The sequence below is a fragment of the Rhodanobacter aciditrophus genome, assembly GCF_042679525.1.
In the GTDB taxonomy this organism is placed as follows: domain Bacteria; phylum Pseudomonadota; class Gammaproteobacteria; order Pseudomonadales; family Marinomonadaceae; genus Marinomonas; species Marinomonas aciditrophus.
The window spans coordinates 1-57,671 of sequence record NZ_JBHTMN010000017.1; the positions used below are offsets into that span (position 1 = coordinate 1).

Annotated in this window: 49 protein-coding genes, 1 rRNA gene and 1 riboswitch (1 of these 51 running past the window's edge); of the genes, 32 read left to right on the forward strand and 18 right to left on the reverse strand. The window is 46.7% G+C overall.

Translation table 11 applies throughout. The features are described 5' to 3' along the window. The first annotated feature begins 236 nt into the window (after nt 1-236). Nucleotides 237-351: ribosomal RNA gene (gene rrf, locus ACFQ45_RS14460) — 5S ribosomal RNA — on the forward strand. Between the two features lie 761 nt (nt 352-1,112). On the opposite strand, the gene ACFQ45_RS14465 is transcribed toward rrf, so the two are convergent. Next, nucleotides 1,113-1,982, reverse strand: coding sequence for a lipase family protein (locus tag ACFQ45_RS14465; RefSeq protein WP_377368923.1), 870 nt, complete (start codon nt 1,980-1,982; stop codon nt 1,113-1,115). Nucleotides 1,983-2,157: 175 nt separating this feature from the next. Here ACFQ45_RS14465 and ACFQ45_RS14470 point away from each other — a divergent pair, with 175 nt between their 5' ends. Then, the gene (locus tag ACFQ45_RS14470) at nt 2,158-2,706 is read left to right on the forward strand and encodes a DUF2058 domain-containing protein (protein ID WP_377368925.1); all 549 of its coding nucleotides are present in this window, start codon (nt 2,158-2,160) and stop codon (nt 2,704-2,706) included. 55 nt (nt 2,707-2,761) lie between these two features. Next, nucleotides 2,762-3,412: a glutathione S-transferase gene (locus ACFQ45_RS14475; protein WP_377368927.1), complete on the forward strand. Its 651-nt coding sequence runs from the start codon at nt 2,762-2,764 to the stop codon at nt 3,410-3,412. 28 nt (nt 3,413-3,440) lie between these two features. On the opposite strand, the gene ACFQ45_RS14480 is transcribed toward ACFQ45_RS14475, so the two are convergent. From ACFQ45_RS14480 to ACFQ45_RS14510, 7 genes are all read right to left on the reverse strand, one after another. After that, nucleotides 3,441-4,628 (reverse strand): quaternary amine ABC transporter ATP-binding protein, encoded by a 1,188-nt coding sequence (locus ACFQ45_RS14480; RefSeq protein ID WP_377368929.1) that lies wholly within the window; start codon nt 4,626-4,628, stop codon nt 3,441-3,443. After that, nucleotides 4,621-5,520: an ABC transporter permease gene (locus ACFQ45_RS14485; RefSeq protein WP_377368931.1), complete on the reverse strand. Its 900-nt coding sequence runs from the start codon at nt 5,518-5,520 to the stop codon at nt 4,621-4,623. The genes ACFQ45_RS14480 and ACFQ45_RS14485 overlap by 8 nt, the downstream gene beginning before the upstream one ends. A gap of 82 nt (nt 5,521-5,602) precedes the next feature. Then, nucleotides 5,603-6,601: an ABC transporter substrate-binding protein gene (locus ACFQ45_RS14490; RefSeq protein WP_377368933.1), complete on the reverse strand. Its 999-nt coding sequence runs from the start codon at nt 6,599-6,601 to the stop codon at nt 5,603-5,605. Between the two features lie 198 nt (nt 6,602-6,799). Next, nucleotides 6,800-7,819: a DUF2955 domain-containing protein gene (locus ACFQ45_RS14495; protein ID WP_377368935.1), complete on the reverse strand. Its 1,020-nt coding sequence runs from the start codon at nt 7,817-7,819 to the stop codon at nt 6,800-6,802. Continuing rightward, a complete protein-coding gene (locus ACFQ45_RS14500; protein WP_377368937.1) occupies nt 7,809-8,876 on the reverse strand; it encodes an HlyD family secretion protein in 1,068 nt (355 codons plus the stop codon). Before ACFQ45_RS14500 ends, ACFQ45_RS14495 begins: the two co-directional genes overlap by 11 nt. A gap of 3 nt (nt 8,877-8,879) precedes the next feature. Beyond that, nucleotides 8,880-9,314: a MarR family transcriptional regulator gene (locus ACFQ45_RS14505; RefSeq protein ID WP_377368938.1), complete on the reverse strand. Its 435-nt coding sequence runs from the start codon at nt 9,312-9,314 to the stop codon at nt 8,880-8,882. 151 nt (nt 9,315-9,465) lie between these two features. Beyond that, the gene (locus ACFQ45_RS14510) at nt 9,466-10,629 is read right to left on the reverse strand and encodes an MFS transporter (RefSeq protein ID WP_377368940.1); all 1,164 of its coding nucleotides are present in this window, start codon (nt 10,627-10,629) and stop codon (nt 9,466-9,468) included. A gap of 168 nt (nt 10,630-10,797) precedes the next feature. Between ACFQ45_RS14510 and ACFQ45_RS14515 the strand changes: the two genes are divergently transcribed. The 3 genes from ACFQ45_RS14515 (at nt 10,798) to ACFQ45_RS14525 (ending at nt 13,125) form a co-directional block, all read left to right on the forward strand. Next, nucleotides 10,798-11,412 carry a phosphatase PAP2 family protein gene (locus ACFQ45_RS14515; RefSeq protein WP_377368942.1) on the forward strand — a complete coding sequence of 205 codons (615 nt, stop codon included), beginning with the start codon at nt 10,798-10,800 and terminating at the stop codon, nt 11,410-11,412. 161 nt (nt 11,413-11,573) lie between these two features. Then, nucleotides 11,574-12,689 carry an AbrB family transcriptional regulator gene (locus ACFQ45_RS14520; RefSeq protein WP_377368944.1) on the forward strand — a complete coding sequence of 372 codons (1,116 nt, stop codon included), beginning with the start codon at nt 11,574-11,576 and terminating at the stop codon, nt 12,687-12,689. A 40-nt stretch (nt 12,690-12,729) separates the two neighbouring features. Then, the gene (locus ACFQ45_RS14525) at nt 12,730-13,125 is read left to right on the forward strand and encodes an MmcQ/YjbR family DNA-binding protein (RefSeq protein WP_377368946.1); all 396 of its coding nucleotides are present in this window, start codon (nt 12,730-12,732) and stop codon (nt 13,123-13,125) included. A 62-nt stretch (nt 13,126-13,187) separates the two neighbouring features. On the opposite strand, the gene ACFQ45_RS14530 is transcribed toward ACFQ45_RS14525, so the two are convergent. Beyond that, entirely contained in the window at nt 13,188-13,733 is a 546-nt protein-coding gene (locus tag ACFQ45_RS14530) for a glutathione peroxidase (protein WP_377368948.1), read from the reverse strand. Nucleotides 13,734-13,965: 232 nt separating this feature from the next. After that, nucleotides 13,966-15,561, reverse strand: a complete 1,596-nt coding sequence (locus ACFQ45_RS14535; RefSeq protein ID WP_377368950.1) for an isocitrate lyase — start codon at nt 15,559-15,561, stop codon at nt 13,966-13,968. Nucleotides 15,562-15,909: 348 nt separating this feature from the next. Between ACFQ45_RS14535 and ACFQ45_RS14540 the strand changes: the two genes are divergently transcribed. Continuing rightward, complete coding sequence (locus ACFQ45_RS14540; RefSeq protein ID WP_377368952.1) at nt 15,910-18,081, forward strand: malate synthase G; 2,172 nt, start codon at nt 15,910-15,912, stop codon at nt 18,079-18,081. A 93-nt stretch (nt 18,082-18,174) separates the two neighbouring features. After that, a complete protein-coding gene (locus ACFQ45_RS14545) occupies nt 18,175-18,813 on the forward strand; it encodes a hypothetical protein (RefSeq protein WP_377368954.1) in 639 nt (212 codons plus the stop codon). 47 nt (nt 18,814-18,860) lie between these two features. Here ACFQ45_RS14545 and ACFQ45_RS14550 read toward each other — a convergent pair whose 3' ends face one another. Beyond that, nucleotides 18,861-19,346 (reverse strand): 6,7-dimethyl-8-ribityllumazine synthase, encoded by a 486-nt coding sequence (locus ACFQ45_RS14550; protein WP_377368956.1) that lies wholly within the window; start codon nt 19,344-19,346, stop codon nt 18,861-18,863. Between the two features lie 97 nt (nt 19,347-19,443). Then, a riboswitch (FMN riboswitch) is annotated at nt 19,444-19,605 on the reverse strand. 275 nt (nt 19,606-19,880) lie between these two features. Between ACFQ45_RS14550 and cobJ the strand changes: the two genes are divergently transcribed. From cobJ to ACFQ45_RS14605, 11 genes are all read left to right on the forward strand, one after another. Next, nucleotides 19,881-20,657 carry a precorrin-3B C(17)-methyltransferase gene (cobJ, locus tag ACFQ45_RS14555; protein ID WP_377368958.1) on the forward strand — a complete coding sequence of 259 codons (777 nt, stop codon included), beginning with the start codon at nt 19,881-19,883 and terminating at the stop codon, nt 20,655-20,657. A gap of 33 nt (nt 20,658-20,690) precedes the next feature. Continuing rightward, entirely contained in the window at nt 20,691-21,470 is a 780-nt protein-coding gene (cobM, locus tag ACFQ45_RS14560) for a precorrin-4 C(11)-methyltransferase (protein ID WP_377368960.1), read from the forward strand. A gap of 6 nt (nt 21,471-21,476) precedes the next feature. After that, nucleotides 21,477-22,556, forward strand: a complete 1,080-nt coding sequence (gene cobW / locus ACFQ45_RS14565; RefSeq protein ID WP_377368962.1) for a cobalamin biosynthesis protein CobW — start codon at nt 21,477-21,479, stop codon at nt 22,554-22,556. Nucleotides 22,557-22,566: 10 nt separating this feature from the next. Further along, nucleotides 22,567-26,403 (forward strand): cobaltochelatase subunit CobN, encoded by a 3,837-nt coding sequence (cobN, locus tag ACFQ45_RS14570; protein ID WP_377368964.1) that lies wholly within the window; start codon nt 22,567-22,569, stop codon nt 26,401-26,403. A gap of 81 nt (nt 26,404-26,484) precedes the next feature. Continuing rightward, entirely contained in the window at nt 26,485-27,756 is a 1,272-nt protein-coding gene (locus ACFQ45_RS14575; RefSeq protein ID WP_377368966.1) for a sirohydrochlorin chelatase, read from the forward strand. A 137-nt stretch (nt 27,757-27,893) separates the two neighbouring features. After that, the gene (locus ACFQ45_RS14580; RefSeq protein ID WP_377368968.1) at nt 27,894-28,478 is read left to right on the forward strand and encodes a hypothetical protein; all 585 of its coding nucleotides are present in this window, start codon (nt 27,894-27,896) and stop codon (nt 28,476-28,478) included. Nucleotides 28,479-28,642: 164 nt separating this feature from the next. Further along, on the forward strand, nt 28,643-29,674 hold the full coding sequence (locus tag ACFQ45_RS14585) for a GGDEF domain-containing protein (RefSeq protein WP_377368970.1): 1,032 nt from the start codon (nt 28,643-28,645) through the stop codon (nt 29,672-29,674). A 151-nt stretch (nt 29,675-29,825) separates the two neighbouring features. Next, on the forward strand, nt 29,826-31,415 hold the full coding sequence (locus ACFQ45_RS14590) for an ABC-F family ATPase (RefSeq protein ID WP_377368972.1): 1,590 nt from the start codon (nt 29,826-29,828) through the stop codon (nt 31,413-31,415). A 650-nt stretch (nt 31,416-32,065) separates the two neighbouring features. Beyond that, nucleotides 32,066-33,928, forward strand: a complete 1,863-nt coding sequence (locus ACFQ45_RS14595; RefSeq protein ID WP_377368974.1) for a methyl-accepting chemotaxis protein — start codon at nt 32,066-32,068, stop codon at nt 33,926-33,928. A 180-nt stretch (nt 33,929-34,108) separates the two neighbouring features. Further along, nucleotides 34,109-34,765, forward strand: coding sequence for an NAD(P)H-binding protein (locus ACFQ45_RS14600; RefSeq protein WP_377368976.1), 657 nt, complete (start codon nt 34,109-34,111; stop codon nt 34,763-34,765). 84 nt (nt 34,766-34,849) lie between these two features. After that, nucleotides 34,850-35,080 (forward strand): DUF2789 domain-containing protein, encoded by a 231-nt coding sequence (locus ACFQ45_RS14605; RefSeq protein ID WP_377368978.1) that lies wholly within the window; start codon nt 34,850-34,852, stop codon nt 35,078-35,080. Nucleotides 35,081-35,144: 64 nt separating this feature from the next. On the opposite strand, the gene ACFQ45_RS14610 is transcribed toward ACFQ45_RS14605, so the two are convergent. After that, nucleotides 35,145-35,897, reverse strand: a complete 753-nt coding sequence (locus ACFQ45_RS14610; RefSeq protein WP_377368979.1) for a MipA/OmpV family protein — start codon at nt 35,895-35,897, stop codon at nt 35,145-35,147. A gap of 163 nt (nt 35,898-36,060) precedes the next feature. Continuing rightward, nucleotides 36,061-37,155: an ABC transporter substrate-binding protein gene (locus tag ACFQ45_RS14615; RefSeq protein ID WP_377368981.1), complete on the reverse strand. Its 1,095-nt coding sequence runs from the start codon at nt 37,153-37,155 to the stop codon at nt 36,061-36,063. A gap of 254 nt (nt 37,156-37,409) precedes the next feature. Between ACFQ45_RS14615 and ACFQ45_RS14620 the strand changes: the two genes are divergently transcribed. Genes ACFQ45_RS14620 through ACFQ45_RS14635 form a run of 4 tightly spaced genes read left to right on the forward strand, consistent with a single transcriptional unit; the run spans nt 37,410 to nt 40,996 of the window. Then, complete coding sequence (locus tag ACFQ45_RS14620; RefSeq protein WP_377368983.1) at nt 37,410-38,462, forward strand: FecCD family ABC transporter permease; 1,053 nt, start codon at nt 37,410-37,412, stop codon at nt 38,460-38,462. A gap of 2 nt (nt 38,463-38,464) precedes the next feature. Beyond that, nucleotides 38,465-39,304 carry an ABC transporter ATP-binding protein gene (locus ACFQ45_RS14625; protein ID WP_377368985.1) on the forward strand — a complete coding sequence of 280 codons (840 nt, stop codon included), beginning with the start codon at nt 38,465-38,467 and terminating at the stop codon, nt 39,302-39,304. Beyond that, nucleotides 39,291-39,734, forward strand: a complete 444-nt coding sequence (locus ACFQ45_RS14630; protein WP_377368987.1) for a pseudoazurin — start codon at nt 39,291-39,293, stop codon at nt 39,732-39,734. The genes ACFQ45_RS14625 and ACFQ45_RS14630 overlap by 14 nt, the downstream gene beginning before the upstream one ends. A gap of 41 nt (nt 39,735-39,775) precedes the next feature. Then, nucleotides 39,776-40,996, forward strand: a complete 1,221-nt coding sequence (locus ACFQ45_RS14635) for an MFS transporter (protein ID WP_377368989.1) — start codon at nt 39,776-39,778, stop codon at nt 40,994-40,996. Nucleotides 40,997-41,058: 62 nt separating this feature from the next. On the opposite strand, the gene ACFQ45_RS14640 is transcribed toward ACFQ45_RS14635, so the two are convergent. From ACFQ45_RS14640 to ACFQ45_RS14655, 4 genes are all read right to left on the reverse strand, one after another. After that, on the reverse strand, nt 41,059-41,637 hold the full coding sequence (locus ACFQ45_RS14640; protein WP_377368991.1) for a porin family protein: 579 nt from the start codon (nt 41,635-41,637) through the stop codon (nt 41,059-41,061). 223 nt (nt 41,638-41,860) lie between these two features. After that, nucleotides 41,861-44,011: a glucans biosynthesis glucosyltransferase MdoH gene (gene mdoH / locus ACFQ45_RS14645; RefSeq protein ID WP_377368993.1), complete on the reverse strand. Its 2,151-nt coding sequence runs from the start codon at nt 44,009-44,011 to the stop codon at nt 41,861-41,863. Beyond that, nucleotides 44,011-45,606, reverse strand: a complete 1,596-nt coding sequence (locus tag ACFQ45_RS14650; RefSeq protein ID WP_377368995.1) for a glucan biosynthesis protein G — start codon at nt 45,604-45,606, stop codon at nt 44,011-44,013. Before ACFQ45_RS14650 ends, mdoH begins: the two co-directional genes overlap by 1 nt. A gap of 172 nt (nt 45,607-45,778) precedes the next feature. Then, the gene (locus ACFQ45_RS14655) at nt 45,779-47,647 is read right to left on the reverse strand and encodes a cation:proton antiporter domain-containing protein (protein ID WP_377368997.1); all 1,869 of its coding nucleotides are present in this window, start codon (nt 47,645-47,647) and stop codon (nt 45,779-45,781) included. Nucleotides 47,648-47,800: 153 nt separating this feature from the next. Between ACFQ45_RS14655 and ACFQ45_RS14660 the strand changes: the two genes are divergently transcribed. After that, the gene (locus tag ACFQ45_RS14660) at nt 47,801-48,382 is read left to right on the forward strand and encodes an NnrU family protein (protein WP_377368999.1); all 582 of its coding nucleotides are present in this window, start codon (nt 47,801-47,803) and stop codon (nt 48,380-48,382) included. Nucleotides 48,383-48,433: 51 nt separating this feature from the next. Here ACFQ45_RS14660 and ACFQ45_RS14665 read toward each other — a convergent pair whose 3' ends face one another. Then, nucleotides 48,434-49,330: a LysR family transcriptional regulator gene (locus ACFQ45_RS14665; protein ID WP_377369001.1), complete on the reverse strand. Its 897-nt coding sequence runs from the start codon at nt 49,328-49,330 to the stop codon at nt 48,434-48,436. A 99-nt stretch (nt 49,331-49,429) separates the two neighbouring features. Here ACFQ45_RS14665 and ACFQ45_RS14670 point away from each other — a divergent pair, with 99 nt between their 5' ends. From ACFQ45_RS14670 to ACFQ45_RS14705, 8 genes are all read left to right on the forward strand, one after another. Next, a complete protein-coding gene (locus ACFQ45_RS14670) occupies nt 49,430-50,632 on the forward strand; it encodes an MFS transporter (protein WP_377369003.1) in 1,203 nt (400 codons plus the stop codon). 356 nt (nt 50,633-50,988) lie between these two features. After that, complete coding sequence (locus ACFQ45_RS14675; RefSeq protein ID WP_377369005.1) at nt 50,989-53,388, forward strand: putative bifunctional diguanylate cyclase/phosphodiesterase; 2,400 nt, start codon at nt 50,989-50,991, stop codon at nt 53,386-53,388. A gap of 103 nt (nt 53,389-53,491) precedes the next feature. Then, complete coding sequence (locus ACFQ45_RS14680) at nt 53,492-54,436, forward strand: 2-hydroxyacid dehydrogenase (protein ID WP_377369007.1); 945 nt, start codon at nt 53,492-53,494, stop codon at nt 54,434-54,436. A gap of 33 nt (nt 54,437-54,469) precedes the next feature. Beyond that, a complete protein-coding gene (locus ACFQ45_RS14685) occupies nt 54,470-54,817 on the forward strand; it encodes a 5-carboxymethyl-2-hydroxymuconate Delta-isomerase (protein ID WP_377369009.1) in 348 nt (115 codons plus the stop codon). A 29-nt stretch (nt 54,818-54,846) separates the two neighbouring features. After that, nucleotides 54,847-55,842, forward strand: coding sequence for a phospholipase A (locus ACFQ45_RS14690; RefSeq protein WP_377369011.1), 996 nt, complete (start codon nt 54,847-54,849; stop codon nt 55,840-55,842). A gap of 126 nt (nt 55,843-55,968) precedes the next feature. Next, nucleotides 55,969-56,532, forward strand: coding sequence for a hypothetical protein (locus ACFQ45_RS14695; protein WP_377369013.1), 564 nt, complete (start codon nt 55,969-55,971; stop codon nt 56,530-56,532). Between the two features lie 148 nt (nt 56,533-56,680). Beyond that, a complete protein-coding gene (locus ACFQ45_RS14700) occupies nt 56,681-57,196 on the forward strand; it encodes a phosphatase PAP2 family protein (protein ID WP_377369015.1) in 516 nt (171 codons plus the stop codon). Beyond that, nucleotides 57,193-57,671: the 5' portion of an MJ1255/VC2487 family glycosyltransferase gene (locus ACFQ45_RS14705; RefSeq protein WP_377369017.1), read on the forward strand. 598 nt of this gene lie beyond the right edge of the window; only the first 479 of its 1,077 coding nucleotides appear in the window; it begins with the start codon at nt 57,193-57,195; the stop codon falls past the right edge of the window. Before ACFQ45_RS14700 ends, ACFQ45_RS14705 begins: the two co-directional genes overlap by 4 nt.

Genomic DNA, 57,671 nt, shown 5'->3' on the forward strand with positions numbered 1-57,671 from the left:
TACTAATTGCTCGTGAGGCTTGACCATATAACACCAAAGTGGTTTTGCTAGCTCTGAAGAAAACAGAGTGAACTACAAAGAATTTACGATAGTACTGAAATTGTTCCAGACAATTATCAGTATTGCCTCCATCCTTGGAGGTACCGGTTTGATGACTTGGTTATCGACTGTTTCAAAAAAGTCTAATTGTTGAAGACTCAAGTTAACGAATTTGCGGTAAAACGCATACCAGTTTGCTTGACGATCATAGAGGCGTTGAACCACCTGATCCCATCCCGAACTCAGAAGTGAAAAGCGCCATCGCCGATGGTAGTGTGGGAGATCCCATGTGAGAGTAGGTCGTCGTCAAGCTTCAAATGAAAAGAACCCCGTCCTGCGAAGCAGGGCGGGGTTTTTTCGTTTTGAATCACGTCACCTGTCTGTCCACTACAATGGATCCATGTGATGACACCATGCTCCGTAGGAGCCAGTGACAGACATCCGAAGGATGCCCGCAGGGGATGACGCGCAGCGTCAGATCATTGTAGGTCGTTTACATTAATGACGAGGCAGATTAACCCCATCCTAGCCTTCCCCTTAAAAAGGGGAAGGAACATGAGACCTCAGTGCGTGAGTCCGCTTCTATAAAGGGGTCAGATCCCTTTACGTAGATCAGTTTCTGGCAATCCCTAATAGTATTGGGATCTGACCCCTATGAGCCCGACCCCCATCCTAGCCTTCCCGTTAAAATGGAGAAGGGGCATGAGACCTCAGTGCGTGAGTACGCTTCTATAAAGGGGTCAGATCCCTTTACGTACATTAGTTTCAAGTAATCCCTAATAGTATTGGGATCCGACCCCTACTAGTCCGATCCCCATCCTAGCCTTCCCCTTGAAAAGAGGAAGGAACCTGAGACCTCAGTGCGTGAGTCCGCTTCTATAAAGGGGTCAGATCCCTTTACGTAGATCAGTTTCAGGTAATCCCTAATAGTATAGGGATCCGACCCCTACGAGTCCGATCACTATCCTAGCCTACCCCTTGAAAAGGGGAAGGTTAGGATGGGGTATCGGTGTGTGCTAGGTGTTACTAGCAGTGCCCTTTAACCTTGTTTAGCAAACAGTGAGGTTTGCTTGTTAATCGATAGAGACTCCAAATAGGTCAATGCCCATTTTATAAGGTACTTCAACAGCCCCTTTGCGTAACTGGCTGATGTGGGTGAGGTAGGTATCCATTTTATGGGCGATAAGGTTCGCCTGATTTGGGATAGATGTGGTGAACTTGGTGGCACGTAGGGCGCTTTTGATACCACTTGTGATAGAGAATTCGTTACTCCCATTGAGAATGATCTCACTTCCCATATGCCAGAAGATGTCTAGATCTTTGATTTGCATTGGGCTGATGGGAGGGACTAAAGGCACGATATCGCTTTGGTTAACTACTCTGATTAGCGGCAATTGGCTAAATGCATTGGCTCCGGTCACGTTGGTTACTTTAGGTTGTCCGAAGGTCACTATTTGGCTGATTTGAGCATCTTCCAAAGATAAGTACATGCCTAGGATGACGGCGATCGCCCCACCTAAACTATGCCCAGTAATGTAAATGGGTTCATTTAGGTCAAGAAAGGGCTGTACATCGTTATAGACGGCTACAGCAGCCGAGGCAAAGCCTTGGTGGAGTTTGATGTTCAGTGTCTTGTTATCGCGCAATGATAAGTTAAGGTCTACTAAAGCGTTCTCTAGGTTGGCGGTGCCTCGGATAGAGAGTGTTTGAGCACCCTGAGATCGGCTTAGAAAGTAACTAACATTGGATCCAGGCATGATATTTTGATGAATTAAAACCTGCTCCTGTAGCTTGAGAGCCGCTTCTAACTCTGTAGGGGGAAGATAGGTATCGTTTGCAAGTTGTCCTTGCTGTTGGATCAGGGCGAAGTCTGTGCTCCCGTAACTTTGGATTGAATAAAATAGCGTAATGGTCAGGAATATTATAAATCGTGCGTGATGCATAGTGTTGCTGTTAAGTATTGGGAATGTTATCTCACGCCTGTGTGGCGAAAAGCGACTCTTGTATCAGGATATGTTCTTTGAAATTAGGATTAATATCCATAGATTCGTTATCATAAGCGCTATAGTAGATTTTGTATTATTGTTTTTACGTATCGTGTACAGATAGAGGTTTGATATGGCGAAGTCCCTGCAAGAACAGCTTATGGGAGCAGGTATTGTTGATAAGAAAAAAGCCAAGAAGATTAAGGCTGAGAAGCTTCAAACAAAGCAGAAGATGAAAAAAGGCCAATTAGACAACAGTGCAGAGTTGGCTCGCCAAGCAGAGTTGAAGCAACAAAAAGAAGAGAAAATTGCCCGTGATAAGGCGTTAAATCTTGCTCGCCAGCAAGAGATTGAACATAAAGCTGTTTTGGGGCAAATCCGTCAATTTATCTTGCAAAATCGAGTGTCAAAAGGAGAAGGGGATATTGCCTATAACTTCACCGACGAGAAATTAGTGAAGAAGCTGTATATCTCAGAGACACTACATAAGGATCTTTCTGAAGGTCGTCTGGCAATTGCTAAATTAGAGGGCCAATACGAGATCATTCCCCATGGTGTGGCGGAAAAGATTAGCGAAAAAGCCCCGGAGATGATTTTGGTTCATAACGTGAAGCAAGACACTGAATCCGATGAAGATGACCCATATGCTGAGTTTCAGATCCCCGATGACCTCATGTGGTAAATAAAAATCTCAATGTCCTCAGTGTTGCGCGTTATTCATTAATTAGGGGAAATTTTTGTCTTCTATCTTATACAGTTTCCGCCGTTGCCCTTATGCTATGAGAGCCCGTTATGCCATTGCATACTTGGACGTTCCTGTGCAATTACGTGAGGTGGTACTCAAAAATAAACCAGCGGAACTCCTAGAGCTTGGTGGGCGCTCGACCGTGCCACAATTACTAGATGACGGTCAGCGTTATCCTGAAAGCTTAGATATTATCTTTTGGGCATTAGAGCGGGCCGAGGATAAAGAAGTCATCAATTGTCTCTGGCCAAATGATGGCAAGCTGCAAGCCAATATAATGGCTTGGATTCGTTTCAACGATGATTGCTTTAAACCTTGGCTAGACCGCTATAAATATGCGGACCGCCACCCTGAGCACACTGAAACTTTTTATCGCGAAAAGGGAGAGCGTTTTCTGAAGCGGATAGAATCTCGTCTCTCCCATCAGGCATATTTGCGAGGAGACACTTTGTCGTTGGCGGATATCGCTGTGTTTCCGTTTATACGCCAGTTTGCTGGAGTCGACTCGAAGTGGTTTGAACAGAGTCATTACCCCGCATTGCGACGATGGCTAAATGGCTTGCTAGAGGGGGAATTATTTCAACGTATCATGAAAAAATACCCAGCTTGGCAATCGGATCAAGAGCCTACCTATTTCCCATAAAAAACGCCTCCCTAGGAGGCGTTTTTGTTTAAGCGACGTTTTCTTCAGCCCGCACTGATAAGATACTGGCGAGCTTCTCATTAGTTAAAAAACCACATATTTGTTGTTTGCTGTCCAACACTGGTAGAGGTTCTACTGTGGTCAGCATATCGGGAAGGACGTCTTGTAGCAAAGCATTGCGCTTCAAGCTTTTTACTTGCGACCAAGGTAATGTATCCCAGGTCACGCTATCACCCTCTATCCATGATTTTGATACGTACTCAACCTTGTCATCCGTTTGGCGATAGGCAAAGCCCGTACGCTCTAATATCTCTTTTAATTGCTCCGGATTATTTTCGTTAACGACAGGCGCTTCTGGGTTCATGATGTTTCTGACGAGCAGGGCGCGAGCTCGGTTCACATCTTTGGCGAAAGCTTTCACATAGTCGTCTGCTGGGTTTAACACAATGTCTACAGGCTTGCCGACTTGTACCAGTTTGCCATCTTTTAAAACGGCAATTCTATCGCCTAAACGTAAAGCTTCATCCAGGTCATGGGTGATAAAGATAATGGTCTTATGCAGATTCTCTTGTAACTCTATGAGCTGGGTTTGCATCTCGTAGCGGATTAAAGGATCCAGTGCCGAAAAGGCTTCATCCATGAGTAGAATTTCTGCATCGGTACATAAGGCTCGAGCTAAGCCTACTCGTTGTTGTTGACCACCTGATAGCTGGGATGGGTATTGATCTTCATATCCTGACAGGCCAACGGTCTCTAGCCAGTCTTTGGCTTTACCTTCCCATTCTGGTTTTTTTACGCCTTTAACAGACAGACCATAGCCCACGTTTTCGACAACAGTGCGATGGGGGAATAACCCAAAATGCTGGAAAACCATGGACATTTTATGGCGACGAAACTCGGTTAGCTCTTTCATGGGAAGCTGCATAATATCGTCATCATTGACTTTAATCTTGCCCGCTGTGGGGTCGATCAATCGATTGAAGTGACGGATTAAGGTGGACTTTCCCGACCCAGACAACCCCATGATAACGAAGATTTCACCACGACCTATGGTCATATTAATATCTTGTAGTCCCACGGTGTGGCCCGTGTCTGCGAGTACTTCTTCTTTGCTTGCTCCTGCTTTTACCTTTGGCAGGACCTTTTCAGGGGTGGGGCCGAAGATTTGATATAGGCCTTCGATTTCGATCAAAGTGTTGGTATCAGAATTAGCCATGATCTCGTCCTTCTAAATGTCTTTGTGAGCGTTTGGCGTAACTTTGAGAAACACGGTCAAACATAATCGCTAGGGCTACGATGGCTAGGCCATTTAATAAACCTAAAGTGAAATATTGGTTGGTTATGGACTTTAATACGGGCTGGCCAAGGCCTTTTACACCGATCATGGAAGCGATGACGACCATGGCTAAAGCCATCATAATGGTTTGGTTAATGCCTGCCATGATGGTAGGCATTGCGAGAGGCAATTGCACACCGAACAGTCGCTGGGTAGGCGTGGCACCATAGGCTGTTGCCGCTTCAAGGGTCTCTCTACTGACCAAGCGGATACCTAGGTTTGTTAATCGAATCACGGGTGGAATAGCGTAAATTACGACAGCAATAACACCTGGAATTTTACCAATACCCAGTAACATCACGACAGGGATCAGATACACAAAGGCTGGCATGGTTTGCATGATATCCAGTAACGGTGTCATAACAGATTGGGCTTTATCAGATCGGGACATGAGTATGCCGATAGGGATTCCTAATATGATCGACAACAGCGTACACACGGTAATGATACTCAAGGTGCGCATGGTGTCTTCCCACATGCCGAAGTAGCCGATCAATAGCATGGATACGAGGACGCCAGTACTGAGTTTCCATGAGCGTGTTGCGCCATACACAACGGCAATAATAACCCCTAAAACTAACCACCAAGGGGTGCTGATAAGGAGATCTTCAAACCAGATTAAAAATTGCAGTAGGGGATCAAATAAGGACTCGATGGTGTCGCCATATTCGCGGGAAAAGTCTCGATAAAGACCGTCTAGGGTTTTTCGAATCGTCAATAATTCACGACGACTCATATCTGGAAATTCAGTTAACCAGGAAGAATCAGCCATAGTTTTGTACTCGTTGTATCGCGGAAGATAGTTAAAAGGGAGGAGAGGACCTCCCTTTTGTTATGCTCGAAATGGTTAGGAATTATAAGTCGTCTAGAGCCGTTACTAGTTTTTCTTTTACGTCTGCACTGACCCATTCACTCCAAATGTCCTCATGTTCAAACATGAAGTTCTCCGCAGCGTAAGCACCGTCCGCTTGGTTTTCTTCCATCCATGCTAGCAAGCTGTTCATCTGATCGTTGGTGAATGCACGCTTTTCTAAATAGTCATAAGCTTCAGGTGCGCGTGTTGCGAACTCTGCCGTGGTGACTGTGTACACAGGGGAAGGCGGGTACATGGTAACCTGTGGTTCCAGACAGGTATCTACTGAGATACAGTCAAGATAGTGTTGTTCGTCTACCCCAGAACCGAAGTCTACTTTCACCATTTTGTATTTTCCTAGGACAGCCGTAGGAGCCCAGTAGTAGCCGAACCAAGGTTCTTGGCGTTCATAGGCTCGAGCAATGGCACCTGAAAGGCCTGCACCGGAACCAGGATCAACCAGCTCAAAACCATCCTTCTCTAGCTCAAGTGCATTAAATAGGTTTTGAGCTGTAATCTGACAGTTCCAGCCTGCAGGACAGCCATAAAACGCGGATTTGGAAGGATCTTCTGGGTGAGTGAATTCATCTGCGTGTTGGCGGACACCTTCAATAGTGGCCAGCTCTGGGTATTCTTCAACCATGTACTCAGGGACCCAAAAGCCTTCTTCGCCACCATCTGACAAGGATTTAACAGCGATTTTTAGACGGCCTTCTTCTACACCACGGTCTAAAGCGGCTTTCATTGAGTTTGTCCAAAGCTCAGGAGCGATATCAGGCTGGCCTTTTTCTACCATGGATGTCCCTGTTGGCATGGTATCACCAGGCACGACTTCTGCATCACAGTCAAAGCCATGTTCTAGGATAAAGCGGTCAACATTGGCCATGAGTGTGGCGGAATTCCAATTCATATCTGCAATGGTGACTTTGCCGCAATCGGCAGCAAATGAGGAGGTGGCAACTAGGGCTGATGCCCCTAATAGCAGAGACTTCTTAATCATTATTCGTTCCTTTGTGAAGTGTTATAAATACAAAGTTTTTATTCGTTATAACTATTATATTTACACATCTAACAATTAGTTATCAAACTTATAATGATAAATAGTTCAAAATTAAGCATTACAAGCTGTAGAAAAATGAGGCAAAAAAGAAGGGCTTAACACCCCAAGCCAACTGTAAATAGCTTGGGGCAAGAGGGGTTAATCGTTGCGTGTGGCAGGGAATCTGTTCAGAAAATTGTCGATCAGATAGGCGCACATTAATACCAAAAGCATAGCAATAATCACTGATGAAAATCGATATAGAGTGCTATAAAGAATATCCGAGTGAGGCGTCATGTATTGGCCAAAAAGTATACCAATGGTGGTCAAGGCACCAAAGCCAACACCAGATCCAACACGCTCAGCCACATGGAAGTAGGCGGTAATCATTACAGTGATAAACAGCGCTAATGCCACGAGTAAAAAATGCCCGATCAGTGAGTACAAGAGCACCTGCACCACTAAGGCAAGAGCACAACCATAGGCAACACCTTTGGCGCGATTCTTAGCGCTTGCGACACTGCCTTGATAGGTCATGGGAAAGAGTATCAATATGGTGGCCACTTGGGCTGACAGGGAGTCTTTGAGGTCAAATAGCTGAAATACCGTGAAGGATAACGTGGCTAGTAGAGCGCACAATAGAGTCCTGTGGTTAATTTGAGCTGCGCTAGGTGCTGGTGGTCTAGGTCCGCCTTTGAAAGGTTCCACGTCAGGTAAAAGCCAATAGAGCACATAGGCACAGGCAACGGAGAGAGAAGTGGCCAGTGTGGCGGCCATGAACATGTCATTCAAATTTGCGCCATCGTAACTGCCGAAGTTGAGCATCGTCGAAAGCGTGACCAAACCAGACGCCCACATTAAGTAGTAAGGGGTCGTCAGCATAAATCGGAAATGCATTGCAAAGATAAACAATACAGCGATCCACATGGCGATCGGGTAGGGCGTAAACAAAGTTTCTAATAGCCACATTTCTACTGCATTTATAAATACCCCTGCAATGAACTCTATGGCTAATAGACGGTTAAAAATAGGGATCATACCCAGCAATAGCATGGGGTAGACGGTAAAGAATACCCCATAGGGCCAGTCCATCAACTTACATACAATGAAGCCCGCAGTGGTGCCAAAAGCGATGCGTAATAGGCGTCGCTTTTCGTTGGCTGTCATCTCAATAAACATAATGCAATGCGCTTACGATATGCATTTGGAGCGCCCCAATAGCTTGTAAAATTGATGAATCACTACGCATTAGCATAATGGTTGCTTTGGAGCCGCTGATTAAGGTATCGGGCAAGGTGTCATCATTTTGTTGAATGTAAGTACGAATGCGTTGTGCATCTCGGACCCAACGGTCGCTATCATCAGGTGTGGCAAGCACACCATTGGCTAAGGTTTGACCTTGAGCAATACCGAAGTCACGGCTTGATAACTGCCCTTCAAATACTTGGCCCGGCAGGGCATCAAAGACCATGAGTGCACGGGTACCCGGTTGGACATTAGCAATACTCTTTTCGCGGAAGTCTGCGGTAATGCGATCTTTACCACTGACTACCAATGACAAAAGGGCTTGGTTGCTTTGCGCCAGCATGCCTTGCATCAGTTGTAAGTTTGAGACAACACCATCCATAGGGGCTCTGATCCGAGTGCGTTCCAAGTCTAATTTAGCATCGTTTAAATTATTTTGAGCCGTATGGATATCCAAGTTGTTTTGGTCATCCTCTCCAAGGGCAATTTGGATCGCGCTCTTTTTCGCCTGAGCGGCTTTGAGGTTTGCTCGAGCCGCTTTCATTTGCGTCTGGGCTTGGTCTACGGATTGCTCACTGACCATATTTTTGTTTTGTAGGGATTTAAGGCGGTTTAGTTCCCTTTCTGCTTCCGCCAGCTCAAACTTGGAAGCAGCAATGTTGGCATCTGCTTCTGCGATATTTGCATGGAGAGTGGCTTGAGACTGATAGGCTTTTCTCAGTTCTAGTTCGGCTTTCTGTACGGCTAACTGGTAATCCTGAGGATTAATGGCAAACAGTAGGTCCCCTTGTTTTACCGTTTGGTTATTGTGTACCGCTACCTTGATGACTTCCCCTGAAACTTGGGGGGCAATGCTAATAACAGGGCGTTGGACCGTTGCATAGCTGGTCATAGGAATGGTGACATCCGTCACCACAATGTAGATAAAGATAACGACGAACAGCGCAAGGGCTCGTTTCATCCAGCGGTTAAAATGTTTATCAGGTGTCATGATCTAGTCTTTGTTAATGAGTAAATGGGCATTATCAATGATGATAAGAAGTGCATGGCTTAACTGTTCCCGTTGTTCTGGGCTGAGGCCTTTTAGCAATTCTTCTCGTCCTTGGGAGGCTATCTGTTCCATTTGATTAAGCTTGCGGTGGCCCTCTTCTGTGAACCAAAGTGTTTTGCAGCGGGCATCTTTAGGAGACTCTCTGCGTTCAATGAGCCCGGCGGCTTGCAAGTTATTCAAAGTACGAATCAAGGAAGGTTGCTCAATGCCGATGTCGGCAGCCAGCTCACTTTGGGTGAGTCCTTCGCCTTTGCGATTTAAGTGCAACATGGCGATCCATTTGGATTGGGTCAGACCTAGGTCAGCCATATAAGTGTCAACCGCATGGCGCCAACTTAACGCTGCGCGACTGAGGTTCCACCCAAGAGAGTTTTCCATACCAGATTCCATATTTAGTTAGCATGCTATGTATGTTAAATAAAGCATAGCATGCTAGGCAATATCCTAAGGCGTAAGTCCTAAGTGTTTGTGAAATTCTTTGTACGTGTGAAAAAAAGGGACCATAGGCCCCTTTTAAGATGAGATTAGATTAGTCTGCAGAAACTGATGGTGTAAGCTTACGGTTAATTCCCAATAGCACTAATGCAGCAGCGGATAGCAGCGCAGCGGAAGCGGGAATCCAAGCATAGCCTAAGCCAACCGTAATCACTGCGCCGCCCAGTACGGCACCTAAGGCGTTCCCCAAGTTAAATGCGCCAATGTTAATAGACGATGCAAGACCTGGTGCCTTATCCGCAATCGTCATAACTTTCATTTGCAACGGTGGCCCAATCATGAAGATCACGCTACCCCATAAAAATACCGCCAGCACTGCAGTAGTTGTGTCTGCCACTACAAAGCTAAACGCTAGTAATACCGTAATCTGAGAGACTAGAGCGACCACCAAGGACAGATCAGGGGATTTGTCTGCTAGCTTGCCGCTGACAAAGTTACCTATGGTGAAGCCAATCCCTGCAATCATCAGCAAGTAAGCAATGGTGGCATCGTTGATACCCGCCAAGGTATGCAAAATAGGGGTGATGTAGGTGTATAAGGTAAACATGGAACCAGCACACAAAACGGTGGTTAAGAAGGTGCGCAATGCCGCAGGTTGAAGGATGGCAGCCAGTTCTTGTCGAACATTAGGGCGGTTTGGTTTTTCCATCACTGGCAAGGTGCGCATCAAGCCTATCATAGCCACAAGACCTAGAGCGGAAGTGGCCGCAAAGGCCACACGCCAATGAATGGCATTACCTAACCAAGTCACGACAGGAACACCAATAATGTTCGCAATGGTTAAGCCTAAAAACATAGACGCAACCGCAGAGCCTTTTTTACCTTGGGGGGCGAGTGTGATGGCCACTACAGCACCGATACCAAAAAAGGCACCGTGAGATAAGCTGGTAACCACCCGGGAAATCAGTAATACGGAATAATCCGTCGCCATGCTTGAAAACAAGTTACCCACGAAGAAAACAGCCATTAAAGCAATCAGGGAGAACTTATGGCTAAAGCGAGTCATAAATAGGGTAATCAGTGGTGCGCCAACCATCACACCCACCGCATAAGCACTAATCAAAAGGCCCGCAGTGGGAATCGATACATTTACGCCTTCAGCAATGGTCGGTAAAAGCCCCATTGGAAAAAACTCGGTGGTGCCTATTCCGAATGCGCCAAGGGCGAGGGCGAAGATCCCCCATTTATATGAAAGCATAGTCATTCCTTTAAATTGGTCTGCGGTAGGAAGTAGGGTGCCCTCGATTCGCTTTTGGCAAATTCAGGCGATCCATTAAAAAACGAGGAAAGTACGCGCAAACCGCCACTAACACAATGGAACTCGGTATATTTACTCAATATTACCAATAATGAGTAGGAGAAAGCTTTGCTATCAAAGAAAGGAATGCTGTGGGTTACCTTATTGCTGGCCGGGGTTACAGTGATTGCTCTTGGGCCTTTAACTGGCTTTGATCGTATGGGTCTGCTTTGGCTACGGGATTCACAAACCACTCAATTAATCGGCCCTCGCTGGTTTGCGATTACCGCTCGGGATGTGACCGCTTTAGGCAGTAATTGGATACTTGTGTTTGGAGTTTTGGGTGTCTGTACAGCTCTGATAGTCGCAAAGAAGCTTAGACAATCTTCGGCTCTTGCTATCATGGCGCTAGGCGGCATTGTGTTCAGTATGGGAGCCAAATACCTGTTTGTGCGCCCCCGCCCCGACTTGGTCGAGTCTCTGATTCATACTTATACACCGAGCTTTCCGTCCGGTCATGCCATGATGTCGATGGTTTGCTTTGTCGGAGCGGCGCTCGTGTGCAGTAGCGGCACATCCAACAAGGCATTGCGATTTGTGTTAGTGGTTTTTGCCTTGCTGAGTAGCATTTTAGTGGGGATAAGTCGTATCGTATTGGGGGTGCATTGGCCCACAGATGTGTTAGCAGGTTGGCTTTTGGGTTGGCTATGGATCAGTCTGGTGATGCAAGGCTTCAAGCTCTAACGTGTGTCTATGGCGCTCATTGCCCGCTTTATTGTTAGTACTTTCGTGAGCTTAGTTGTTATCGGGAAGTCTCTTTATTTATGAAATTCCCTATGGCCTGCGTGATAGTATTTAAGAGGTATTTCTAGATCACTAGATCAGGCATAAGGGCTCCTATTAAAGTGTCGCAACCAAACGGATCTTCCCCCGCATCACCTAACAAAGCTTCTCCTGTTGTATCCCCCCACCGGCGTAACCGCCCCTTACATTGGTGTTATCTTTTATTGGTGTCAGGGGGAATTGTCACTTTTTTAGAATACTTTCATGCCCCTGCAGCCTTGCTGCTAGGGCCCATGATCGCCGCCATCCTGATGGTCATTACGGGGCACGATATGTCCCTGCCAAAGGTGCCCTTTAGACTTTCTCAGTGCACCATTGGGATCATGATGGCAGCCCATTTACCTTTGTCCACCTTTAATGACTTTGCCAGTGATTGGCCGGTATTTTTGTTTGGAACCTTATCCACCTTAGTGGCCTCAGGAATAGCAGGGGTAGCTATGGCTAAGTCCGGCTTACTGCCTGGTACCACGGCTATATGGGGGGCTTCACCCGGAGCGGCTGGGGTGATGACCATCATGAGTGAAGGGTATGGTGCTGATATGCGCTTGGTGGCTGTGATGCAATATACCCGTGTGGCTTTTTGTGCTTTGGCGGCTATGGTGACGGCGGGCTTGTTAGCCGATGGGGACGTGGCAGCGTATCAGGTGGATTGGTGGACGGTGTCTTCTTGGTTCGGGTTTGGAGAGACACTTGTTTTCATCGTGATGGCGTTCGCGGTGGCAGTGTTTGTTAAAATCTCCGGCAGCTTTCTTCTTGTTCCTTTGGGGCTGGGATTTGTAGCCAGTGCTTTGGGATGGATTGATTTTGTTTTGCCCGAATGGTTTTTGGCCTCAGGGTTTGCCTTGTTAGGTTGGGCGATTGGCTTTCGTTTCACTCCTGCGGTGGTGCGTCATGCTTTGCATGTCTTTCCGTACATTGTCCTGTCCATCGCTTTTATGCTTGTGGTAAATGTTATTGTGGCGCTGGTGTTAGTGGCTTGGATCGACATAGATTTTTTGTCAGCTTTCCTTGGTACCAGTCCGGGGGGTGCCGACTCTGTCGCGATTATTGCCACGAATATCCCGGTTGATACGGGTTTTGTTATGACCATGCAGATTAGCCGATTCTTATTGGTGATGGTGCTTGGGCCTCTACTGGCCCAATGGCTGTCGAAAAGCATGCAGGGTAATAATACATAAATTCATCCTTAAACCTTTTCTGTAAAGCTGAGATCTGTTCATGAGTATTCGAGAGACTTTAGTTCAATACATGAAGAATAAGCCTGAAGCACAGGAAGATTATCCATTTGATGACATTACTTTGGTTATGAAGGTACAGGGTAAGATGTTCGCCCTGTTTACTACCAAAGAAGGCACAGCTCGGGTGAACTTAAAATGTGATCCATTTCATGCTCAGGAACTGCGTAGCATCTTTGATTGTGTGGTGCCTGGTTACCATATGAATAAACAGCACTGGAATACGGTTGTATTGGATGGCTCCTTACCTAAGGGGGAGCTTTTTCGAATGGTGGATCATTCTTATGCTTTGGTGGTAAAGGGATTAACTAAGGCTAAGCGAACACACTTAGAAGTTGCCTATGGCAAGCAGCTGATTTATGGGGTGTTAGAGGAATAGAGCGAATTAAAGAGCACGGCACTAAGGGGAAGTACCGTGCTTTTTAACGTCGTGCTCTTAGATTAACCGTTGGCTAATGCTACTCGGACGGCACTCACCAAATTAGTGTCGTCCAGTGGTGTATTGGGAGCGAATCGACCAATAATCTGGCCAGAACGACTCACAATAAACTTTTCAAAATTCCAAACCACTTCCGGCTCTTGAGTAGGTTCGATGTTGTAACCCCGTAAGTTTTCTTCCATCTCTGCGCGGTTGACGGCCGTAGGCGCTTGCTCGATGAGGTACTGATAAAGTGGGTGCTTGTCTTCACCGGTGACTTGGATTTTGCTGAACATTGGGAAGGTCACATTATACTCTGTAGAGCAGAAAGATTTGATTTCCTCTTCTGTGCCCGGTTCTTGTCCAGCGAAGTCGTTGGCTGGGAAGGCTAATATCTCAAACCCAAGATCTTTTGTTTGCTCGTACAGGGCTTGCAGGCCTTCATACTGAGGGGTAAGACCGCATTTTGAGGCCACGTTTACGATCAGCAATACCTTGTCGCAAAACGGTTCGAGGTTCATCTCTTTCCCTTCGATATCTTTGACTGGGATGTCGTATATGTCCGTCATCTTAGTACCTCTATCATGTTTAATGAGCATTATTGTCATAGGGGCTGTTTGTCTAACCTTCGCTAACATTTTGGCGCACAAACTATGACCAAAGCGTGACAACAAGATATTCAGTGTACCTTTGATATATATTTCGTCAAATATAAAAAAAGGCTGCCGGAGCAGCCTAGTGCGGGGGGAATTAGCCAACTCTTGTGGAGTTATCAGCTATCCGCAGGTAAAACGTTTGCGATTATGCGAACTGGTTCATGGTGTTGTCATGACCGGAAGCCTTCAGTGCCGCCTCGCCAGAGAAGTATTCTTTATGGTCGTCACCCATGTCAGAACCTGCCATGTTTTGGTGTTTCACACAGGCGATTTTTTGGCGAATCTCTTGGCGCTGGACATTTTTCACGTAACCCAACATACCTTCAGAGCCAAAGTATTCTTTGGCCAAATTGTCGGTAGACAAGGCAGCAGTATGGTAAGTAGGCAGTGTGATCAGGTGATGGAAGATGCCTGCTTCACGGGCCGCATCGGCTTGGAAGCTACGGATGCGGTTGTCCGCTTCTTTGGCGAGTTCGCTGTTATCGTATTCCACACTCATGAGTTGCGCCCGATCGTAGGCTGATACATTGCGACCCTCTGCTTCCCAAGCATCGAATACCTGTTGACGGAAGTTCAAAGTCCAGTTGAAAGAAGGGGAGTTGTTGTACACCAATTTGGCATTAGGTACTGCTTCACGGATGCGATCCACCATACCTTTGATTTGGCCAACGTGAGGCTTCTCTGTTTCGATCCAAAGCAAGTCTGCACCGTTTTGCAGAGACGTGATGCAATCCAATACCACACGATCTTCACCAGAGCCCTTTTTGAATTGGAATAAGTTACTGGGTAGGCGTTTTGGTCGCACCAATTGGCCATCTCGTACCATAAGTACATCGCTTTCACTGGCGTTAGCCAGGTCGACATTTTCGACATCTAAGAAGGCGTTGTACTGTGCCCCAAGATCTCCTGGAGTTTGAGATACAGCGATTTGTTTCGTCAAGCCTGCGCCCAGGGAGTCCGTACGAGCTACGATGACGCCGTCTTCAACACCTAGTTCAAGGAAGGCATAACGGACAGCGCGGATTTTCGCTAGGAAGTCTTCGTGGGGGACCGTCACTTTGCCGTCTTGGTGACCACATTGCTTTTCATCGGATACTTGGTTCTCAATCTGAATACAGCAAGCCCCTGCTTCGATCATCTTCTTCGCTAGGAGGTAAGTCGCCTCTTCGTTACCAAAGCCTGCATCAATGTCAGCAATGATCGGCACTATGTGTGTTTGGTGCTCATCAATTTGCTTTTGAATGGCGGCCGCTTTGACTTGATCTCCAGCGTTAGTGGCTTGATCTAACTCGCGGAAAAGGCCGCCCAGCTCTCGAGCATCTGCTTGTTTTAGAAAGGTGTAAAGCTCTTCAATAAGTGAAGCCACGGAGGTTTTCTCATGCATTGATTGGTCTGGCAAAGGGCCGAATTCAGAGCGTAGCGCTGCGACCATCCAACCTGATAGGTACAAGTAGCGGCGGTCTGTGGAATTGAAGTGTTTCTTAATGGAAATCATTTTTTGCTGACCGATAAAGCCGTGCCAGCACCCTAGGGATTGGGTGTATTGAGACGGGTCTTGGTCGTAACGATCCATGTCGGCACGCATAATTTTTGCCGTGTAACGAGCAATGTCGAGTCCTGTTTGAAAGCGGTTTTGGGCACGCATTCGAGCAGCGAACTCGGGATTAATGGCTTCCCATGGGGCGCCATGTTTTGCGATTAGGGTAGCAGTGGCGTCGATATCTTTTTTGTAATGAGACATTGCTGTTTCCTCGTAATGATGTAGCGGGCTTTGCTGTTCAGTCCAGCGTTTGATTTTTGAACACATCCTCAGCATGGGCTCACATAGATGATTCGTCTAATCTATATTTATTATAGTAATAATATCTTTTGTGAATGTGATTTGTGGCGATTTTACGGTCATAGTGAGTCTATTAGCTCAATATTTGTGGTTTTGTAACAAAATTACAGTTCTGTAAGCCTGTTTCATTATTCCTATATTGGTTTTTATTTAATGTGTCATTCATTGTGTGAATGAATTTGTTAGCGAATTTTTAAAATAACTAAACTGGTCATTTAACCGGAAGCCAGTGTTTGTGAGGAAAAAGCCATGACAAATCGCGTCCAGCAGGGCGGTCTTCAGATCGCTGAAAACTTATTCGATCTCGTAAATGAACATATTGCGCCGGGAACAGGGGTGGACCCTGTTGCGTTTTGGCAGAGCTTTGAGGAGATTGTTGAAGATCTGGGGCCAATCAATGTGGCTTTACTTAAGAAGCGTGATGACATTCAACAACAAGTGGATGACTACCATAGGGCTACATTCGGGAAGTCCCATGACATGGAGGCCTATAAGCACTTTTTAACAGAGATTGGCTATCTGCTACCAGAAGGGGACGACTTTAAAGTCAGTACTAAAAATGTAGATGCTGAAATCGCGCTGCAAGCAGGGCCACAACTGGTGGTGCCAGTTAAGAATGCCCGTTTTGCCCTAAATGCAGTGAATGCCCGTTGGGGCAGCTTATACGATGCCTTATATGGCACGGATGCCATTGCTGAAGACGAAGGGGCAGAGCGCTCCGGTGGTTACAACCCTGTGCGTGGGCAGCGAGTGATTGCGTTTGGTCGGCAACTGCTTGATCAGGCTGCCCCGTTAGTCGCTGGTTCACATGCCCAAGCGCTGAAATACCAGATCGTTGATGGTGAGTTAGCCGTTACCATGAAGAACGGCGATGTGGTGCAGCTGCAAAACACGGAAAAGTGTGTCGGCTACCAAGGCTCTCCTGAGTCTCCCACGGCGGTTCTGTTGAAAAATAACGAGTTGCATCTTGAAGTCCAAATCGATGCAGCAGGTTTTATCGGTCAACACGATCAGGCGGGGGTGCAAGATATTTTGGTAGAAGCTGCTGTCTCGACCATTATGGATTGTGAAGATTCCATCGCGGCCGTGGATGCAGAAGATAAGGTAGAAGTGTATCGCAACTGGCTAGGTTTGATGCGGGGGACTCTAGAAGAAACCTTTGATAAAGGCGCTAAGCGGGTCACCCGTGCCATGAACCCGGATCGAGAATACTTGGACAAGTTAGGTAAGGGTTTTGCACTTCATGGGCGCAGCTTATTATTTATTCGTAATGTGGGGCACTTAATGACCAACCCCGCCATTCTTGACTCGAAAGGAAATGAAGTCCCTGAAGGTATTATGGATGGCATGATCACTGTGTTAGCCGCCATGCATGATTTACAGGGGAACACTCAGCGTAAAAACAGTCGTGTAGGCAGTGTTAACATCGTAAAACCTAAGATGCATGGGCCAGAGGAAGTCGCTTTTACGGTGGAGTTGTTTGAGCGAATTGAGCAGGCCCTAGGCCTGGCTAAAAATACCATTAAAGTGGGCATCATGGACGAAGAGCGCCGTACGACGGTGAACTTAAAAGAATGCATTCGCCAAGCCCAAGAGCGGGTGGTGTTTATCAATACTGGCTTCTTGGATCGAACCGGTGACGAGATACATACTTCTATGTTGGCCGGGCCATTTGTTCCTAAAACTGCCATGAAGCAAGAAGCTTGGATCAAGGCCTATGAAGAGTGGAATGTGGATGTGGGGATCGAATGCGGTTTGCCAGGGAAGGCTCAAATCGGTAAAGGAATGTGGGCAATGCCGGATGAAATGGCTGCTATGTTAGAGCAAAAAATAGGCCATCCTATGGCGGGAGCGAGCACCGCATGGGTGCCTTCACCCAATGGCGCCATCCTCCATGCGACCCACTATCATACGGTGGATGTCAAAGCACGACAGGCTTTGCTTGCACAACGTGAGCGAGCAAGTCTTGAGGATCTTTTAACCATTCCATTGCTGGACGATCCAACCACCTTATCGGACGAGCAAATCCAATTTGAGCTGGATAATAATGCTCAAGGCATATTGGGCTATGTGGTGCGCTGGATTGATCAAGGGGTAGGCTGTTCGAAAGTACCTGATATTAACAATATCGGCTTAATGGAAGACCGCGCGACCCTTCGTATTTCGTCTCAACATATGGCGAACTGGCTAGAGCATGGCATTTGCAGCCCAGAACAAGTGATGGCGTCGTTAAAACGTATGGCGGCCGTAGTGGATCAGCAAAACGCCCATGATCCGGCTTACCACGCCATGTCTCCTAGCTTTGACGGCATCGCATTTCAAGCGGCCTGTGATCTGGTGTTTAAAGGTAAGGAGCAACCTAACGGCTATACCGAGCCACTACTTCATGCCCACCGTTTAGCGTTTAAACAAACGCACTAGGTTGTCATTCGATTCGGTTTGCAATGGGCGGAGTATGGATCATAAGGCGACTTAGTGTATATTGTTCCGCTCATTTCATTAGGATTGATGGCGATGAAGAAAGCGTTTTTATTATTAGGGATAAGTGTGCTTGTCATGCCCGCACAAGCGGCCACAAGGCAAGTAGAAAGCAACGGAACTGCGGTATTGTTTGAAGCATCTGGTGGTGCTGGTATATCGCAGTTTGGGTTGGGGTTAGGGATTCAACCGGAAGACGCACGCTCCGGATTCGGTGGTTTGTATTTTGAAAGCACTACGCTGGATGACAGGCAAACCCTTTCTGGGCGGTCACTGGGTAATCATGAAACCACCATTAGGACCCTCGGAATACGAGGATTTAGTGTTCAGGGTAATGATGATGAGCCTATTGGCGCAGATGTGACGTTTGGTTTGAGTCAAACTAAAACCGAGGGGTATGACCGAACAGGAATGAGCGCCCGTGCGGCGTTTTACTTTCCTGTGATGGAGAAAACTACTTGGTACGCGGGATTGGATGTACGTCCTAAATTGCTGTCGTTTGACTGGAGTAAAGATGTACTCATGGAGCTGGGATTTGACGCGGGCGTGGATGTGCGAGTTCTGCCAAATCTTGGGCTATATGCTTACTACTATTACGAGAACATGCTCACTGATGATTTTGACTCTTGGTTCTTGGGCAGTGGTGTCGCGGCAGGGTTGAGTTGGGTCTGGTAGATCCAATAAAAACGGCAGCCTAGGCTGCCGTTTTTTATATCACTTGTTTAAGACTTTGCTACTTCAGTGAGCAAAATCGTACGGCTGGCTGCTTCGGCTAGCTCTTGACCTTTCTTCACAAAGTGACGCTTGAAATAGCTAGAGTGCTCGTCGTGCTCATGGAAGTTGTGTGGGGTCAGTACTGCTGTCAAAACAGGCACTTCCGTTTCTAATTGAACTTGCATAAGGCCATTACATACGGCTTGAGCCACAAAATCGTGACGGTAAATGCCGCCATCTACCACTAGGCCGCTGGCAGCAATGGCTGCATACTGGCCTGATTTAGCAAGTAATTTTGCTTGCAGTGGGATCTCGTAGGCGCCTGGTACTGCGATCAGTTCTAAGTTGTCTTCACTGAAGCCTCGGGCAATCATGATTTCTTTGAATCCTTCCCAGCATTGCAACACGATGTCACTGTGCCAAGAGGCGTGAATAAACGCCACGCGCTTAGTTGAAGGATCAAATGTTTGAGTATTCGTTGAGCTCTGATTCATATATGTATCTTCCACAAAAAATGCTGAATCAGGGCGAACGGGAGGCAAGCCAAACCGCTTTGAATGGTTCAAAGAGTGTATCTATGTATCTTGTCTACGCCGTCCTCTATCATCCGGACTATGACCGTCGGCTCTGGAGTCTCACCAGATCTGCTGACCTTTCTTTTCTATCATTTAATAGCAGAGAAAGCGCTCGCGGGCTTCGAGTGTAAAACTCGTTACCGCCGGTGGGGAATTTCACCCCGCCCCGAGAACGAAGTCGTTACTTGTTAACGACTTTGCTACTTTAGTGTCTAACGGCTACAAGTGTCAAAGGCAAAGTGCGCAAAAACTTGCATAAAAACGAACAAATACCTTTCTAATTCCGCCGTTGCAGTTGCTTCGATTACTGCCTAAGCATGAGCTTATTTGTCATAAACCTGACCTGAGCTTGGTTGCGCCTGAATATCCTTCACCTTTACTACGGTGCTTTTCGTGCCGACACCCCTACTGACAGTGTACAATGCGGTCAAATTTATTGGGTATACAAAAGATATGAGCAAATTATTTGTCATGGGCATGGGGCCAGGGGATCTTGGCCTAGTGGCGCCGAATGCGACCAAGGCATTAGCAGCATGCAGTGATTGGGTAGCCTATGGATACTACCTAGAATTATTAGGAGAACTGAGCGCAGGTAAAACATTCCATGATCTACCCTTAGGGGAAGAAATTGGACGCGCTAGATTGGCACTGGATCTGGCGGCACAGGGTAAAACCACCGCTTTGATTTCCAGTGGTGATATCGGTATTTACGCCATGGCAACCTTAGTGTTTGAGTTGCTTGATCAGCAATTACAAGGCAAGGAAAGTCACCCAGAGTGGCTGGACGTGGATATTCAAGTTATTCCTGGTATTTCTGCCATGCAAGCAGGTGCTAGCCGTGTCGGTGCCATGTTAGGTCATGACTTTTGTACGGTTTCTTTAAGCGACTTGCTGACGCCGTGGGAAACCATTGATAAGCGTATTCATGCTGCTGGGGCAGGAGACTTTGTGATCTCCTTTTACAACCCTGTTTCAAGAAAACGTGATTGGCAACTGAATCATGCAAGAGACGTATTGCTACAGTATCGTCCAGCGTCGACCCCGGTGATGATTGGTCGTCAGCTGACCCGCCCAGAAGAAGACATTACCTTCACGACCTTGGGAGAGTTGGATGCCAAAGACGTGGATATGTTCACCATGGTTTCTGTTGGTAACTCTGAGTCACGACATATTGTAAATGGTGAGAAACATTGGATTTATACCCCGCGGGGTTACTCCAAAAAACTCTAGCTCAAAGCAGCAAGATTAGTAAGGAACTGAATCATGACGGTATTTTTCATTGGTGCTGGCCCAGGTGATCCAGACTTAATGACTGTTAAGGCGGTTAAGACCATCGCCAAGTGCCCAGTTGTTCTTTATGCAGGCTCCTTGATCCCAAAGGAAGTCTTGGACGATGTGAGAGACACTGCAGAAGCCATTTATGACACGGCCTCCATGAATTTGGATGAAACCACTGCCGTGATCGAAAAAGCCGCTGCCGAAGGCAAAGACGTGGCACGTCTACAATGTGGTGACCCTGCTTTGTACGGTGCCACAGGGGAACAAATGCGTCGCCTTGATGCCTTAAATATCGATTACCAAGTGATCCCAGGAGTCAGTGCGGTGGCGGCTTCTGCAGCCATGCTGAAAAAAGAGCTGACCCTGTCAGGTGTATCGCAAACCGTGATCATGACCCGTTATGAGGGCAAGACACCTTTTCCTGAGCGGGAGCGACTGCCAGCATTGGCTCAAAGTGGTGCAACCTTAGCGATTCATCTTGGAGTGACTCGTATACATAAAATTGTCGAAGAGCTACTCCCCCATTATGGAGAAGATTGTCCGGTGGCAGTGTGTTACCGCACCAGTTGGCCTGATCAAGATTATGTGACAGGCACCCTTAAGGACATTGTCGAAAAGGTTCGCGCGAAAAAGTTCACCCGCACCAGCTTGATCTTGGTAGGGCATGTATTGGATACGGAGGACTTTGCTGACTCTTATCTGTACGACAAAACTCAAGCACATATTTACCGCAAAATTCATCGCAAAAACGATGGCGACGTATAAGGACACATGATGCAACTGAATAAGATTCCAACCACAGTCGTCACTGGCTTTTTGGGCAGTGGTAAGACAACTCTCTTGTCGAATGTATTAAAACAAGCCGCAGGCAAACGCATTGCTGTGATTGTTAACGAATTTGGTGAGTTAGACATAGACACTGATTTGCTACGCTCTTGTCCTCTGGATTGTGAAGAGGACGCGGCGGCGACTCAAACCGATGAAGGCTTTTATGAGCTAGCAAATGGCTGTATTTGCTGCACCGTAGAAGAAGAGTTTTTGCCAGTGATGAAACAACTGGTAGAGCGTCGCGGTGACATCGATCATATTTTGATTGAAACCAGTGGTTTGGCGCTGCCTAAACCCTTGGTACAAGCCTTTAACTGGCCTGGTATTAAAGAGCATTGCACCGTGGATGCGGTGATTACCGTGGTTGACGGCCCTGCGGTCGCGGCAGGTCGTTTTGCCCATGACGAAGACAAGGTGCAAGCGCAACGTTTAGCGGATGAGTCCTTAGACCATGATCCATCCTTGCAAGAGCTGTTGGATGACCAATTGAGCGCTGCTGATTTGGTGGTTGTCAGTAAAAACGACTTACTGGATGAAGAGCAGCGTGCACGGGTGAAAAGCATCATTGAAGGTGAAGTGGAATCAAGCGTTAAGATTGCTTACATCGAAAACGGTGAAGCCGCCCTGGATGTGCTGCTGGGCTTAGAAGCTGCCACGGAGTCACGTATTGAGCATGTCCACAATCACCACGACCACCATCACGCCCACGGGGAAGAGCATGATCATGCCCACGATCATTTTGACTCTTTTGTGGTGTCCTTAGGGGAAGTGGATGCAGACATTTTGCAAGACACCTTAGAAGATCTCGTGGAGCAAAATAACATCTTCCGGGTGAAAGGTTTTGCTGCGGTGAATGGCAAGCCAATGCGTCAAGTCTTCCAAGTAGTCGGTACCCGTCTGGATCGCTATTTTGATCGCCTATGGCAGCCAGAAGAGTTGCGCCAAACCCAATTGGTCTTTATTGGTAAAGGCATCAGCAAGGCACAGATTGAAGAAACCTTGCATGCTGCCTTGTCAGCTTAAGTCGTAACGCGTGCATTTACTGGCGGCAAAACCTGGTGGCTTCGTTGATGACGAAGGCATTATAGATCTAGGACAAAGCCCCGCAGACATCATCGTCTTGGCGGCGGCGGACTCTTTATTAAGTGGTTTAGGGCAAGCCCTGCATCAGCTTGATGAGGGGGCCCCCAGCGTTCGTTTAGCCAACTGGATGCAGTTGGTTAAACCGGCTGCCTATGATTTGTATGAAGACGCGGTGCTAGAGCGCCCCACGAAGCGGCCACAGGTTGTCATCCTGTCGTTACTCGGTGGTCAGCATTATTGGCCCTATGGCTTTGAGCGACTGCAAGCTTGGGCCAAGGCAAGCCGCCATCGGCACTTGATTATCGTCCCTGGGGACGATGCTGCCGACCCTGACATTATGGCTGCTTCCACAGAGTCTCAAGAGCATGTGCATCGTGTTTGGCGTTATCTTCGAGAAGGGGGCAAACATAATGCAGAGCATTTGTTTCGCTTCCTTGCCGCCCAGTGGTTTGAGGGGCCAGACCAATGGCTAGAACCCAGTGCTATTCCCAATGCAGTCATGGTTCACCAAGGAGAGGTGAGCTCATTTTCTGCATGGCAAAACACTTATCAGTCAGCATTGTCTCAAGGGATGCCTGTTGTCCTTGTCTTGTTTTACCGATCCCATCTGCAAAGCGGCAACACCCAAGTTTTTAGCGAGTTTGCTCAGGTTTTACTGGATCAAGGTGTGGTCCCTCTGCAAATTGCCTTAAACTCCCTAAAAGATCCTTTTAGTCTCGATTTGGTGGAACATCTGGCGGAACGTTCGAACGCTAGCTTGATCCTGAATTGCACAGGATTTTCGGCCAATCGGGCCGGTAGCCCAGATCTTGCGTCAGAGCCTACCCAGTTTGCCTCAGCGTTTGCGAATACCTTACCCGTACTGCAAGTGATTTTATCTGGTAGTACCGAAGAAGATTGGCAGGCGCAAACTCAGGGGTTACGTAGTCGTGATGTGGCCATGCAAATTGTCTTGCCGGAGATGGATGGTCGAATCATCACCCGCGCTGTGAGTTTTAAAACCTCATCGGAATACCATGAAGCGGCACAGATTGATTTAATTCGCTATCAGCTTCATGAGGAACGGGCGACCTTTGTGGCTAAACTTGCCAAGGGATATGGAGAACTGCGCCAAAAGCCAAATTCAGACAAGCGGATTGCTTTTATCTTGGCGAACTATCCCACCAAAGATGGTCGTATTGGCAATGGTGTTGGCCTCGATACGCCAGCGTCTACCGTGACTTTGTTAAAAGCTTTATTTGACCATGGCTATCCCATTGCGGAGGTGCCTGAACATGGCAATGGGCTGATCGAAGCCTTATTGGGCGCGGTGACAAATAACCCTAACTCCCTACATGAGCGGGGATGCTGGCAAAGCCTATCCCTGAATGATTATCTAGATCACTTTTACCAGTTGCCTCTGGCGGCACAGCAGGCCGTATGGGAGCGATGGGGGCCGCCAGAAGACGACCAAAAGTGTCGTGCCGTTGCTGGTGAGTGGCGCATGATGCTGGCGGGGATTCGTTTGGGCGAAACCTTTGTTGGGATCCAGCCTGCCCGAGGATTTAACGTGGATTTGGCGGCCAATTACCACGACCCAGATCTAGTGCCTCCCCACAGTTACTTGGCCTATTATTTTTGGTTACGCCATGTCTATCAGGTGGATGCGGTAGTTCATGTGGGTAAACATGGCAATTTGGAGTGGTTACCGGGTAAGGGCACAGCCTTGTCGGATGCCTGTTGGCCGGATATCGCCATGGGGCCGATGCCGCATTTTTACCCCTTCATTGTAAATGATCCTGGGGAAGGGGCTCAGGCAAAACGCCGCACGCAAGCAACTATTGTTGATCACCTAATGCCGCCTATGACCCGGGCTGAAACCTACGGGGACATGGCAGAGCTAGAGACCCTTGTGGATGAGTATTATCAGGCTATGGGGATGGATACTCGTCGTGAAGCTTGGCTTAAAGACAATATTCTTGAAAAAGTCAAAAGCAGCCACTTGCTAGAGGAGTTAACGGGCATTGAACCGGGTGATGAAGCCTCGGTATTAGAAGGTTTAGACACCTACCTTTGTGAGATAAAAGAGTCCCAGATTCGCCATGGTTTACATCGCCTTGGTGAATTACCTGAATCTGACAAGCTCGCTGATACTTTAGTGGCTTTGTTGCGCTTACCTCGGGGAACCACTGTCACGAGTCAAGGCATCTTGCATGGGCTAGTCAAAGATTTACACATCATGGAGCCGGGCTTTGATCCTATGGAGTCTTCCTCTAAGCCTTGGATAAGCGAGCAACCTGAGTCATTGTTGGTTCTTTCTGATTCGTCATTTCGTACCCACGCGGATGGCAAAGAACGTTTAGAATTGTTGGCCAAAGCTTTAATTACTCAAGTGCTTATAGAAGATAAGCCGATTAGCCAAAAAGACTTTCCGCAAACTGAGCGCCTATTGGCCCATGCCAAAGGCACTTTGTATCGTGCACTGGAGCAAAGTGCTACGGATGAAGTGCAAGCACTGTTAAATGGCTTAGCAGGGCAGTTTGTACCACCAGGCCCTAGTGGTGCACCGACTCGCGGTCGGTTGGACACCTTGCCTACAGGTCGTAACTTTTTCTCCGTTGATAATCGTGCGATCCCATCTCCTGCTGCTTGGGCCATTGGCCAGAAGTCGGCAGAAGCCTTGGTGTTAAGGCATTTACAAGAGCATGGGGATTACCCAGTAAACTTGGGTTTATCCGTCTGGGGGACCGCCACCATGCGTACTGGTGGGGATGATATTGCTCAAGCCTTTGCGCTCATGGGGGTGCGACCTATATGGGCCCCCGGCTCCAATCGGGTAACGGACTTTGAGGTCTTGTCCTGCATGCAATTAGGTCGGCCAAGGGTAGACGTGACCTTGCGTGTTTCGGGCTTTTTCCGAGATGCTTTTGCCAATGTGATGCGCCTATTTGACGCAGCGGTGCAGGCTGTGGCGGATTATCAAGAGCCCGGAACAGGCAATACCATAAGAGCGAATATTCAACAGCGCCAAGCAGAGTTAGAGCAACAAGGGGCGAATGCAGAAGACGCGGCTCGGGAAGCCAGTTATCGTGTGTTTGGCTCGAAACCGGGGGCCTATGGTGCTGGACTGCAAGGGTTAATTGATGAACGTGTATGGGATACCCAAGCGGATCTTGCTGAGGCTTACTTGAACTGGGGCGGCTATGCCTACGATGGAGATCTGCGGGACGGAGTAGAGGCTAGGGAAGCGTTTGCTACGCGTCTTAAAACCCTAGAAGTAGTCGTGCAAAACCAAGATAACCGCGAACACGACCTCCTAGACTCAGATGATTACTATCAATTCCAAGGGGGGATGACCAACGCTGTGACTCAGCTGAGTGGGACTGCGCCAAATGTTTATCACAACGATCATTCTAATCCGAGTGTGCCTAAGGTGCGTACCTTGCAGGAAGAATTGAATCGAGTGATTAGAGGGCGGGTACTCAATCCAAAGTGGATAGGCGCGATGCAAGAGCATGGTTATAAAGGCGCATTTGAAATGACCGCTACGGTGGATTATCTGTTTGCCTATGATGCCACCACGGATTTGATTGCTGATTATCAATATGAACAAGTCACAGACACGTTATTGTTAGACTCCAAGAACCGTGAATTTATGGAACAGAACAACCCCCATGCTCAAGAGGAAATGGCCGAGCGATTGTTGGAAGCCATCCAGCGAGGCATGTGGCAAGAGCCTGGGGAATACGAGCAGCAGATTCAATCACTGCTGTTGGAAATAGATCAGAAACAAGAGCAGCGGGGTTAGCCTTTAATTTGGCCCCTTGCGCATCCTTTATTTGGCGTTAATATGTCGCCACAAAAGCGTTAATCAAAGCAGAGAGAAAGCATGAGTACTACTGAACAAGCCAAAAAGAAAGGCATTATGATTTGCGGGCACGGTAGCCGTGACAAAGATGCAGAACGAGAGTTTGGCTTAGTCGCAGCGGGACTGAAAGCTCGGTTTCCAGACCTGCCGGTGGAATACGGCTTTTTAGAGTTTTCTGCCCCTAATATTCATATGGGGTTAAACAGCCTGTTGAAGCAAGGGGTCAATGACATCTATGCCATCCCCGGCATGCTGTTTGCGGCCACCCATGCGAAAAACGATATCCCTTCGGTGCTGACCACATTCCAAGAGAAAACACCTGGTATGGGCATGCATTATGGTCGTGAGTTGGGGTTACAAGAGGATATGATTGAGGCGTTTCAGGCCCGCATTTATGAGTCTCTTGGACTCGATCCTGAGAACCCACCTGAAACTCTGTATGACACCATGTTAGTGGTGGTTGGCCGTGGTACTTCAGATACGTATGCAAACGCTGAGGCGGCTAAACTCACCCGTATTGTGAATGAAAACATGGGCTTTGGCTGGGCGGATACCGTGTATTCAGGGGTGACGTATCCTTCTGTTGGGGTTGGTTTAGAAAAGCTAATGAAACTAGGCTTTAAACGTATTGTTGTGGCCCCATACTTCCTCTTTACTGGCCGTTTGATCAAGCGTATTCAAGGGTATGTAGACAAGGTTGCTCAAGAGAATCCTGCTATTGAATTTATCCAAGCCCATTATTTAAGTGATCATGAGCGAGTGATCGATGCCTTTGAAAATCGAGTGCAAGAAATCATGGATGGCTCCTTGCAAAAGGGCCATCAAGAAACCTTGATGAGCTCATTTAAGCGTCGCCTGGCAGCGGGTGAGGTGGATGTACACCACCACCATGCGGAATATGTTGATCCAGAAGACGATACCCAAGGGGTATCTGAGTCAGATCAAAAGCATGACCAAGCTTTTGGTCAGATTACGTCTGTCACAGCCCATGATCACGGCCACAGTCATTCTCATGGCCACAGCCATAGTCACTCTCATGATCACGGCCACAGCCACAGCCACAGCCACAGCCATTCCCATAATCATGGGCATAGCCATTCCCATCATAGCCATGACCACGGTCATCACCATGGCGTGTATAAGCATATCGGTCATCCAATGGGACCACGCACCATGATTGGCGAAGGGGTGTGTTGCTGCTTTATGGGGCAATTTACAGAGGAGATTTTAGAGCAGGAGAAACACCGTATTGAAGGTGATTGCTCTAAAACCGCATTAGCCCATCGTAAATAATCTGATTAACCCCAAAGCACATTGATCTTTTCATTGGGCTTTTTCACCCCCATAGGGTGAGTGTGATAAGGTTCCTCCATCTTAAAAACAGCCCCCTGTTGGGGCTGTGAACTGTCTAACACCATGAGGACAAGACTGTGTCTGAGACTCAAATGACTCAAGTTGAAAAATTAGCCAAGCTACGTGAGGCTTGGTTGCCTGCAGTAGAGTTTCTTTTTGGACCTGCCGCACAAGAAGCTCAATTTGATGGCTTTGAAGTAAGTGATGATATCGCAAAGCCACAAGTGCTATACAAGCATCCTGAGCAGCCCTACCGTTATACTTTGCAAATGCCAGCACGCAGCTTTACGAATGACGTGATGTTGTTGGCAGATGTGATTCAAGAAATGACCCGTGGTTTGTATCCATTAGGGTATGAAAAACAGGACACGACAGCTTTGGCTGAAGGGGTGGCCATCTATGGTGCCGTGGCGGCTCTAAAGCAAGTGTTTGGAGAGGAGAGTGTCGATTCCTACTTAAATGCGTTACGTGAACAAGCATTTGCGTACTATGATGCGTTTTCGTATGTCTCTGTCTTACTGACAGAGGACCCACAAGGTATTAAAAAACTGCGTGAAGTGAAGCCATTACTCTATCAAGCTGAACGTGCGGATTTTGATGCGGCGGGCATAGACATTGATCGTAAGATTAAAGACATCTTGTGTATGACATTTCGTCTGTGATCTTCGTCAAAACTCTATTAAAAGCTCCGATTTTCGGAGCTTTTTTATTTGTACGATGGGTTAACCTTTGATTTGGCGAATCAGCCATGTATTATCGGATTAGACAAAGCTGTATTAGAAACTCTTATATTATTGAATTCTTCCCACCTTGTTAGGAAACGGATATGGATCCACTGAAAGCCACCAGCAGTGATCAACTGCGTATTAAAGTTTGGCAGGGCCTTACCACCGTTATGGGAACCATTGCTGTCATTTTAGGGGTTTGGAATGTGGGGTTTAATAATGCGCCAGTACTTGGCCTTGTTGAGCTGGGATTAGCTTTATTTTCTTTGTTGATTTACCGAAAGTTTAAACAAGGTCGCGAAACCTTATTTCTTCAATATGCGTACATCGCACTTTTCATACTAATCGTTGGTTTTGCTATTTTATCCCGACCACTAATGAATGGTCTGTTTGTCTGGCCTTTATTTCTTCCTATTTTGTTTTACCTTTCCCTTGGTGCTAGAGATGGCTTTGTTTTATCCGTGGCATCATTAGTGCTCGCATTTATTGTTTTGAGTATCAAGCTGAATAATGAAGTCGCTCTGAACGCCTCTACCGTACGGCTTAATTTTGGGCTCTGTTATGTGTTGATCTGGGGGATTTCTGCTGTCTATGAGCATAACCGTATGCGCATAGAAAAGGACTTAGAAAAACTAGCCTTAACGGATGTGCTCACAGGAACAAAAAACCGACTCGCCTTTAAGCGGGATTTTGCAGCTCGAGTGGCGTCAGGTGAAAACTTTGGCCTGCTTCTGCTAGACATCGATCACTTTAAAAAAGTGAACGATAACTATGGCCATGAAGCAGGGGACGAAGTGCTGCGTCATTTGACCAGTGAATTAAACCAGTCTTGCGGTAGTGGCAATCTCTATCGCCATGGTGGGGAGGAATTTTGCTTGTTGGTGGCTGGAGATGTCAAACAGGTGACTGTGCAAGCGGAGCGTATCCGTGAAGACATAAGCCATTATGATTTTGGGGCAGAACTGCCAATCCAAGTGACAGTGAGTATTGGTGTTGCCACCCTAGAAGACAGTAATGAAGGGGCGGTTTTACTGGATATTGCCGACCGACGCATGTATCAAGCCAAACGAAATGGACGCAACTGTGTTGTGGCATTTGATATAGAAACCACTCCGTCCGAGATTCCAGCCTAGCATGTGAATGAAGCGGAATTGCCTCGAAGATTCCGTAAAATCGATGATTTTTTCGCCGCTTCCATGGACATTTTATTGTCAGGCTTTATAGTACGCCCATCAATTCAATAAGCGTTTTTAGAAACGCCTTCTATCTCTCTCTGGAATATCAATGATCACAGCTTCTAACGTTACCATGCAGTTTGGTAGCAAACCTCTTTTTGAAAACATCTCAGTTAAATTTGGCGATGGCAACCGCTACGGTCTGATCGGCGCCAATGGCTGTGGTAAATCTACCCTGATGAAAATCTTAGACGGTAGTTTAACGCCGACGGCTGGTAACGTTTCTATCTCGCCAAATGATCGTGTCGGTAAGCTAAATCAGGATCAGTTTGCGTTTGAAGAATACAGCGTTATTGATACCGTAATCATGGGTTATAAAGAGCTGTGGGAAGTGAAGCAAGAGCGCGATCGCATCTACAGCTTGCCAGAAATGAGCGAAGAAGACGGCATCAAGGTCGCTGAGTTAGAAGGTGAGTTCGCTGAGATGGACGGCTACAGTGCAGAAAGCCGTGCCGGTGAAATTTTGCTGGGCGCGGGCATCGAAGAGTCTTTGCACTTTGGTCCTATGAGTGAAGTGGCTCCGGGTTGGAAGCTACGTGTATTGTTGGCTCAGGCGTTGTTTTCGAACCCGGATATCCTGCTATTGGACGAGCCAACCAACAACTTGGACATTGACTCGATCCGTTGGCTGGAAGATCTTCTGAATCAGTATCAGTCCACCATGATCATTATTTCCCACGACCGTCACTTCTTGAACTCTGTGTGTACTCACATGGCAGATATCGATTTTGGCGAGTTGCGTGTGTACCCAGGTAACTACGATGATTTCATGCTGGCGTCTGCCCAAGCCCGTGAAAGTATGATGGCAGCGAATGCGAAAAAATCTGCACAGATTGCCGATCTTAAGCAGTTTGTGGCGCGCTTCTCGGCGAACGCTTCTAAAGCAAAACAGGCGACGTCCCGTGCGCGCCAATTGGAGAAGATTAAACTCGAAGACATCAAGCCTTCTAGTCGTCAAAACCCATTTATCCGTTTTAATCAGGATAAGAAGCTACACCGTCAAGCACTGATCCTAGAAAATCTAGGTCACAGCTACGAAGATGAGCATTTGTTCTCCGGCGGTAACTTAATTCTAGAAGCGGGTGCACGCTTGGCGGTACTAGGTGAAAACGGTGTCGGTAAAACGACTTTGTTGCGTTGTTTGATGTCTGAAATCGAAGCCAAAGAAGGTACGGTTAAATGGGCGGAGAATGCGAGCTTAGGTTATTGTCCTCAAGACAGTAGTCATTTGTTTGATAATGATATGACCCTGTTTGATTGGATGACCCAGTGGCGTAAGCCAGGGGATGATGATCAGGTGGTGCGTGCGACTCTAGGCCGTATGCTATTTTCTGCGGATGATTTCAAAAAGAAAGCGAAAGTGTGTTCTGGTGGTGAGAAGAACCGTTTGATCTTCGGTAAGCTGATCCTTCAAGAAACCAATGTGCTTGTCATGGATGAGCCAACCAACCACTTGGATATGGAATCCATCGAATCCTTGAACATGGCTTTGGAAATGTACCCAGGTACTTTGATCTTCGTCAGTCATGACCGAGAGTTTGTGTCCTCTTTGGCAACCGAAATCTTACATATCAAAGATGAGAAAATAGAGCACTTCCAAGGTACTTATGATGAGTTCCTAGGCTCCCGAGAGCTGTAAAGCTAATCTTTTATTAGTAATTCGATGTTTAAAAAGCCTCAGCCTAGCGCTGGGGCTTTTTCGTTTTGGCGCAGTAAAGTATCAGTGACCCGTGGTGAAACATAAGACGTAAGCCCAGAGAGTTTTGTATACTCTGAGTGTGTCTTATGGATTGTATTGGCGAAGCGAGCGACCTATGAAGTGCCCACATTGTAAAAATCCCATTGCTTTATCTTCCCTACGAAAAAGCTTTTTTCGACCTCAGCGTTGTCCTGCTTGTGAACAGTCCTATGTGTTAAGTTTGAGTGTGGGACGAGGATTATTGTTACTACTGCCTGTTGCTTTAACCCTATTTATGATCCGTCCGCTTTCGATTCACTGGGGAGTTGCGCCGGTATTTTTAACCGCACCAGTGATACTTCTCTACCTGCTTTCTTGTCTTAGAATTGCCCAGCGCTCTACACTGGAATCTTAATAGAGGTGCTGCACTGTGGATGTAGTGCCTATTGCTCGCAGCCAGAATTCCAATTAGATTTTTTCACAGTTTTTAATTTTTCATCTAAATTTAAAAAACAAGAGTTAGGCTGATAAATAAAAGGCTTACACAAAAGCCTGTATGCGGTCACCACGGATGCGTACCCGTATAAGTTAACCAATTATAGGGTGACATCATGCTGATTAAGCAAAAGCTCGCGTTAAATACCTGTGTTGTTTTAGTGTCAATGTTGGCTCTGATCATTGTCCTCTTCTTTGCTGAAGCGCATTTAGAAGATTTGATAGATGGTAAAGAACTGTCCCAGCGACAGGAGTCAGAAATGCTCTTATTGCGTCGCCATGAGAAAGATTTTTTAGCTCGGGAAGATCTGAAATATCTTAAGCAATTTGACGACGTTGCAGAACGTATTGTTCAGCAACAGCAAAAGCTGAATGTAATGTTCGGGACACTAGGCGTGCAAGCTTCTGAATTTAGCGATTTAGAGGAATTGTTTGTGGAGTATCGACGCCTTTTTAACGGGGTAGTTGATGCCACAGTTCAAATGGGGCTCAATCAAGACGAGGGGCTTGAGGGGGATTTACGTAGCGCTGTTCATGATATCGAATCGTCGCTAAAAGCGTTTAATCAAGACGCCTTATTGGTGACCATGTTGCAGTTACGCAGGCATGAAAAAGACTTTATGTTGCGTTTAGATATGAAGTATCTTGAACGCTTCAAAAGCACATTAACCAGACTCAAAGATCAGTTACGTAGTGCTAGTATTCCCGCCGATAGTAAGCAATCTCTCCTTTCTTTAGCGGATTCTTATCAAGATAAATTCTCAGTTTATGTTAATCAACAACAGGCTATTGGTCTTACCAGTAATGATGGCCAGATGGGTGTCATGCGTCGAACTATACAGCAGACTGAAAGCAAATTAGCGCTTATGACTGAAGCCATGGAGCAACGTACAGATGAGCTATTGAATCAAATTCGCATGCTTATGTTGGTTGTGTTTGCGCTTATTGTGGTGTCAGCTGGATTGATTGCGTGGCGCATTAGCCAATCTATCAGCCGTCCTCTCGATATCATTAGGAGAGCAATGTTAGAGATTGATCAAACTCGCAATCTTGGTACTAGAGTCGCCTATGAAGGAAAAGATGAGATTGGCGAGGTGTCAAAGAGCATTAATCAGATGTTGGAAGGCTTTCAGAGTGTGGTGCAATCGGTAAACAATACTGTGGTCAATATGACAGATCAAACCCAGTTGCTATCGAAAACGGCTGCACGGACTGCCCACGATGCAGATCGCCAGCGAGATGAAACCGATATGGTAGCTGCTTCGGTTGCTGAGATGGTGGGGACCGTGGAGGAAATTTCTCGCAATATGGAGCACGCGGCAGACAAAGCTACGGCAACTCAAGATAGTGCTGCGGACGGTCAAGCCAAGGTGAGTTCAGCTATTGAGCATATTCACAGTCTTGCCTCCCGTTTAGAAGGTTCTATGAGTACCGCCGATGCATTGGCCAAGGAAAGTGAAAGTATTGGTACTGTATTAAACGTAATTCAAGACATTGCAGAGCAGACAAACCTATTAGCGTTAAATGCCGCTATTGAAGCGGCGCGCGCTGGTGAACAAGGTCGAGGGTTTGCGGTGGTGGCGGATGAAGTCAGGGCACTAGCGAGCCGAACACATACTGCTACGGTAGAAATCTCAGAAATCATTGAGTCCTTGCAATCTCGTACTAAGAGTATGGTGGCATTGATTAATGAATGCCGTGATGAGGGGCTTAAGAGCCGTGATGAAGCTGCCATCACAGGAGATGTGTTAAGCAAAATTATCCGCGAAGTAGATGACATTGCTCACATGGCAGGCTCTGTGGCGAGCGCCATTGAGGAGCAAACTGTTGCGGCTAATGAAATCAGCAAAAACGTCGAGAGCATTCGGGCAATCACTTCTGATACCAGTGAATCGGTTGCCTTAAACTCACAGTCCAGTGCGGCCATAGCGCAGCAAGCGAACGATTTAAAGCAGGCTGTTTCAGTTTTTAAATTGTGATTCAAGTCCAGCACAACAGGGACAGTTGTGCGATATCTTTTCTCTTTGAAATCAATGCTAGTTGGTGCATTCAAATGCGCAAATTAGCTTCTTATTGTTTTATTTTTTCTTGCTTACCTCCTGCATTTTGCCCTGCTTTAATGGGACTAAATTGAATGAACCATTTGATAAGGAGGTTCTATGTCTAAGGTATTTGTAATTGGTGCCACAGGTGGTATCGGCAAGCGGTTATGCCCTATGTTGGTAGCGGCTGGCCATGATGTAACAGGGCTCAGCCGGGATCCAAAACATGCAGGCTGGTATCAGCGCAACCAAGTAAGCAGCGTGGCTGGGGACATGATGGATATGGATGTTGCTACGTTAACAGAGCTGACAAAGGGTGCTGATGTGGTGGTGTTCTCGGCTGGGGCTGCTGGCAGTGGCCGCGACAGGACCGCTATGATTGACGGTCAAGGGCCTAAGACGCTCATTGAAGCAATGAAAAACAATGGCATCAAGCGCGTGTATCTAGTGTCTGCCTTCCCGGAAGCAGGGCGCACTAAGGGGCTAGGAGAAGGCTTTGAGTTTTATATGGAAACGAAAAAAGAAGCCGATGCAGCCCTCGTGGAAACTGACTTGGATTGGGTGATCTTACGTCCTGGAACGCTCATTGATGAGGAGGGAGATGGTGCAATCAGTCTCGCAAAAGCCTTGCCTTATGGCAGCGTGAAACGAGGTAACGTGGCTAAAGTTTTGGCGACCATGATTGATACGCCAGCCATCAAACAGGAAATAGTTGAGTTAACAGACGGTTCTGATGCGGTGGACTTAGCAGTCGCTAAGCTGGTTAGAAACTAAGCTCTTGATCATGATGACGTTAGAAGCTTCTTGTTTAGTGTTCTAGACTTTTTACTGATTAAAAATTGATTTAAAGGAGATAGCATGGATACGTTAAGCCCCTCAATTGAAACGCTCTTCGAACAGCTTGGTTTGGAGGCGAGTGAAGACGCTGTGGACGCATTTATCGCCAAGAATGGCCCTATCCCTAAAGATGTTTTGCTGTGGAATGCTGATTTTTGGACATCGGCCCAAGCTAGCTTATTGAAGCAATTGAAAGAAGAGGACGCCGAGTGGTCTCCAGTGGTTGATGAGCTGGATCTCATGTTGCGCTAGTTAGCAAACGAAGAGCATAAAAAAGCACCCAGTAGGGTGCTTTTGGGTATCCATTTATTTGTTCTTAAAAGGCGTAGCCTAAGCCAATGGTGGCACCAAAAAGAGTGTCTTCATCGACCATTGGGCTGTCTTTCACTTCATCTGGCAAGAAGCGAGCGTCGGCGCTTAGAGACAAACTAACACGCTCCGAAAGGCCTATAAGAGTCATCACGCTCACGTAAGGCGTGATACTGTCATCTGCCGTATAAGTTGCTAGGCCACTGCGAGCCGCTTCATTAGAAGACACGCCAAAGTAGTAGTCATTGTAATCACCGCTATTCCACACTAGACCTGCTTTGGGCATGATGCGTACAGTTGGGCTAACCGGGAGCATAAGACCGTAAGACAAGTCGGCATTGAAACCGTTGTAGGTATCAAGGAAGTCGTGGGTTATCTTTGCCGAGAAAATACCTGCTGGTGTGAATCGCGTGTACTCTAAACCAAATACACCTGTCGTGTAGCGCTCATCGAGCTGACGCATTTGCGCATCACTGCTGTCACTTGGGTCAAATGAAAAGGGTGAGTAACCAGCGAAAACGCTGAATTGTTGGGCACGTTCTTTGACTAAATAAGCACCGAGGTTTGTGCCTTTTAGATAGAATCTATCGCCTTCATATTGGATAAGCGGGAGAGCCGTGCTGTTTGGGTCTGTGTGCTTGTACGGTGATTCACCGTAACCGATAAAAGTGCTGGCCGATAATCCATTAGCCGACGCGGCGCTTGAAGCAAGAACACAAAGACCAATCACTGAATAATTGCGTAAGTTTAGGGTTTTCATTGCAGATCCTTAGCATGAATTTGGACGCTAACCTTAACCTAAAATTCAGCGTGATTAAAAGCCCAGAGAGTAGGGTTTCTACAAACTTCCTTGATTGGTTTTTACTGACTTATGAGACATAGGCTCACCAGGGAATGCCCCAGTGAGCGGGTTTTGCAGGGACTTACAGTTCAGTGACAAAGGTGCCTTCAGGCATCACTGGTAGGTATTTTTGGTAGAAGTCTTTGTAGGCTTCTTCTGGATTAAGGTCAGCAAACAGCTCTGGGTACATAGCCTTTGCGTAGAACTGAATCATGGCGCCATCTAAGATGGTGCGGCAGGCTCCGTGGTAAGCTGCATACATGCGGTTATTCTGTACCGCTGATAGGGAGGACCAGCCAGTACGCTCTTTAAAACCTTCTAATCGTGTTTTTGCTAAAGACTCTTTAACACCTTGCCCCATAACCATGGAGGAGTCTGTTGTACCTGTTTCGTAGCCTGTAATGACAATGACGTCTGGGTTAGAAGCAAGAATCTGCTCTGGATTCAATTTGCCCCACCATTCAATAAAGGGTGCTGAGATATTATCGCCGCCTGCGGTCGTCGCAATGGCTCCCCACATGTTTTTGCCAAACGTGTAGCCGATCTCATCAATGTCAGCGGCACCGTATTCAGTGTAGATTTTTGGCTGAGGTAGATTGGCCTCTGCAAGACGATCTGTAATCAGTTTAACGTTTTGCGCGTATTCGTTAGCAATGGTGTTGGCGCGCTCTTGTTGGCCCGTAATAGCACCAATGATTTGGGTGCTTTTAACATGACGTTCTACGGTTTGGGCGTTGAAATCTACTACGGCAATCTTAACGCCAGCGTTCTCTAAACGCTCAATATCACTACCAAGGCCTTTGTATTGCCAATCTGCCAGCATCAGTAGGTCAGGGTTCATACTAATGACTTTTTCTACGGAGAAGGTTTTGGTGTCGACTCGGCCGATGCCTGGAATGTCGTCTAATGAAGGGCGATGCTCAAGATACATTTCCCAGTTTGCAGAACGGGCTTGCCAAATGTATTTAGACATCCCAACAACTTTGTCATAGGCCGCTTCGGTGCCGATTGCCATGTAGTCTTCAGGGTAAAAGCCAACGATGACACGCTGTGCTGGCGCTTCAAAGGTGACTTCTCGATCTAATACGTCGGTGATAGTGATGCGTTCAGCGTAAGCGCTGGAAGCCGTTAATAAGGTCGCAAGAACGGCCCACTTTTTCAGTTGTTTGCGTAGCATGATAAACCTGTAAAACAGAGAGAATTGAAGGGATGCGGTAGCATTTAAGTTCTATTTAAAACTTGCGGGGATTCTACAGTGATTTAAAATGCGGATGCAACTTATTCTCATTATTGTGATTGTTGTAAATAAGGCCAATCAATTGAAGCCCTCGCCATGTGAAGAAGGTACAATGTGCGCCTTTTACGCCCAGCCGTAAGGCTGAGAAGTGGATCATGATCCAATCTGGTAGTTAGATAAAAGACGGGTAAATTTTGGACGCAAACTTGGTAGCTGACGCCTTATCTGCTCAGCGTCAACATGAGAAAAAGCGATGGTGGGTCTTGTTGGCTCTGCTAGTCGCTTTGTTATTGTCTTTCCTTTTTGATATTGCAACGGGGCCCTCATTGTTGGGTATTGGGGACGTTGCCAATGCCTTGCTGAATGTTTTGGGGGTGCCAGTGGAGGTATCCAGCACGACTCAAGTCATTGTTACCAACTTGAGACTACCTATCGCTTTGATGGCTATCATTGTAGGAGGCTCTCTTGGGGTAGGTGGTGCTGAAATGCAGACGTTACTGAATAACCCCATGGCGAGCCCTTATACCCTTGGTATGGCCGCGGCAGCTGGATTTGGGGCGGCTTTGATGCTGTATTTAGGGTCGCTGGGATTGAACGCTAAGATAGCCGTTCCTGTTGGGGCGTTCTTATGTTGTATGTTGTCGGCTAGTTTGTTGTTTGGGTTGGCTATGATGCGACATATTTCATCGGGTCAGCTTATCTTGGCGGGTATCGCCTTACTGTTTTTGTTCCAGTCTTTATTGTCTTTAGTGCAATTCGTGTCGTCTCCTGAGCTGAGTCAGCAGATTCTATTTTGGTTATTTGGTAGCCTGACGAAAGCCTCTTGGAGCAATGTGGCGATCACCGCATTGGTAACGTTTGGCTGTGTCGCCATCTTGATGAAGGACTCATGGAAGTTAACGGCCCTAAGGTTAGGGGAGGAACGGGCGAAAAGTCTCGGGGTGAATGTGGCGCGCCTGCGTTTAAAGACATTAGTGCTGGTGGCGTTAATGACCGCCACTGCCACCAGTTTTGTGGGCATCATTGGCTTTATCGGGATTGTTGCACCGAATATTGCTCGTATTCTTGTGGGTGAAGATCAACGGTACTTTCTGCCCTTGTCGTTTTTGGTCGGAGCCTTCTTATTATCTAGTGCTTCAGTGTTGTCGAAGGTAATCGTTCCGGGCTCTTTGTTTCCAATTGGTATTGTTACCGCCATTATCGGGGTGCCCTTCTTCTTTTGGCTGATCATAGGAAAGAGGCGCTAATCATGTTGCAAGTTCAAAATTTGAGTTTGGCCTTTGATGATCTGGTGTTGGCAAAGGATATGAGCTTTGAGCTGGAGGCCGGTAAGGTTCATGTGATCATTGGACCTAATGGCACCGGCAAAAGCTCCCTATTAAAAACCTTGTTTGGTGATATCTCACCTCAACAAGGGGCAGTGCAGTTTGAGGGTAAAACCCTAAGCAAAAAGCATTTAACAGCCTGGCGACAGCAATTTGGCTATATGCCTCAAGACATTAAATTGGATGTGGGGCTGAGTGTTTTGGAGGTGGTTCTCCTTGGTCAGCTTAATGCTTTGTCCCTTAATCTTGGGGACCGTTTGATTAAAGAGGCCTTGCAAGCGCTGGATGAGATCGGCTTATTGCATCTTGCGAACCAAGATGTGCGAACCTTAAGTGGTGGTCAGTGTCAGATGATCTTGTTCGCCCAAGCGTTAATGCGTAAACCTAAAATACTCATGCTCGATGAGCCTGTCAGTGCGTTGGATTTGCATTTCCAGCAGGTGTTATTGGATCACCTTGATCAGCAGACGAAGGCCAATGGTTGGACGTCTATTATGATTCTTCATGATCTTAACCTCGCTGCTCAATACGCGGATAATTTGCTGGTGTTAAAAGGGGGCGAGCTAGTTGCCCAAGGGGCACCAAAAGATATTTTAACCCCGGAGTTGGTGTTTGATGTATACGGGGTGCGAGCAGATGTGGCCTTGGATAGTATGGGGATTCCATTTGTCCGTACCCAGCGCCGTGGCGCATCAGCTTTTTTGAATATGAAAGACTCCCTTAGCAAAGGGGAAATAGGGAAATCTAGTTATGTTGTTAAATAGAACGATCATAGTTGCCGCTGTGGCCTTGATGATGAGCACCAGTGTTTTGGCAAAGGACTGGCAAGTGCAAATGCTGAGCTTCGGCAAGAAGGGGCCCATGGTGTTTGAGCCTTCTTTTGTGCAAGCTCAAGTTGGCGATACGGTGACATTTGTTCCGACGAATCCTGGACATCATGTGAAATCCTATCTCACTCCAGAAGGCCAGACTGCTTGGGAGTCCAAGCTGAATGAAACCTATACGGTCACTTTGACTGAGGAAGGACTGCAGCTTTACTACTGTCCGCCGCATTTGGTGATGGGAATGGTAGGGATAATCCAAGTGGGTGATCCGGTGAATAAGGCGGATCTTGATGCAGCTTATCCAGAGTTTCGAGATAAGATTGCGATTAACCCAGAGCGAGTTGATGCCATTTTAAGTCAAATCCAATAGTACCTATCTGCTTGATTTAATCATCCAACACAGTATTTTTCATGAACGCAAACCACTTTATGGCTGATTGGCGACTCCTTTCAGCTGCTGGTCGTGTGCTGGTCATTAATGGCTTCACATTTAATTTAGGCTTCTACATGTTGCTGCCGTATTTAGCGGATCACTTGCAGCGCTCATTGGGGTTGAGCCCATGGCATGTGGGATGGGTGATAGGGTTACGGGTATTAAGTCAGCAGGGGTTGTTCTTAGTGGGGGGGACCTTAGGGGATTACCTTGGCTATAAGCGACTTATTCTGTTGGGATGTGTGGTTCGTGTGGTTGGTTTTGCCTTGCTTGGTTTGGCTCAGACGCTTCCGCTATTGTTGTTAGGCGCTTTTTTAACAGGATTGGCTGGGGCGTTATTTACCCCTTCTAGCAACGCCTATTTGGCCTATGAAGCACCGGATCAGGTGCGCCGTGATCGTGTCTTTGCCATGCAGAACTGGACCAGCGAAGCGGGTATGTTTTTAGGCCCATTAGTGGGTGTGGCGCTAGCCTCTTTTAGTTTTACTTGGGTTGGAACTGGGGCTGCCTTGCTCTTTAGTCTGTTGTTTTTGATCCAATGGCGCTATTTGCCAGAACTGGTTGATCAGGAAAAGCGTTCCTCCAATGAGCTCCCTTTTTGGTATCAGTGGCGCTCTATGTTTGCTAATAAAGCTTTCATGGGGTTTATTGCCTTTGCCTGTGCGTTCCATCTGTTTTTCCACCAGCTGTACTTATCTTTGCCTGCGGAAGTGGAATCCCGTGCATTGGGGACTCAGGTGATTACCTGGGTGTTTATGACCACCTCGGTGCTGGGTATTACCTTGCAACTTCCTGTGAGCCGCTGGGTAGCACGCACTATTGGTAGTGCCCGTGCTATGGGTTTGGGCATCGCCATGATGGGGAGTTCATTTCTGTGGTTTATTGTTTCGTTTTCTGGTGCCCCATGGCTCAACTTTATTGGGTACGGAGTGACCTTTAGCTTAGGGTCGATGTTGGTTTTGCCTTTGCTTGGTTCTTATGTGCCACGTTTTTGTCTTAAGTCCGAGTTGGGGAGTTACTATGGATTGTACTCTTGTGTCGGTGGTGCGGTGGCTTTTCTTGGTAATGTGACGTTAGGTGGATTGCTCTCTATATCTGAATTAGAGCGTGAATGGGTGTGGCTTGCTTTATGTGTTGTCGGTGTTGTTGCTGGAATGGGGTTGTATCGGCAAGTGAGCCAGTTGGCAACATCAGATTAAGGGAAGATAAGTAAGGTATAGATAAGCAGCACCAACTAGGCTGATGCTGCTTATGAGGTGTCTTAGAAACGGTATTCTAGACCGAGTGAGGCTTGGTTAAAGTCCGTGTCAAAGTCTGTGTCACTGCCGCTATCTGCCGCTTCGTCGGCATTCAAATCAACGTCGTACCAGGTGTATTGGGCGCTAAGCAGTAGGTTTTGAGACAGCTTGAAGTTAAGACCTGCACCTGCAAACAATGCTTCGTCATCGTTTGAACCATTAAATCCAGCCACGTTATAGTCTGTTTCATACCATAGCTGACCTGCTTTAGCGAAGATTTCTACTGTATCCGTGATTGGTAATGTACCTTTTAATGCCGCTGAATAGCCGGTGGTTTCTGCGTTGGAAATACTGTTTCCGTACTCGCCAAAGTCCGAGTAGGCACCTTCCAAAGCAAAGAAGCTATTAAAGCGGTAACCCAATACCCCTTGCCACATATCGTTGCTATCGTCGAAATCATCCTCATTGTCGACTTTCAGGTAACCGTAGTTACCACCTAGGTATAGGCCACTGTCGTTTGTACTCATATCCTCAGCATTGGCAGCGGTTGTGAAGGCTGTAAGTGCTACCGTGCTTGCTACAATCGGCATGAATTTTTTCATGGTGCTACTCCTTTTTGCTCGTTGTTTAGTACGGGATTTAGTTTTGACCTAACCCGCTCTGTAGTAAACCCGAAAACCGACGACTTCATTTTACCTGTGCTATCTTTTGGGTATTGGTGCACTAAGTTGCGAAATGCTGCCAAACTTGATGGAAAGCTGACGGTTGAAAATGTCACAAAAAAAGGCCGCTTAGAAAGCGGCCTTTTACAGTTAAGTGGTTGGGCTAAGCATAGGCTTGTTTTTGGCCTTCATCACTCATGTGAAAGAACTTTTGTAGAGCCATAAATAGCGATCGATTTTTCAAAATCATTAAGCACTCTTTCTCACTTAGGTGGGTGAGAAGCTCATCAAGGCTTTCGCTATTCTCGATTTGCCAAGCAGCGCAGATGCGATCGCGGTTGAAGCTGGTGTCTTCCTCTTCAGGCAGTTGCGCTAAATGCCAGTGGTAAAACTGCACATCGTTCAGGTAGGCCTCTAGGGCATGAGCTTCTTCAGGCTGCAGTAAGTTGTCTTCTAAGGAAGCAAGCTCAGCGATCTTCTGCTCAAGGCGCTTAACGATAGGTGTTGGTTTGCGTTCTTCCGGGCCTTTTAGCAGGCCTAGTTTGGAGAGCAAGTTGCCTCGTTTCGCGCCACCACTGAGCCAAGACAAGGGAATAGAAAACACTAAACCAAAAGTAATAGGCAGAGACCAGTAGAACAGTTGGGGGCTTAAATACAATGCACTTGCACCTAATACCAAACCAAAAACAGTGTGGTAGCTGTGGGCGCGGGCGGTTTCACCCCAAGAGTTGGCTCCGTCATCACGGGATTGAGGAGCCCAGCCACTGTCTCTGCCTTTTAAAATGTCCATTACCACAAGGAACTGAGAGAACATCAAAATCGGTGCATAAAGGGCAGAGATGATGATTTCAAGCAGCGTATCGAGTGTTAGCATGATAGGGCCGCCGAATTTGAAGCACTGCTTCAAATGCACCATGCCGCTGATCCAACCATAGATCTTGGGGGCCAGTACTAGGCCCATGGATACTATGAATAGAGAACGTGCTTTTTCGAAGTCGAAGACAGGCCAATTCGGGAACAGAGATAAATTGTTAAAGTACTCTGGGCGAACAAAATGAGCCTGTACCGCCAAGGCGAAACCGACAGCAATCAGCGAAAACCAAAACACTGCGCTGAAATAGGCGAAGATACCTGTTAGCAAGTGCATACGGCTGGCGAAATGTAGGCCTTTAGCAGGTAAAAAAGCTTTATGCTGCAAGTTGCCCTGACACCAGCGACGGTCACGAACCATCACATCAATGAGCGATGGCGGCGCTTCTTCATAGGAAGCTTGTAGGTCTGTATCAAATCGAACACCCCAACCGGCGCGGCGCAGTAATGCCGCCTCAATAAAGTCGTGACTTAATACATGGCCACCGAATGGTGCTTCACCGGGTAATAGCGGTAGGCCACAGGATTCAGCGAAGGCTCGGGTGCGAATGATGGCATTGTGACCCCAGAAGTTAGAAGCATTACCATGCCAAGTGGTTAAACCCGCCGCATAGATGGGACCAAAACACTGGTTTGCAAACTGCTGAATGCGACCATAAAGGGTGTCAGCACGAATCAGGGTTGGTAAGGTCTGAATCAAGCCAAGGGTGGGTTCCGCTGCCATACGACGAGACAGGGATTGTAGACACTCAGCGCTCATTAGGCTGTCAGCATCTAGTACGATCATGCATTCATAATCGGCCCCAAAACGGGTGACCCATTCCGAAATATTACCTGCTTTTCGTTCGGCGTTATTTAAGCGGCGACGGTAATAGATTGGGCAGGCGGATTCGTCATGATTCAAAATGGGATAAAAAGTCTGCTTCTCTTTAATGCTCGATTCCGAACGGTTGGTATCGCTGAGGATAAAGAAGGCAAATTTCCCTGGGGCTTTCTCTACCAAGTCATCATGCATGGCTTCAATGCTGGCGCGGATGCGCACAGGATCTTCGTTATAAACCGGTAGCAAGATGGCCGTGACGCCCTCGGGCTCCTGTTCTTTTCGTCGCCAATGGAAGGGTGACAGCTTAAATACCAAACCTAAGGTGGCTTGGCTGAAAGCATAGGAAATCCACGAGAAGTTCACGCAGAACAATCCCAAAAATAACCACTGTAGGGAGGTGATTTGGTTCGTATTCAGTACGTCGTACATCTCTTTTGCACCATAAACCGTTAAGCCCGCGGTACAAGCGATGACAAAGAGACGCGCCAATAGGGTGGTCAAAAAGAAACGTTGGTTTTGTCTCTTAGCTTTTTGTCGCGATTCACCCACCTCATGACGAGGCATGGTGAGCTTTGCTTCGTTAGGAAGTGCGTAATGTCCTTTATTGCTATTAACGTCCATTATTCATTCAACCATCTGTATAACCAAGTGGCAGCAAGGGGCTTACCTTCTTGCTGAAGTTGTACTCGCAGTTCTGCTGAGTTTGCATCTTTTGGATCAAACGTCACATAGGCGCGTACGCCATTTTGGTATGGGTTAGGTGCTAGGTGCGCTTCAATGATTTCTCCAGAAGAAATGCTTGCGTCAACCGCGATCGTATTCATATCCGTGATGTCAATATTGTTGAAATCAATCACCACTTCTTCGTTGTCATTTTGTAGCTTGTTACCTTGAGCGCTACGAACAATGTGGGGTTTATCAGCCAACACAGGGGTGTCGTTAGTCATGGTTAAACGATAGGAGTAGGTAAATGGCTCACCTTTCTTCAGACCGCCTTTAGGCTGCCAATAGGCCACAATGTTGTCATTGGCTTCTGAATTTGACGGGATCTCTACCAGCTCAACATGGCCCTCGCCCCAATCATTTAAAGGCTTGATCCACATGGAAGGGCGATTTTGGTAATTCGCTTCTAGGTCCTGATAGTCGGCAAACCGACGATGGCGTTGGATCAGACCAAAACCTTTTGGTGACTGGTCCATGAACGCGCTGATTTGAAGGTTTTCAGGGTTATTCAATGGACGCCAAAGTAGCTCGTCTTTTCCTGTTTGAATCTGCAATCCCTCAGAATCATGCACCGCTTCACGGAAGTCTTCCGTACGGGAGTGATTTAAAGAACCGTTAAACATATACATAGAGGTGATCGGGGCCAGACCCACGTGCTTAATGTCATCCCTTGGAAAGAGCGTCGCTTCTACATCTACACGGGTAGGAGAGCCTGGGTAAATACCAAAGCGATATGCTCCCGTGACGCGCTTACTGTCCAATAGGGCGTGAACGACAATGGCTTCTTGGGAGGTGGATGGGCGCTCGATCCAAAAATGGCGAAACATTGGGAATTCTTCACCCGTTGGCTGGGCGACGTCTATGGCTAGACCTCGGGCAGAAACTCCGTAGTTTTGGCCCCGGGACACAGCGCGAAAGTAGCTGGCCCCCTGAAACACAATAAACTCATCTTTGTATTCGTTACGATTGATTGGATAGTGCAATCGCAAGCCAGCGTATTTGCCCACCTGAGTAATCAGTTGGTTGATTTCATCGTTAGGTGTGGTGAAAGAATCTGGCTTTACTTCAATCGGGAAAGCTCGGCCATTCTCCACCGCATCAATTTCGATCAAATCTTGATAAAGAAAACCAGGGGCAAACAGCTGAATAGAGAACTTGGTGGGTGAATTACCCCAAACGGCTTGGTTTTGTTGGAAGTTGATTTGTCGATAGGTTTCGTAATCCATCCCATTAAGTGCCTCAGGGGCTTTCTGCGGAGCCTGCATCGGCTGCTTAGAAAGAGATCGGGCTAAATCCACAACGGTTTGTTTGTTGAATTTATACCCTTCTGGGCTTGGGGGAATGGTTGGATTTTCGACAGCCTCGTCGGTTGCTTCGGTTACTTCCGGAGTCGCTGTTTGGTCTTGAAGTTCCGTTTCTGGCGCAGAAAATACCGCCGTACTGAACAATAAACTTGTCAGCAGGGGTAAAGCCAGCGTCGTTAGTTTACTCATAGAATTAAATATCACCGTCTGTTTGGATTCTGGCATTTTGGCGAGGCGGGCTCACCATCTTTACATTCCATGTTAATGATAAATGAGCCGAATAATGTGGTTTTGCTGTCGAGATTACGCAAAGATTGGGGATTCACCAGTATGTTGACGGAACTTTGCGCAATTACTGTCCTTATGTTTGAGAATCTTTCCCATGACGTAGGGCGTTCATGGTCGCGCGAACTTCTGGATCCCGCTCTTTAAGGTGTTCTTTTATGCGAGCGATGTAGGCTTGGTTTTCATGGGAAGGGACTCCTGTCTGATGAGCATCTGCTACAGCAACCATGGAATCCTTATCATAATGATTAAAAGTATCCACCATCTGTTGAGCTTGTTCCGTTGGAATGCCTAGTGCTTCGAAGGTTGAGCGCCCCATACGTAAGCTGCTGTCCCAGGTTTCACGGATGATGTCACGGCAGCCATAGGACCAAAGATCGTATACATGGTTGTTATCATGGGCCCGAGCAATAACGTGAAGTTTCGGGTAGTGTTCAACAACATGTTTTACCAATTTAGTCACTTGCTCTGGGTCATCAATGGCAATGATCAAGATGTCTGCCTCTTCAATCCCGGCTGCATGTAAAATGTCTGGTCGCGTGGCGTCGCCAAAATAATTTTGCACCCCGAATCGTTCTAGGGCACGTAAACGTTTGACGCTAAAATCAATCACTGTGGCGTCATAATTAGCCAATCTCAGCATACGGTCTACAACACTGCCCATTCGACCAGATCCCGCAATGATGATCTTTTTATCGTTAGGAAACTCACTGCTGTGCTGGCCGGTGGAATCATTCACATAGCGTGGAGCGATTTTTTTATCGTAAAGAATGAAAAGCAGAGGCGTGAGTAACATCGAGATGGCAACAATCAAAAGTAGAATGTCTGCCGTAGCTTGGGATAATACTGAGTTACTTTCGCTGAATGCGATCAACACAAAGCCGAACTCCCCCGCTTGGGCTAAACTCAGCCCAAACAGCCATTTGTTACTTCCTCGGATATTAAACAACCGTCCTAAAACCAGAAGCACGATCGCTTTTACGATCATCAAGCCTAGGCTCAAGGCTATAATGAGCCAGAACTTTTCAAATAAAAGTTGGAAATCAATGCCCGCCCCGACGGTCATGAAAAACAGCCCCAAAAGAAGCCCTTTAAATGGCGCAATGTCACTCTCTAGCTCATGACGATAAGGAGAACTCGCTAACACCACGCCAGCCAAGAAGGTTCCCAAGGCAGGGGATAGGCCAACCAGTGACATCAATACCGTAACACTGACAACAAACAGTAATGCGGTAGCCGTGAACATCTCACGCAAGTTAGCAATGGAAATATAGCGAAATATTGGTGACGCCAAGTAATGACCACCAACAATGACCAGTGCTATGGCGCCAAGAGTGACGGCGGTGGTCTGCCACCCTGATAGTCCATGAAGTAAGGTTGAATCATGAGAGCCTGCGGTATCAGCAACCTCTGTCACTATATTGGACAAGTCAGGGGACGCCAGTAACGGCATAAAGGCAAGCATTGGAATGACAATAATGTCTTGTGCCAATAAAACGGCAAACGACGATTGACCACCGTCTGATTTGAGTAGACCCTTTTCAGATAAGGTTTGAATGACGATAGCTGTAGAGGAGAGGGCTAATATAAGCCCGATGGCCAATCCTGTATTCCAAGATTCACCAAACCCTAGACAGACAGCTGTGACCACTAGGGCAGTTAGCGCCACTTGGCCGCCACCAAGTCCTACCAACCTAGCACGCATGGCCCAAAGTGCTTGAGGTTTAAGTTCAAGGCCGACCAAAAACAGCATCAGTACCACCCCAAGCTCCGCAAAATGTTGCAAGGCGGTGATGTCCACTTGCAGCAGTGACAACAATGGGCTTATTAGTACACCCGCTAGTAAATAGCCTAATACGGAGCCGAGTCCTAACCGAGTGGCAATGGGAACCGATACGACGCCAGCAACAAGGAAAATGAAGGTGAGAAATAAAGCATCGATCATAATAAGCAGCTACAGCTCAGAAGGTTAGAGTGAACTAGTGTAAACCTGATTGGCTTTGTTTGACTATGGTCAATTGGGGAATAGCCTTGCACGACCTATAGGGGGCGGATAAAGTTAGCGTGCCAGAAGAGGTCGTTCATACAGGAGAGGGTTATGGCGCTATTGTTAGTAGGGTTGTTTTTATTTATTGGGGTGCACTGCATACGTCCATTTGCACCAGATTTACGAGAGTCGATGATCGAACAACTGGGGGCCCGTAATTGGAAGTTGCTATACAGTGCCGTGGCCATTGTGGGATTGCTCACCACCATTATGGGGTATGGGTATGCGCGATACAGTGCTGTTTGGTTGTGGACGCCTCCCGTTTGGTCACGTCATGTGGCAGCTCTTCTGATACTGGTGGCATTTATTTATCTTGCTGTGGCTAAGATGCCGTACTCGAAAATGAAGCAAATGGGTGGCCACCCAATGCTTATCGGTGTGAAACTTTGGGCCTTTGCACATCTTATTAGCAATGGCTCTTCGGCGGACGTGGTGTTATTTGGTGCCTTTCTCGCTTGGGCTGTGGCGGATTATGCCATTTCTAAACGACGTGATCGTGAAGCCGGTGTGACTTACGAAGCGCCTAATATGAAATACGATTTGATAGCGGTCGTGATCGGTACGGTTGCTTTTGCTTTGTTCGCTTTCTATTTGCATCCCATCCTAATCGGTGTAGCGCCATTTGCTATCTAGCAAGCCATTATTGAGTTAGCCACTAAGCCAATCACTTTTTAAGTAAGCCAATCACTTTTCAAAGATTGGCTTTTTTCGTTCTGTTTCTTCGATCAAAAAGTTTAAAAAGGCCTGATTGGCTTTAGATAGGTAGCCTCCTTTTCGCCATGCAATATTAATGTCCAGCCAGACATTATCCGCAAAGGGTTTGGTGATGACGTCGTCTTTGGGTTCAATGACCATTCCAAGAAGGGTTGATACCCCAAAACCCTGTTGTACGATGGATTTGATCAGGGGAATCAAGTTAGTTTCAAAACCTATGTTTGGAGTGACACCTTGCTCCTTAGCAAGGCGATCAATGACTCGGCGATGAAAATAGCCTTCTTTAAACATGACCAACTCCTCTTTAAAGAATTGCTCCGGTGTGACTGTGTCTAAGGCAGCAAAGGGGTGTTCCTTATTAATCGCCACCAGCATTTGTTCCCGGATCAAAGCGCGAGTTTCCAGTTGATCGCTTGGGGACTCTGCAACGATCACGCTAAGGTCAATCTCGCCGGCTTCCAGCATTTGTTTGAGCTTCCAAGTGCCTCCTTCAATAACCTGAAGTGACAGGTTGGGGTAGCGATGCTTGAAGGCCATTAATATGGGTGGAAAGTAATAAGAACCCAGCATACTGGGAATGCCCACACGAACCTCTCCCTTGGCCAAACCATTGAGCTCTGACATCGCTAGCTGAGCATCATCGGCGGCTTGAACCGTCTTGCGAGCGTAATCGATTAATACCCGACCTTCATCGGTAAGCGAAATTTTACGCTCGTAACGATGAAATAGGTCTACCCCACATTCGCTCTCTAGTTTTTTGATTGCCATGCTGATTGCCGGTTGAGCGATGTGCAGTTGTTCGGCGGCTCGGGTAAAGCTCAAAGTATCGGCGACCGCTAGAAAATAGCGTAAGGGTTTTACTTCCATAATCATCTCTTATCTATTGGATAATTTTTATATATTTTTTTGATGCTTTTGAAAGGAGTATAGTGCCCCGATAGTTGAATTTAAAGCAGGCTCATAAGCATGATCGAAGCAAAAGGTTGGGTGTTCTGGCGTGGTACTCTAGCGCTTATCATTGGTTCATTTATGGTGTTCGCCAATGTGTATGTGACTCAGCCATTACTTCCTATGATTGCAGGGCACTTTGCCATCACGGAGCTGCAAGCGGCCAGTAGTTTTACTATCACCACCTTCACCTTAGGCATCTCCCTATTATTTTATGGTCCCTTATCTGACGCGTTAGGTCGAAAAGGCATCATGCTCTTCACTTTATTCGGGGTGACCTTAACCACTTGTGCCTTAGCTTTTGTAGAAAGTTACCCTTGGTTATTAGTGTTAAGAGGAGTTCAAGGGTTCTTTTTGGCGGGCTTGCCCGCTATTGCTGTGGCGTATATGGGGGATGAATATACGCCCCATGCGCTAGCGGTAGCGGTTGGCCTTTATATCAGTGGCAATACTTTGGGGGGCATTGGTGGTCGCCTAATCGGAGGGTTTGTCGGTGAATGGCAGGGGCCGTCTGCCGCTTTTATGGTGATGGCCTTGGTCAGCTTGGTGTGCGTTTCTTTGTTCGCTTATTTGTTACCCAAATCACAAAGGTTTCAACCGCGCCCATTTAAGGTGAGCTCTATTTTACAAAACGTCCGTTTACATTTAAGTAATCGTGTACTGTTGCTGTGCTACCTTATTGGTGGTTTTAACTTCTTTATCTTTATTAACCAGTACAGCTATATCACGTTTGTCCTTGAAGCAGCGCCATACAGCTTGTCAGCAAAGTATGTGAGCTTGCTGTTTTTGACCTATTTAAGTGGCACTGTGGGGTCGGCATTTTCTGGTAAGCTTGCGGGCATTATTCCTCAGCCACGTATTATGACATTGGGCACATGTGTGTTGATTATCGGCTCTCTTGTGACTCTTCAGGGCTCGTTATCAACGATCATTATGGGTTTGTTTTTAAATTGTTTTGGCTTCTTCTTATGCCACTCTACCGCCAGCAGTTATGTGAGTAAAAATGCCCATCAGGCTAAGGCCAGCGCCTCATCGTTATATTTGGTGTTTTATTATGTTGGCGCCAGTTGCGGTGGTTTTTACTTAGACCCGTTTTGGCAATATGGAGGTTGGAGCTGGGTAGTTGCAGGGTCTATTTTGGTCTTTTCTTGTGTACTGACTTTAACCTTGGTGTTATCAAGCGTGAGCCGTAAGCCGGTGGAAGCATTTTCAGCTTCATAGGCTGTTCGTCTGATCGGATGTCAGTGAGCTCTTTTGGCATATCTCGTGCTTGATATTATGGGTAGTCGCTTTCTATTTGTAGGCTTTTGTAAACTAGTAAGTCGTCTTTATGTATTTGGGAGACTTAAATTAGTATTGCTTTATATACAACTTATTAATGTATAAAGAAAATTTTATACCAGTTGAATGTTGAATAAATTGTTGGCATATTCATTTATTGCACAATTTAGGAATGACTGGTGCCCTAATGCCGTCATTTTAGTGATCGATCATTGATCTTTCTTTGGTGGTAGTTAAGCTCAAAGCGAATAGTACATCGCCACTATTATTAAATGGTTTAGCTTAGTAGGGATCTTATGCGGTTAGCGCTCACGAAATCTCTGTATTTAAAGCAAACGATTGCAACTTTGATGTTGGCGATTGTTTTAAGTGTTGTGTTGAGCTGTTTACAAGCCTATGAAACTCTAAAAAACGAACCCGCTAGAATAGAGCAAGAGTTGCAAAGTGTATTGTCTCTTGTGGAACAACCTCTAGCCCAAGCTTTATTTCGATTAGATCGTCCGTTTGCACAACAGCAAGCTGAGAGTTTGCTGTATCACCCTGCCATTCATCGGGTGGTGCTGCTTGATGAAGAAGGGAATGTGTTTGCCCAAGCAAATGCCCTTCGTTTGGCCCCAAATATCAGTGATTCTCTTTCTGAACGTCTATTGCCTGGGGAATTATCTATCTCCCGCCAACTGTATTTCAGTGATATTGAAGTACAGCTTGGAAAGATTCTTGTTAACTTAGATCGTAGCTATTTAGTCGATGAAATTGTGCGCTTTAATAGCCAATTTTTTATCCAAAATCTTGTTAAAGATATTTTGCTGGCCTCTCTCATTTCTCTTGTTTTTTATGGTTTAGTCACTCGCCCTGTCAAACAGTTAACTTGGTCAATTGCCCATCTCGGTGGGCGAGATATGGTGTCCTTACCGAGTTCCTTTGACCGGGTTCACAAGGAAGATGAGTTAGGCAAATTAAAAACAACGTTTAATCAGTTACTGTCTCGGTTGACCTCCGCCATGAGTGCTTTGGAGCGTAGCCATCAGCATTCAAAAGCAATGATTGACCATGCAGCCGATGGCATCTTGGTAGTGGACCACAACAATAAGATTACTCTAACCAACGGTGCAATTGAGAAGCTCACGTCGCTCACTTCACAAGAGTTGATGAGCCGACCTTTAAGTGAGCTTCATGGGGATAATCTTTGGTTGCCTTTGGACGAACTGTTGACGGAAATGCCTGTGGATGGGGTGATGACCGTTGAAACAACGTTCTCCCCTGAGACTACCCCAATTCCCGTGGAAATAAGGATCGCCAAGTATCTGGTTCAGGATGAGCCTGAGATGGTGCTGTTAGTGCGTGACTTGTCAGAGCGAAAAGAAGCACAGCAGCGGATAAACCGCTTGTCCTATTATGACTCGTTAACCCGTTTGCCGAATCGATCGCTAGTGGTTGATCGCCTACAAAAAAGTATGAATGGCTTGGCCAGTGATGAAACGGGCGCTTTAATCATGCTCGATCTTGATCGCTTTAAAACCATTAATGATTCCCTTGGTCATAACGTGGGTGATCAGCTGCTGATTGAGGTGGTGGATTCTATCTTACCAAGTGTACCCGCTGATATGACGTTTGCTCGTATGGGAGGAGATGAGTTTGCCTTCCTATGGGGAAGTATGGGAGGGGGCGAAGGGGATAGAAACGCCCATGTGTTGAACTTCGTCCAGCAAGTCCTAAATGAATGTGCCAAAGCCAAGTGGGTGGCCGGACATGAACTTCATGTCACTGCCAGTATCGGGGTGTCCTTTTTCGATGGCTCAGAAGAGTCGCCAGCGACGGTTTTGCGTCAAGCGGACACGGCTCTGTATCGAGCTAAGGAAGTGGGGCGTAACACCTTTGCCTTCTTCCAAGACGATATGCAGGCTATTTCTGATAAGCGTCTTAGTCGGGAAAAATCTCTGCACCGAGCCTTAAGCAAAAATGAATTTGAAGTCTATTACCAACCCCAGAATGACGATCAGGGTCATATTATTGGTGCGGAAGCATTATTACGTTGGAACGACCCGGATGATGGCTTTATTTCTCCCGACGAGTTCATATCGGTTGCGGAAGAAATCGGACTCATTCACGATATCGGCCGGTTTGTATTTCAAGAGTCAGCTAGACAGGTGGCCCAATGGCGGAAAGAGGGGATCTGGAAAGATGATTGGCGAATTTCTATAAACGTCAGCCCCATTCAATTTCTTCATCCAAATCTAGTGCCAGACATTACTGACGCATTGGAAAAATCTGGCTTGCCAGCCAGCGCGGTGGATCTGGAAATTACCGAAAATATGCTCATGTCAGACCTAGAGCTGGCCTTGTCTAAAATGGCTCAGATTCGGGCATTAGGCATTCATTTATCCATCGATGATTTTGGGACTGGCTATTCCTCTTTGAAGTATCTAAAAGAGCTGCCGATCAACCGACTCAAAATTGACCAATCGTTTGTCCGTGATTTGATTGACGACCCAAATGATCGTGCCATTGTCTTGGCTGTGATTGCTATGGCGAAAGCACTTGGGGTGAATGTGTTGGCGGAAGGGGTGGAAACTCAAGCGCACTTTGACCACTTAAAAGCCATGGAATGTTTCACTTACCAAGGCTATTTCTTTGGCCGACCTTGTCCTGCTATTCAGTTTGCCGAATTGTGTCGCAATCCTTTTAAAGTCGTTTAACTAAACGATTTCACGTGACCGCAATACTGGGTGAACGTTTCACTTTTGTGTTTGATTCGGTATGTTTGTCATGCTTATTCGATTTAAATTAAGGTGTTAGTTCATGAAAGCCCCCATCCCATTTATCCATCGCTTAGATGAAGCAGACGAGAGACTTTGGTTAGAGCAGCTGTCTCGCCAGATGCCCGATGAAAGTATTTTACCTCTTAATAAGCTAAGTGATGCGGAATGCAAGATGGCAGATATTGCGGTGGTGGCAAATCCTGATCCTGAAGATCTAAAACGCCTACCTAACCTTGTTTGGGTACACAGTGTCTGGGCTGGGGTGGAGCGAATGGTGAACGAGCTGGACAACCCAGCTTTTAGAATTGTGCGACTCGTGGATCCTGAGCTGAGCAACACTATGGCTGAGGCGGTGTTAACCTGGTCGCTGTTTTTACATCGAGACATCCCTGATTATTCCTTGCAGCAGCAGAAAGCGCTTTGGCAACCCTTACCCTATGTACCTGCTCGAGAACGTACCGTCGGACTACTGGGATTGGGTGAACTCGGTAAAGCCAGTGCCGAGCGCTTGAAGTCCAATGGCTTTAATGTGATTGGTTGGAGTCGTTCGCAAAAAACGATTGCCGGCGTGGAATGCTTTTCCGGTGAAGAGGGTTTTGAGAGCGTTCTAAATAAAAGTGATATACTGGTCTGCTTGCTTCCTTTGACGCAGCATACGGAAAATCTTCTTAGTTTTGAAAGTATGGATCTAATAAAGCCAGGGGCTAAGCTGATTAACTTTGCTCGAGGGAAAATAATCGATGATGAAGCCTTACTTTATGCCTTAAACACGGGACGCTTACAGAGAGCAGTATTGGATGTGTTTGCCATTGAGCCATTGCCACGCTCTCATCCTTATTGGACGCATCCAAAAGTGAGTGTGTTGCCCCATATTTCCGCGGCCACATCCATTTACTCAGCGTCGCAAATAGTGGCTCAGAATGTTCGCAATTATCGAATGCTAAACATACTGCCCAATACAGTAGATTTACAGCTTGGTTATTAACGTTTTTCAAAATACTAATAAAAGGAAAAGACTATGCCGCACTGTATCTTAGAGTACAGCCAGAATCTTGAACAAGAAGTGCCGCCTATGGACTTACTGGAAGCTGTTCAAGAAGCCTGTATTAACTCTCAGCTTTTTCAGCCGAGTGATATTAAGCTTAGGGCTTTTCCCTGCAAACACTTCATTACGGGTGGTGCGCAGGACGCTTTCATTCATGTGACGGTTCGGATTTTGAGTGGAAGAACGCAAGAGCAGAAAACGCTACTTTCACAGTCTGTCCTAGAAGCTTTGTGTCGCTTTGCGTTGAAACAAGTTAGCCTTACGGTTGAAATTCTTGAGATGGAAAACGAAAGCTACATGCGCAAGGTCTTTCCAGCTTAAGACTCTTACCTAACCATGAGGATCAATGGATGCCTTGGATTAAGCGAAGTCTATTTTGGCTTTATGTACTGTCGTTTCCGGCCTTTGCCGTAGAAGATACCCAAGCAACGAGCACTGGAAGTGTCAAAAACTCTGAGGTTCCCGCCCAATCGGAAGACAATGAGGCATCAAAAAATGTGCCTATCCTAAAGGAGCCGGAAGTTCCTGAGCCGATTGCAGTTCGGGCTAAAAAAGCAAATGGTCTAATTGAGCAAAGGGCAGCACGGGAGCGTGCCACGGTCGATGACCCGTTTGTTTTAACGCCCCATCGACCTAACTATTTCCTGCCTTTTAGTTTTACTCATGATCCGAATGATCGTGAATCCCAACAAGGTATTGAAAATGACAACTTGCAGGACATAGAGTTTCAGTTTCAATTCAGTGTGAAGTTTCCAGTGGCAACAAGTATCGCTGGTGAGAACACGACTCTTTGGTTTGCTTACACCCAGAGGTCCTTTTGGCAGGCCTACAACAGTAATGCTTCTGCTCCGTTCCGTGATACTAACTATGAGCCAGAAGCCTTTATTGTGACTCAGCCAGATTTAAGCTTTTTTGGAACAAAACTGACTTATCTAAATTATGGTATCAACCATCAGTCTAATGGGCGTCAAGATCCATGGTCCCGTTCTTGGAACCGCTTGTTTTTATCCTTTGTGTTTGAAAGGGAGAATACGGTTTTTGCTTTCCGCCCTTGGTATCGCATCCCCGAATCCTCCGATGATGACAACCCGGATATTGAACGTTATCTAGGTTATGGGGATATCCAGATCGCCCATGTGATCGATGATGTGACCTATGACGTCTTGCTGCGAAACAACCTTCGAAGTGATAACAAAGGTGCCATCCAATTAGGGGTGAGTTTCCCGCTTTGGGGGAAAGTGCGTGGTTATGCTCAATACTTTGAGGGCTATGGTCAATCCATGCTGGATTATGACAACTATACCCGTACCTTAGGTTTGGGCTTTATGTTGACGGGGTGGCTCTAACCCTCGTTTGTTAAAATGGCCAATTCTCCTTAAGGGTAAATACTCTAAAGAAGTTGCAATAAAGGTGCACTAAAACTGTCACATTTAGACGGTATGGTGTAAGGCAATTAACTCAAGGAGACAACCATGAAAAAAATAACTTTGCCTACACTGGGTCTTATTGCCGCATCTGTATTGCTAACAGCCTGTGGTGGAAACGTAAAATCAAATGATTCTATGGCTGCTCAAAGCGCACCTATGAATAATGATGACCTTTATGAAGTGCACGATGACGGTCGCATTTATGTCTTTGATGACCGTGATGTTTATGAAGAGTTTCTGACTGTCGGCGAAACCTCTTTCCGTAAAGTACGTATTGGCGATGGACCAAAAGGCGAGACGGTGGTCTTTGGTCTAACTAATGAAGACAAGAAGAAAATGTCCGGTATCGCTAGCGTTGAAATGTTTGATGGTGACCTAGCGGGTGCAGAAGACTTCTATGGCGAAATGCGTATGGAAGGCCGAATTTACGTATTCCAATCTCTTGAAGAAATGAATACGGCTCGTGTTGTTGGTGAAGTACCACTGCGTTACACAGATATCGCGTCTGGTCCAAAGGGTGAAACCGTTGTTTATGCCCTAAACAATGAAAACAAGAAGCAGCAACCAAGTGATTTGATCGCCAAATTCAAATCTGTAAACGGACTTTAATGCTCTAAATAGAAATTCATTAAAGTTTCGGTTCCCTAAAAAGCCCCGCTCAGCGGGGCTTTTTTGTCATAAAAGCATCACTGAAGTGCAACCAAAGTGACACCCCCTGTGGCTATTTTTAAAGTACACAAAAGGATCGGGAGGTGTCATGAACATACTTACCAACATTCATAATTTAGATGTTTCGACGTTTTACTGGCTGATGGCACGCAAAAATCGTCAACTGATGACCCGTTTAAGCCGCGTGGTATCCATCTCTGCTGACGGTCCTTTGTATGTAGTGCTCGCTTTGGCATTTTGGACAACGGGGCATCAGGATTGGGCTTGGTTGCTGGCAATGGGGTTCACCCTTGAGCGCATCTTATATTTGATCCTTAAAAAAGGGTTTAAACGCAATCGCCCCGCTGACATTTTAGAGGATTTCACCAGCTTTATTCGTCCTTCTGATCAGTTCTCTTTTCCATCAGGCCATACTTCTGGTGCCTTCTTTATGGCCTACTGTGTAAGCGAGTGGTTCCCCGGATTAAGTATTTCCCTATACAGCTGGGCAGTTATGGTGGGTATGTCTCGGATTTTTCTAGGTGTGCATTTTCCAACAGATACTGTAATGGGAGCTTTACTGGGAAGCATTTGTGCCGCCTTGGCTTTTGGAGTCGTAGCATGAAGATTCTTTATGGGGTACAAGGCACTGGTAATGGACATATCACCCGCGCACGAGCGTTAAGTGTGGAGTTTAAGCGTTTGGGTGTGGAAGTGGACTATTTGTTTTCGGGGCGAGCAAAAGAAGACTATTTTGATATGGATTGCTTTGGTCCATATCAGGCCTTTGAAGGACTCTCTTTTGTGGCCAAAGATGGGCAAATTGATCTATGGGCGACCTATCGTAAAGCCAGTTTAACCCAGCTGATAAAAGACGTAAGAGGACTGGATTTATCGTCCTATGATTTGATCATTACTGACTTTGAACCTGTCACAGCTTGGGCAGCTAAGCGTCAAAACAAGCCATGTTTTGGGATCGGTCACCAATATGCATTTGGCCATGACATACCAAAGTACAAAGGGGATAAGCTGGGAGGATGGATTCTTTCTCGGTTTGCACCTGTCTCTCGTTCCGTAGGGGTTCATTGGCATCATTTTGG

Coding starts and splice junctions, on each gene's coding strand:
- ACFQ45_RS14590 (WP_377368972.1), top strand. CDS start 29,826: ATGATCACAGCTTCTAACGTTACCATGCAGTTTGGTAGCAAACCTCTT.
- ACFQ45_RS14495 (WP_377368935.1), bottom strand. CDS start 7,819: ATGTTTATTGAGATGACAGCCAACGAAAAGCGACGCCTATTACGCATC.
- ACFQ45_RS14485 (WP_377368931.1), bottom strand. CDS start 5,520: ATGGCTGATTCTTCCTGGTTAACTGAATTTCCAGATATGAGTCGTCGT.
- ACFQ45_RS14670 (WP_377369003.1), top strand. CDS start 49,430: ATGATCGAAGCAAAAGGTTGGGTGTTCTGGCGTGGTACTCTAGCGCTT.
- ACFQ45_RS14585 (WP_377368970.1), top strand. CDS start 28,643: ATGGATCCACTGAAAGCCACCAGCAGTGATCAACTGCGTATTAAAGTT.
- ACFQ45_RS14545 (WP_377368954.1), top strand. CDS start 18,175: ATGAAGAAAGCGTTTTTATTATTAGGGATAAGTGTGCTTGTCATGCCC.
- cobW (WP_377368962.1), top strand. CDS start 21,477: ATGATGCAACTGAATAAGATTCCAACCACAGTCGTCACTGGCTTTTTG.
- ACFQ45_RS14535 (WP_377368950.1), bottom strand. CDS start 15,561: ATGTCTCATTACAAAAAAGATATCGACGCCACTGCTACCCTAATCGCA.
- ACFQ45_RS14615 (WP_377368981.1), bottom strand. CDS start 37,155: ATGCTACGCAAACAACTGAAAAAGTGGGCCGTTCTTGCGACCTTATTA.
- cobM (WP_377368960.1), top strand. CDS start 20,691: ATGACGGTATTTTTCATTGGTGCTGGCCCAGGTGATCCAGACTTAATG.
- ACFQ45_RS14640 (WP_377368991.1), bottom strand. CDS start 41,637: ATGAAAAAATTCATGCCGATTGTAGCAAGCACGGTAGCACTTACAGCC.
- ACFQ45_RS14465 (WP_377368923.1), bottom strand. CDS start 1,982: ATGCATCACGCACGATTTATAATATTCCTGACCATTACGCTATTTTAT.
- ACFQ45_RS14665 (WP_377369001.1), bottom strand. CDS start 49,330: ATGGAAGTAAAACCCTTACGCTATTTTCTAGCGGTCGCCGATACTTTG.
- ACFQ45_RS14685 (WP_377369009.1), top strand. CDS start 54,470: ATGCCGCACTGTATCTTAGAGTACAGCCAGAATCTTGAACAAGAAGTG.
- ACFQ45_RS14635 (WP_377368989.1), top strand. CDS start 39,776: ATGAACGCAAACCACTTTATGGCTGATTGGCGACTCCTTTCAGCTGCT.
- ACFQ45_RS14500 (WP_377368937.1), bottom strand. CDS start 8,876: ATGACACCTGATAAACATTTTAACCGCTGGATGAAACGAGCCCTTGCG.
- ACFQ45_RS14525 (WP_377368946.1), top strand. CDS start 12,730: ATGAGTATTCGAGAGACTTTAGTTCAATACATGAAGAATAAGCCTGAA.
- ACFQ45_RS14605 (WP_377368978.1), top strand. CDS start 34,850: ATGGATACGTTAAGCCCCTCAATTGAAACGCTCTTCGAACAGCTTGGT.
- cobJ (WP_377368958.1), top strand. CDS start 19,881: ATGAGCAAATTATTTGTCATGGGCATGGGGCCAGGGGATCTTGGCCTA.
- ACFQ45_RS14540 (WP_377368952.1), top strand. CDS start 15,910: ATGACAAATCGCGTCCAGCAGGGCGGTCTTCAGATCGCTGAAAACTTA.
- ACFQ45_RS14470 (WP_377368925.1), top strand. CDS start 2,158: ATGGCGAAGTCCCTGCAAGAACAGCTTATGGGAGCAGGTATTGTTGAT.
- ACFQ45_RS14675 (WP_377369005.1), top strand. CDS start 50,989: ATGCGGTTAGCGCTCACGAAATCTCTGTATTTAAAGCAAACGATTGCA.
- ACFQ45_RS14690 (WP_377369011.1), top strand. CDS start 54,847: ATGCCTTGGATTAAGCGAAGTCTATTTTGGCTTTATGTACTGTCGTTT.
- ACFQ45_RS14695 (WP_377369013.1), top strand. CDS start 55,969: ATGAAAAAAATAACTTTGCCTACACTGGGTCTTATTGCCGCATCTGTA.
- ACFQ45_RS14595 (WP_377368974.1), top strand. CDS start 32,066: ATGCTGATTAAGCAAAAGCTCGCGTTAAATACCTGTGTTGTTTTAGTG.
- ACFQ45_RS14505 (WP_377368938.1), bottom strand. CDS start 9,314: ATGGAAAACTCTCTTGGGTGGAACCTCAGTCGCGCAGCGTTAAGTTGG.
- ACFQ45_RS14680 (WP_377369007.1), top strand. CDS start 53,492: ATGAAAGCCCCCATCCCATTTATCCATCGCTTAGATGAAGCAGACGAG.
- ACFQ45_RS14490 (WP_377368933.1), bottom strand. CDS start 6,601: ATGATTAAGAAGTCTCTGCTATTAGGGGCATCAGCCCTAGTTGCCACC.
- ACFQ45_RS14510 (WP_377368940.1), bottom strand. CDS start 10,629: ATGCTTTCATATAAATGGGGGATCTTCGCCCTCGCCCTTGGCGCATTC.
- ACFQ45_RS14575 (WP_377368966.1), top strand. CDS start 26,485: ATGAGTACTACTGAACAAGCCAAAAAGAAAGGCATTATGATTTGCGGG.
- ACFQ45_RS14630 (WP_377368987.1), top strand. CDS start 39,291: ATGTTGTTAAATAGAACGATCATAGTTGCCGCTGTGGCCTTGATGATG.
- ACFQ45_RS14530 (WP_377368948.1), bottom strand. CDS start 13,733: ATGACGGACATATACGACATCCCAGTCAAAGATATCGAAGGGAAAGAG.
- ACFQ45_RS14655 (WP_377368997.1), bottom strand. CDS start 47,647: ATGATCGATGCTTTATTTCTCACCTTCATTTTCCTTGTTGCTGGCGTC.
- ACFQ45_RS14610 (WP_377368979.1), bottom strand. CDS start 35,897: ATGAAAACCCTAAACTTACGCAATTATTCAGTGATTGGTCTTTGTGTT.
- ACFQ45_RS14480 (WP_377368929.1), bottom strand. CDS start 4,628: ATGGCTAATTCTGATACCAACACTTTGATCGAAATCGAAGGCCTATAT.
- ACFQ45_RS14550 (WP_377368956.1), bottom strand. CDS start 19,346: ATGAATCAGAGCTCAACGAATACTCAAACATTTGATCCTTCAACTAAG.
- mdoH (WP_377368993.1), bottom strand. CDS start 44,011: ATGGACGTTAATAGCAATAAAGGACATTACGCACTTCCTAACGAAGCA.
- ACFQ45_RS14660 (WP_377368999.1), top strand. CDS start 47,801: ATGGCGCTATTGTTAGTAGGGTTGTTTTTATTTATTGGGGTGCACTGC.
- ACFQ45_RS14700 (WP_377369015.1), top strand. CDS start 56,681: ATGAACATACTTACCAACATTCATAATTTAGATGTTTCGACGTTTTAC.
- ACFQ45_RS14625 (WP_377368985.1), top strand. CDS start 38,465: ATGTTGCAAGTTCAAAATTTGAGTTTGGCCTTTGATGATCTGGTGTTG.
- ACFQ45_RS14600 (WP_377368976.1), top strand. CDS start 34,109: ATGTCTAAGGTATTTGTAATTGGTGCCACAGGTGGTATCGGCAAGCGG.
- ACFQ45_RS14650 (WP_377368995.1), bottom strand. CDS start 45,606: ATGAGTAAACTAACGACGCTGGCTTTACCCCTGCTGACAAGTTTATTG.